The following is a 45097-nucleotide window of genomic DNA, read 5'->3' as shown; positions in this document are numbered from 1 at the left end:
ATCTCATTTAAAAATTTAAATCTCTATAAAGGAATTGTGCTCATGCAAAAGAAGTTTGCACTCACAAATGAAACGCGTGTAATTAATAATCATACCCTTTATCGCATTAAAGCATTAAAAGACTTTGCTGATGTTAAGGCTGGTGCCTTGGGTGGCTTTATTGAAAAGGAAGATAACCTCTCTCATGATGGCAATTGCTGGGTGTATGATGAGGCTCTTGTGTTTAAAAATGGTCACGTTTATGAAAATGCAAGAGTTTTTGGCAATGCTGTCACTTGTGGTCATATCTATGGTCATGCGCGGGTTTATGACAATGCTATCATTGCTGGCTATGTTTATGATAATGCCCATGTTTATGGCAATGCTGTTATTTCTGATAATTCCCATGTTTATGGTAATGCACATGTGTATGGCAAGGCTATTATTTATGATAATGCCTATGTTTATGACAATGCTAGGGTTTATGAAAATGCTCGTATAGCAAATAACGTACATGTTTATGAAAATGCCAATATTCATGGCATTACTGTTATTCGTGAAAATGTCGGCGGGTCTACTAAAATAAAAACCTATACTGAACGTCTCTCTCCTTATGGTGAATTAGAGATTGTCTGGGTCTAATTAATAAAGCAGCGGCGGGCGCGGCGGGGGCGCCTGCTTTCTAAGCAAATTTTCCATTTCAAATTTTAGCAAATGTTTATCACATTAAATTGTGAGGGTATCTCTATGTGCAAAAAATATGAATTAACCAGTGAAATCAAAAAAATCAAACATGCTCTTACTCGAAATATTATAAACCTTTATCGCATTAAAGCTTTAAAAGATTTTGATGATGTACAGGCAGGGTCTTTAGGCGGCTTTATTGAAAAGGAAGTTAACCTATCCCATGATGGTAATTGCTGGGTGTATGATGAGGCTTGTGTCTATGGTCATGCAAGAGTGTATGAAAATGCAAAAATACGCCATTTTTCTCAAGTCTGTGGTCAAGTTTATGGCAATGCTGAGGTCTATGGAAAAGCTTTTATCTCTCAATATGCTAAAGTTTATGACCATGCTTTTGTCTATGGCAATGCTCATGTTTATGGCAATATTTATGGTAATGCTCATGTGAATGGTAGTGCCCGCATTCTTGCTGATGCTCATATTTATGATCATGCGCATGTTTCTTATGATGCTACGGTTTTTAGTTATGCACGCGTTTATGGTCATGCCAAGGTTTCTGGCTTGGTTTGCATTTATAGCCATGCAAAAATTTATAATTATGCTGTTATTAATGGTCGTGCTAAAATTTATGGCAAGGTTTATGGAAATGCTTGTGTGAGTGGCTCTTGTGAGATTTATGGCTCTGTTTATGGCAATGCTAAAATCTCATATTGTGCAACGATCTGGGGGCGTGCTTATGGCAATGCAAAAATCAACAAAAAAAGCAAAGTAAGGTTGGTTCCAAAAAATTGTGAGGTTTATGAAAGGGATAATGTTGTCAATATAACTGATAAAACAGAATAAAAACAGGTATGGGGGGCGTGCATTCTTTATGGTTATAAACGCATATAAAATGCATTGCTATAAACATATCATAAAAGAGAGAGTAACATAAAAAAAGCCGTGTCAAATGATATGACGCGGCTTTCAAATAGCGTTTCTTATTGATTAAAATGAATCATCCACAATGGAGTAATGAATGCATATATACAAAACGTATCATATTGCAAGCGCTCTATTAGAGATATGAAAACTTATCAAAAGAAACGTAAATGGTGCGTATGATCTTTAATCACTCATTTGAATGAGAGAGCCTATAACGCTTGTTATGGCTATCAAACGTATCAAACAAATCAAAATGCTCGGTAGCTTTAACAATCCAATCAAAAGCAAATGCATATTCAATAAATATCTGCAAAAAACGTTCTTTTTACATTTGGAAGCGTTGGTTTTTACAAAGCAGCTTTTCATAAGATAAATAAACAATTATGGTTTTTTGTTACCATTTTTATCAAGTCAATTTTATTAATAATAGTTATTAAAAAATCACAAAATTAGAATAACCACTTGAAAATATACCCATATGGGTATATTAATAATCATGAGTAAAATAAAACGTATCATATGGCTTGGTTCTTCACTCAAAGATATAAAAAGTCTTCCTGATCTTATTCAACAAAGGATTGGTTATGCTCTTTATCTTGCTCAGATAGGAGATAGAGGAGAAAATGTTAAGGTTCTCAAGGGGTTTGGATCTGCCAATGTTCTAGAAATTATTGAACGCGATATTCAAGGAACTTATCGCGCTGTTTATACGATACAATATAAAAAATCTCTTTATGTGTTGCATTGTTTTCAGAAAAAATCGACCCGTGGCATTGCAACACCAAAACCAGACATTAATCTGATTAAAGAACGTCTCAAGTTAGTAGAACAATTAGAAGGGAATTAAAATGATCAATGTTTTTCACGGTAGTTCCAATGTTTATGCGGATCTTGGCTTTTCAGATTCCAGAGAGATGCTTATCAAAGCGCAACTTGCTCATAAGATTAGTCAAATTCTGAAAGAAAAGAACTTAACACAAAAACAGGCTAGTCAACTTTTGAAAATGACTCAACCAAAACTGTCTAAACTCTTAAGTGGAGAATTTCGAGGAATTAGTGAAATGAAAATGCTTGAGTGTTTGGCAAAATTGGGAAACGATATAAAGATTATTGTTAATCCGAAAGAAGTTAAAACGCTTGAAGGACATTTTGAAGTTGTTTTTTCTTCTTAAACTTCTTTATGATTAGCTTTTTTGGGTCTATTCATGCATGGCAATCTTATATAAAAAATAATCAAATGAATCACGTATAAAAGTGTGGATTCTTAAGTGGATTCATATAAAATAATTACAAACAAACTATTGACTTTATTGTGTTTTTATATATAATGCGTTATTATCATCGTACACATTCTGGTATCCTAGCACTCCATTTTTACCAGAAACGATAGTGTCATAGGCACTGCTTCTTACCATCTCACCTTTGATATCAGACTTTCCTGAAACAAACTGCTCACCACCGTAAATTTTACCCCCTTCAGCTTTTCCCCCATCTTCAACCTTTTGTTTTCCCCCTTTCTTAACTGTACTATCCTGTGAAAGACCCTGTGTTCTAATAAGCTCAGTGCCGCCTCTTTGAATTGTTGTATACAAGCTAAAACCACCGTGATAAACGGAGATCTTTCCACCGTCTTTAACTGTACTACTAATCGAAGTTTCTCCAGTGCTTTCAACTTTCTCACTGTTACTATCAAAGCTAGGATCAGCAATCGTAACAATCATTCCCTTTTCAATTGTGCGTTCTGTGAGATCATTCGATAATGAAGCTATAGCAGATGGTTGCAAGCTAAAATCAGAAAACAAAGAGGTATTTGTCTCATCAAGAGCATAATTCGCATCTAAATACCAAGTTTTACCATTGCTCTCATTTTTTTTATGTTTCAAACTGTACATGTAAGTTCCGGCATCAATAGCTTTGATTTTTTCACCAAAAGTGTTTGCCAGAGTAAAATAAGCGTTTCCACTATGATCAGAAATTAATTTAAACCTTTTGTGGGAAGGGGGTGTGACCTCCCCCCCAGAATCAATAATACTTACTGTATGATAACCTGAACCACTTTCTTTAATGACAAGATAATCACTAAGGTGCTTGGCAAAATTGACATTAAAATTGAAATGTAAAGAACCTGAAAGATCATCAATATTAAGCTGAGAATAATGCTTATTAGTCCCTAAAGACGTAAAAATAACTCTGCCACTTCCCGTTAAATTCTGGACATTAACCTGAGGTTTTTTGCTGTTATCTTCAGACGCAATAATGTATAGTTTGGTATCTTCTCCATTTAAATTAAGATTGTCTACTTCCGTAACAGCTTCACCATTTCCAGCATAAAGATAGAGGTTGCCAAAATCATTAACATTTGTATCCTTATCTAATATTGCACCAGCAAAAACCCATGATTGTGCTTGATGATTAATTGTTAGATTATCCACGTATCCAGAATCATATATCTTCTGAGTAGCTCTATCGTATAAAGTAACTTCGCTCGCATTCCCTCCTGCTAAGATATTCTGCGCACCATTTTTAAAAAGTTCTGTACTCAGTGCAAAAGCCCCTTCATTTATTGTAAAATCCTCACCCTCTATATCAGTATCTTCTGCAAAGCCGTTATTAGAATTCTCTTTACCATCAAGATTCTGGACACCTCCTTTCATAACCTTTGTGTCAACAGCCATCCCACCACTATAGACACTTTGTAGTCCTAGCATTCCATTTTCAGCATAAATTTCGGTGTTATAAGCACTACTTGCCTTATCTTTTCGCGACAAACCAGATCCAAGGCTTCCCTTACCAAAAATAATCTGCTCGCCACCATGGATTTGAGCCCCTTCTGCATTTGCACCACTCTCAACAATTTGTTTACCACCTTTTTTTACAGTGGCATATTCCGAACTGCTCAAGTTTTGTACAACCTCAATCCCACCATGCTCAATTGTTGTATCTCTACTAACACTTGCTGCATCAATGTAGAGTTTTCCCCCTTCTCTAACCGTATTATTAATGGAATAAGCTGCATCTTTATAGTTAAAGCTATTTATTACAGAACCTTCAGAGTCACGGTTAGTAATATAGATCGCAGCACCATCGCTTATTATTGAATTTGTGAGGACTTCAAAGAATAGCTTTTCTAATCTCTTCCTTTCCTCTTCTGAAAGATCACTTCCTTCTACTGTCTGTTTATTCTCTATCTTTTTTGATTCCCCCTTTTTTTCTTTTAGTCCCCTCACTTCCGATAACAACTTTCTTGTCTCTTCTAGGTGTTCACTGACACTTACTGGTGTTAATAACTTTTCTTTTGGTGTCGCTACTCCATCTGCACTCGCAATCTTGACAAAAAAACCACTGGTTATTAATACACAAAAACTTAATTTCAATTTGCGTTGCATTATTCACACTCCATAATTTTAAATTTAAATTCTCCCATTTAGAAAAAAGTGCATAGACCAAAACAACTCAATGCAATTGCTCAACCTCATGTTTTTTTAAGATAACAAAGCATTCGATGGATTAAACTCTGACAGATCAAATATACATCATGTGTTTTAAAATGCATGCACAACTAAAAGATTTAATTTGTTTTAGATACACTTTAAAAGTGTTATAATTGCATCCATGAAAAATATTTTTAATATTTTAAGACACTAAACACCGATCTACGAATAAGATTGATTCCTTAATAGATAAAAATAGCATTAAACTTTAAAGGAAACAGCAATGTGAATGAGAGCTGCGTTTATGTCCACCTATTGCCATCTTCTACAGCATTTAAAGCAGTGTCTTTATTTTATTCAATATGGATAATATATAGACCACTTATTCATACTCATCAGTCCATAATCATTGTTCTAATATATCACGAAGTGTCACAATATTGACTCGACACTGATTTGAAATTTCTATAGTTATAGTCAGTTAACTCGTCATTTGATTTGTCATATACTGAAAGGGACATTCTATTCATGTCTATAAACTCAGAAATGAAAGCTACAAGCAACAGAAATTCCCCTCGTCGCATTTTGTTTGCAAGCCTTATTGGCCCAACAATTGAATTCTTTGATTTCTATGTCTTTGCCACTGCCGCAGCTCTCATATTTCCTCATGTGTTTTTTCCAACACAAAATGATCAGATTGCCATTTTACAATCTTTCCTGATCTTTGGAGCGGCCTTTTTTGCTCGGCCCTTTGGATCAATTGTTTTTGGACATTTTGGAGATAAAATTGGAAGAAAAGCAACACTTATTGCTTCTCTTCTCACAATGGGGCTTTCAACAGTCATTATTGGTTTTCTTCCTACTTATGAAACCGCTGGATGGTTTGCCCCTTTCCTCTTGACCTTGTGCCGTATTGGACAGGGAATGGGATTAGGAGGAGAATGGGGAGGAGCTGTTTTGCTCGCAACAGAAAATGCCCCTCCAGAAAAGCGCGGCTGGTACGCGATGTTCCCCCAATTGGGTGTTCCAATCGGTTTATTTTTATCTATTGCCGTTTATTTAGGTCTGTTGCATTTCCTTGATCATGAAGAACTTTTAGCTTGGGGATGGCGCATTCCTTTTATTGCTTCAGTTGTTTTTATGATTATAGGATTATGGGTCCGTCTTTCAATCAATGAAACTGTTCAATTCAAAAAAACTCTTGAAAGTAAAGAACGTGTCAAAGTTCCTATCATCGATGTCTTTTTAAAATGTCCACGAATCCTATTTCTTGGAATATTTTCTGGTATGGCAACATTTGTTTTGTTTTACTTGGTCACTGCATATTTGTTAAGCTACTCAACAAACCATCTGCAATTGCCATTTTATCAAGCTCTTCAAGTCGAAATTGTTGGTGCTATTTTCTGTGGAATTTTTACTGTCATCACTGGAAAACTCGCTGATCGTATTAGACGTCGAACTTTGATGATTTGGGTTACAATCATCACCGGTATCTATTCTTTTGCAATTCCTTATTTCTTAAATTCTGGAGTTATAGGAGTCCTTGCAATGTCTGTTATCGGTTTGTCTATCATGGGGATGATATACAGTCCTCTTGGTGCTGTTTTGGCTTCACCATACCCAACAGCAATTCGATATACTGGTTCTTCTATTACTTTCAACTTATCGGGTATCGTAGGAGCCTCTCTTGCGCCTTATATTGCAGAATATCTGGTACAACATTTTGATACATCTTATATCGGCTATTATTTGCTTCTTGCTTCTTTTATTTCACTGATTTGCTTCGTCGGATTTACAGATGATGAAATATCCAACTAAAATATAATAAAGAAGAATAAAATAAGTACTGGCAGCAAAAATGCTGCCAGTTTCATTTTTAAAGACAGGGGTTGAGGTATTTTCCACCACAATATTCCCGCGAACAAGGTACTCAAAAAGAAAAATAAAAAATCTGCAATATTGCTTATATAAGAAACAGCAAACATTTCTGATAAGATATGCGTTGTCCCCAACCATGAAACGCAAAAGAAGGACAACATCACAGCCCATAAAACAAGCAAAATTCGATCAATAATCATCATTATGGCGTTTCATTTTTTTAATTATAGTCCATATATTTAACATGCCTAAAAGAAAAATCACAATAAAAACCCAACGCCCTCCCCCTGAGCCTTCCGTAATAAAAAGTGTAGGATTTACTATTCCCAGTAATCCTATAAAAATCAGAACAATAGATACGAGACGCATTAAACCTGTTTTTCCCAGCGACGATCTTCAGTCTGTTGCCAATACGTTAAATTATGATTTTCCATTTTATATTTTTTCCACTGTGCACGAACGAGATTCAACTGCTCTTCACTTCTACCATCAAATATCACGACAAGTCGTTGATAAGCATCAATATCCGAACAAACAGCTCCCTCTATGAGAAAACGAATCTTTGAATCATTCGGATTTTCTTGTCCTGTCGTAAGAAATACAGGCTGAAAGTTTGGATATTGATCACACTCCGTTCCATGTCCAATAAATGATTCATCAGTATAAACCCATAAATGTATATCTATAGAATCGCGTTGTTCTTTACTCACACACTGTATTGTTACTGTACCAAAACGAGCCAATGCACGCTCCACAAGCGTCGGCAAAATATCCTTCAGCGTTGACTGCGTCAAATGATAGAATAAAATATCCAATCTCTTAAGCCTTCATCATTCTTTATAAAAAAGCTAACATCTTTTAAAAAAAACTTCTATATCCCTAATACAAAGGAAACGGTTCAAGATATAAACCCTCTTTTTTGATTGAGATGCATCATCTTTTTGCACGTGTCTTTAAAAGACAATAATTTTTATTTTCAACGTTAATAAAAAGTTTTTTAAGTTATCTTCTAGATTCTTCTAGTTTCTTTGTAGACTATAGTTGAAAATAAAATATAATGTACGGAAAATTTAAAGAGGACCTCATAGGCAATTTTATATTATTTATTTGGTAAAAATATCCAATTCATGAAAGGATATTTTTTCAAACTTTATTACATTTTAACCGAAAGCAGTAAGAATATTTGCTATCGATTAAAAACTGAGGATTTTCCCCAATTTATGCGTATTATTGAGTTCTACATCCTGAAACGTGTCCTTGTTTTGTTTAGTTCTGTCATGATTGCAGCAGTGGGCGTTAGTTGGACTATACAAATTCTTGCACGGATAAACTTTCTCACAACAAGTAAACAAACACTCCTCACAGTCTTACAATTTTCACTCTCATTGGTTCCTTCTGTTATTTTTCTTGTCATTCCATTTGCATTAGTGATCGCAGTTACAACCATCCTCTCAGCAATGCATCAAGACTCAGAATTTGCTGTCATCAATGCCTCTGGTTTTCCTAAAAGTACTGTTTGGAAACCTATCCTTCTTCTTGCTATTGTTGCATCCTGTATCTCCTTTTCTATAGCTAATTTTGTTGTTCCTCAAGCGCGTCTTCATATGCGACAAATGCTAGCAAGCGCTCATTTTGATCTTATTAATCTATTCATTAGTGAAGGGAGCTTTCAAAAACTCGCCAATAACCTTTACATAGAAATTGGCGAACGAAATCCAAATGGAACACTTGAACGCCTTTTCATTGCCGACCAGCGTGATCCTAAAACTGATCTTTTTTATTATGCAACAGACGCATCCATTGTGAATAATAAAAACGGCAGTTTTTTGGTTCTCAATAACGGTGAAATAGAAAGAGTCAATCATCAAAATAACAGTGTTTCAATCGTGCAATTTAGCTCATATACTTTTAGCCTAGGAGAGTTTATCCCCAGTGATAAAACACCTACTCTTTATCCAAAAGATCGGTCTCTTTCTTATTTACAAAACCCTGACCCAAAAGATCCCTACTATCAACGAAAACCACTCCAATATAAAGCTGAATTTCACCGCAGATTAACACAATGGCTCTACCCTATTGTTTTTTCACTTATTGCATTAGCAGCGGCAGGGGATGTACGCTCCCATCGACAAGCTCGTCATTCCGCAAACCTCTCGGCAATTGCCCTTTCTTTTCTGGTGTATTGGATAGGATATTTTTTCGCAGAAAAATCAAAAAGCGATCTTGCATACGTTCCTCTCCTTTATATTATACCTATAGGAACAAGTGCTTTTGTCTTTTTTATGCTTTTAACGAATCATAAAATTGGGCTTCCCACAAAAGTTAATGAGATACTTCAAATCGCTTTTCAAAAAATAATGAACAAATTTGAACATCGAAAATCTCAAGATTCCTCGGATAAAATATCATGATTGGGTGGACACTTGGACGATATTTTTTTATACGTTATCTTAAAATAACTTGTTATTTCTTGGGAAGCATTTTTGTTCTTGCTCTTTTAATCGATTTCACAGAGAATTCCGGTAGGCTATCTTCCCTTCCGCATTATACAGCAAAAGATGCATTTTTCCTCTCTGTTTTACGCATCCCTTTTATCATGCAACAACTTATCCCTTTCATTGCACTCTTTTCTGCAATGGCAACGCTTATCTCGCTCAACAAAAAACTTGAACTTGTGGTGACTCGTTCAATCGGTGTTTCTGCATGGCAATTTCTTATGCCAGCTTGTTTTGGAGCTTTTCTTTTAGGATTATTTTCAATTCTTCTCATTAATCCACTTGCTGCATGGGGATTTTCTCAAGCAGAAAAAAAGATGACTGAATGGCGCAATCACAATGTACTAACACCTCTTCACAATACAAGTATCCACTGGTTAACACAACGTACAAATTTAGGCAGAACAACCATTGGTGCTAAATCTATCACCGATCAAGGACTTTCTCTTCTCGATGCAACCTTTGTACAATACAATGACAATGCAACCGTTAAAAATTGGATTAACGCCCCAAAAGCAACCTTGACTAATGGATTTTGGCAATTAACAAATGGAACAATCTATAAAATAGGGCATCCTCCTGAAAAATTTACCGTGTTGCAAATAAAAACCAATCTAAAACCTGAATTTTTAACGGAACGTTTAGTGAATCCCGCAACTATTCCATTTTACCAATTGCCAAAAAAAATTATGATTGCACGTTCATTTGGCTATTCTGCTAATAATTTTGATATGTATTTCCAATCTTTGATTGCATTACCGGCATTGCTTGTGGCAATGACCCTCATTGCAGCAACTGTATCTTTAAATTTTACACGTTTTGGGCAATCTAGAATGTTGATTCTTGGTGGCATAATAGCTGGGTTTATGCTTTATGTTATTTCCGTACTTGTTCAAGCTTTTGGTAATGCTGGATATATTCCACCAATTATTGCAGCTTGGACACCCGTTGTTATTGCGTTATTCTTAGGAATCTCTTTTTTACTTCATAAAGAGGATGGCTAAGTGAAAGCATTAACACTTAAAAAAACTATTTTAACAAAATTAAGTGCTCTCGCTTTTAAAAGTGTTGTGGGGGTTATTTTAGGAGGTGCTTTATCTTATTGTGCGCACGCTCAAAGCCTTCAATCTCCTTCTCAAAGTCGCATTCAAAATCCGGAACCTCCTCTTTTGCTCTCTGCGGATGAACTCATCTACAATCGTGATGAAAACACTGTTTCTGCAAACGGTAATGTCCAAATCGAATATGATGGCAATAAAGTTATCGCTCAAAAAATTATTTACAATCAAAAAACAGGACGGCTTATAGCACAAGGGAACGTTGAAATTACTCAAAAGGATGGTAATAAAATTTATTCCAACCAAATTGATATGACCAAAGATCTTGGCGAGGGTTTTGTAAACGCCTTACGTATTGATACAGCCAACAATGTTCACTTTTCAGCCCAAAATGCTACACGCAAACACAATCACATAACAGTCTTTGAAAATGCAACCTATACAGCCTGTGAACCTTGCTCTTATAAACCAGATCGAGACGTCCTATGGAAAATTAAAGCAAGAAAGATCATATGGAATAATAGCGTCAAAAAAATTCGGTTTGAAAATAGCAGTTTTGAAGTTTTTGGTGTACCGGTTATAAAATTTCCAAATTTTGAGATCTATGATCCAACTGTCAGGCGTGCTAGCGGTCTGCTTACTCCTCATTTTTTTTATACTGATTATCTCGGTATGGGGATAAAGAATTCTTATTTCTGGAATCTCGCCCCCCATTATGATTTTACCCTTTCTTCTACGGTTTATACCCAACAAGGGCTTTTAACCGAAGGGGAATGGCGTCAGCGTTTAAAAACGGGCCGTTATAACATTCGCTTTGCTCATATATATCAAATGAAACCGCATAGATTTGATAATGATACGATTGATGCCCAACATAAAAACCGTTATATGCTGGCGACAAAGGGGGATTTTCGTATTAACTCACACTGGACTTATGGATGGGATATTCTTGCACAATCAGATCGGCATTTTAGTCGTGCCTATAAACTTGAAAACTATAACAATCCTACACAACTTTCTCAGATCTATTTGAATGGTCTTGCAGGAAAAAATTATTTTGATATGCGTTTTTATCATTTTAAAGTTCAAGATTCAATACTGAATGATCCTCATTATGAACGTCACTCTCGACAAGCGTGGGTCTTACCACGCATCGATTATTTTTTCACACCAGATGAACCCATTTATAATGGAGAGCTTACCTTCCATAGTAATATACAATCAGTTTATCGTCGCCATGCTGACTTCAGTTCACCCGACCAGAACGGAAACCCTCTCAACACAGTAAGACTTTCTGGTATGGCTGGAAATAGTTTGCGTTTAACAAATGAGCTTCAGTGGAAAAAGCGCTTCAACACGCACAATGGACTCATCTTAACCCCTCTTCTCTCTCTACGAGCTGATATCATTACAACCAATGCAAGCAAAAATCATACAGATTCTATAGAAAACAATGCCTTATCCGCAATTCATGGTTCAGCAATTCGTGGCATGGCAACAGCAGGGTTGGAACTACGCTATCCCTTCCTCATTATAGCTGATCATTCTACACATATTATAGAACCAACTGCACAAATTTTTATACGCAATAATGAACAATATATTGGACAAATTCCTAATGAAAATGCTCAAAGCTTTGTCTTTGATGCAACCACTCTCTTTCAACGAGACAAATTTTCTGGTTATGATCGTGTAGAAGGTGGTACAAGAGCCAATATAGGTATAAGATATTCTGGAAGCCTTAATGATAATTGGTCTCTTTATGGTCTCATTGGACAATCCTTTCATCTAGCAGGAAAGAATTCTTTTGCAGAAAAGGACTTTATCAATGTCGGTACTCATTCTAGCTTAGAGGCAAAACGTTCAGACTATGTTGCAATGTTTGGTACAACCCATAAAAGTGGTTTTTCCTTAGAAACGCGTGGACGCTTTGACAAAAAAACAGGGAAAATCCGCCGTAGTGAAATCGAAGCATCACAAAAATGGCAAAATTTTTGGGCGGCTCTACAATATGCCTATATCGCAAAGCAACCAGATTATGAATATTCTCAAAAGCGCCAAGAAATTTCTTTTCAAACAGGACTTAAATTGGCAGATTATTGGTCCATTAATAGCAACGCCGGTTATGATTTAGTATCTGGTACATTTATAAAGCGAGGAATTAGCTTGAGTTATATGGATGAATGTTTCGGGTTAACATTCGGTTATCAACAGGTAACGAATCCAGGCAGGAAAGCACCCTTGCAAAACTTTAATTTCTCTCTTTCATTGCGTACGATTGCAGATATCGGAAAAAAGATAGATTAATTTATAAAGGGAATGTATCAGTCATTTAACTTATCATTGTTTTTATGAAAGAAAGCGTGTATTTTAAGTTGTTGATGAGAATTAATAAACAATGCGAAAGCCTATTTACATGAATAAATTGAAAAAGCGTTTTCTTGCTTTATTTTATATTGCATCTTTGAGCGTAAGTAGCCTGCTAATAAATGGATTTTTGATTCCGACAGTCTTTGCGCAGACTTCTATTGTTGTTACAGTTAATGGCAACCCCATCACAAATTATGATATACAAAGACGCCTTGCTTTTCTCAGGTTACAACAAAAGCAAAGCAATTTGGTGGCACAGGCTAAAAAAGAGCTTATTGACGAAAAGCTAAAAAATATTGAAATAAAACGTCGTAATATTGAAGTAAGCAATGATGAAGTTGATAGAGCTTTTGAGAATTTTGCGACACAAAATAATATGACGATTGATCAGCTCAACCAGATTCTGATCCAAACTGAGATCACTGTGCAACACTTTAAAGATTACATCCGTGGACAAATAGGATGGGGGCGTCTTGTTAGTGCACGCTATCAAGCTGAAACTGGTATGATTAGCGAACAAGAAGCTGTACGCAGAATATTAAAAAATGGTGGTGTAAAACCTTCAACCAACGAATATACATTACAGCGAATTGTTTTTGTCATTCCTGCACATCGTCGTTCAGAAATCTTTGAAAGACGTCAAAGAGAAGCAAGTAATTTTCGCGCACATTTCCGTGGATGTGCCAATGCTCACAATCAAGCAAGAGGTATTTTAGACGTTACTATCCGCCACTTAGGAAAGTTTCTGGAGCCACAACTTCCTAATGCATGGGAACAAGCTATTCTTGAAACGCCTGCTGGAAAAATGACAAAATTACAAGAAACATCTGATGGAATCGAAGCAATTGCTGTCTGCAAAATAAAAAGAGTTTCTGATGATTATGTCGCTCGACTGATATTTTCTCTTCAAGATAGTAAAAAAAGAAGCCCGCAAAAACTTGAAGAATTAAGCGAAAAATATTTAGGAGAACTGCGCCGAGTGGCACGCATTCAAAATTCATAATGGCTGCTCTTATTGTTAGCGGTGGTGATCCTGCCGGAATTGGTCCTGAAATAGTACTAAAAGCGTGGAATTTGCGTGTTACGCGCCAAATTCCACCTTTTGTACTTCTTGCTGATCCAGATGTTATTCGTTCGCGCGCTCGTTTTTTACAGATTGATGTTGAGGTGCAATCTGTTTTAATCAATAATCCTGCAAAAAATTTTCAAAACGCTCTTCCTATCATACCGTTAAAAAACAAACAAAGTGATCAATTAGGTATACCTTCATCGAAAAATACAGCTGGAATTATTGAAGCAATTAAACGCTGTGTTCAATTGATTCAAAATGGCCATGCATGTGCACTTATCACTTGTCCTATTGCAAAAAAGAGTCTTTATGATGCCGGTTTTCAATTTCCAGGTCATACAGAATTTTTAGCCGATTTAGCCCATAAAGCTTTTCATAAATGTTATCATCCAGTTATGATGTTAGCAGGACCCCGATTAAAAACAGTACCAATAACTGTTCATATTCCATTTAAAAATGTTCCTTCACAGCTTACCCGTGATTTAATTATTCAAACGGTACTTATTACTGAATATGACTTAAAAACACGGTTTAAAATAACATCACCCCGACTAGCTGTTGCTGGTCTTAATCCTCATGCTGGAGAAGGAGGTGCAATGGGAAAAGAAGATATTGAAGTTATCACTCCTGCTATTGAATATCTTAAAAAGAAAGGACTCAATATTACAGGCCCGCTGCCTGCCGACACAATGTTCCATGAATGCGCAAGAAAAGCATATGACGTTGCCATTTGTATGTATCATGATCAAGCCCTTATCCCTATTAAGACATTAGACTTTGATAGCACTGTTAATGTCACGTTAGGTCTACCTTTTATTCGCACGTCTCCAGATCACGGAACTGCTTTTGACATTGCTGATAAAGGGATAGCCTCTCCCGAAAGCTTTATTGCTGCTCTTAAACTTGCAAATCAACTTGCAAAAAATAGTTTAAACCCATGCCAATAGATAATCTCCCTCCTCTGCGTGAGGTCATTGATATATACGGATTACAAGCGCATAAATCTTTGGGGCAGAATTTTCTTTTTGATCTTAATTTAACATCTAAAATTGCTCATCAAGCAGGCAATATAGAAGGAAAACCTGTTCTTGAAATTGGTCCAGGTCCTGGAGGTCTCACACGTGCCTTGCTAGCAAAGGGTGCCATTGTAACAGCAATAGAACGCGATGAGCGCTGCATACCGGCTCTCTTAGAAATAGAAAAACACTATCCTAAAAAATTAAAAGTTATTTGTAATGATGCACTGAAGCAAGACTTCTCAAAACTCTTTGAAACAAGCCCAGTAAAACCTCGCATTATTGCAAATCTTCCCTATAATATTGGGACACAACTCTTATTAAATTGGCTTTTAACTGAACCATGGCCTCCTTTTTATGAATCAATGACATTGATGTTTCAACGTGAAGTTGCCAAACGGATTACAGCTAAACCTCAATCTACTCATTATGGACGTCTTAGTGTCTTAACTGGCTGGCGTACCATTGCTAAAATTGCTTTTGATGTCCCCCCTCAAGCCTTCATACCAATACCTAAAGTAACGTCTTCCGTTGTTCATATTATTCCGCGAACACAACCTCTTTCCTGCTCTGCACAAAAACTAAGCCTCGTCACAAAAACCGCCTTTGGGCAAAGACGAAAAATGCTTCGTCAAAATCTCAAAACACTTGGAGGTGAAGTGCTCTTAGAAAAAGCTGGAATTGATGGAACGCGCCGTGCTGAAACGCTCTCGGTTTCTGAATTTGTAATTTTAGCGCATCTAGTGCTCTAAAAAATGCACTTTGTGTTATAAAACCTTTTTTAATCACAACATTTATCGATTTTTTCAGCAATAAGCCCATCAACAAAAGAGCCAAGATAAGAACAACGCTCACGTTTTACGGTTTCAGCTAAATAAATTGATTTAATAAAAGATAAAGACTGATCTAAATCTTCGTTAATCACAACATAATCATAAGAACGCCAATGCTTTAACTCCGTTCGTGCATTTTCTAATCGCAAATTGATGATATCTTGACTATCTTCTGCTCGACGATGTAAACGCGAAACAAGCTCTTTCATTGATGGTGGAAGGATAAAAACAGATACAGTGTCTCCTAGCATCTTTTTTTGTAGCTGCTCGGTACCTTGATAATCAATATCAAATAACATATCATGGCCAGCATTCAATGCGTTTTCAACAGTTTCACGTAAAGTGCCGTAATAATTTCCGTGAACTTCTGCCCATTCAATAAATTCATTTCTATCACGCTTATATTCAAACTCTTCCTTTGAAATAAAGTAATAATGAAGCCCATCTACTTCACTAGGACGCCTTTTCCTTGTGGTCATACTTACGGAAAGCTCTAATTGTCCCTCTTTTAGAAATAATCGAGAAATTGTTGATTTTCCAGCACCTGAAGGCGAAGAGAGAATAAATAAAAAACCGCGGCGTTTATTCATTTTTATAGTACTCAATTTACTTTCAAAGACTGTCATTACATCACTCTACTTTGTTCATAAATGTTTCTCCAAAATTTGAATTATACATTATCTCAACCTATCCCCTAATCAATGTGTTTTCTTAGAAATTCTCAATGTTATTCTGCTCTTTTTTGAGATAAGGTATTAGCAGTATATTCACTTCTTTCTTAAATATTTTTATCCATACGCTAATCCCACTTCCCACTTGTGACAGACAAGAAAATAATTTTTTATCATTCTCATAAAAAGTTTAAATAGAAAAATTTTACTATATTTGAGATTTTCATTTACGATGCAAAAAGATGTGTTATCACTATAAATTCAATGTCTTGCCTTTAATTCTCGCCACTTGCGAACATTCATATTATGTTCTTCTAAAGTTCGAGAAAAAACATGCCCTCCTGAACCATCAGCAACAAAATAAAGTGCATCACTGCTTGGTGGATGTGCCACCGCTTTCAAAGAATCTCGACCTGGATTTGCAATAGCCGTTGGGGGCAAACCATTAATTTTATAAGTATTATATGGTGTTTCCTTCTCAAGATCTGAACGATAAATCGCACGACCGGATGGTTTTCCTTTTCCTCCGAAGAGACCATAAATTACTGTTGGATCCGATTGAAGACGCATATGCTTTGTAAGGCGGTTATAAAATACCGCAGCAACCATTGGTCTTTCTGCTGCAATTCCCGTTTCTTTCTCAACAATTGAGGCTAATATAACAAATTCATCAATTGATTTAATAGGTAAACCAGGTGAACGCGTAGCCCATATAGCATGAATTAATTTTGTCTGTCCTTCACGCAATCTATTTACAATCTCTTTACGCGTTGTCCCCCGAATAAAACGAACCGTATCCGTCATTAAACAGCCTTCTGGAGGCAAAATTTTTGGAAGGTCTCCAATCAAAATTTCATTCGCAGCTAATCGATCGAAAACTTGCTGAACCGTTAAACCTTCAGGTACTGTAAATGTATACTCTATAGATTTTCCTTTCACAAGAATATCCATAATATCCTGCATCGAAGCATGAGCTGGAATTAAATATTCACCAGCCTTCAGATGCGTTGTTTTTTGGTGATAACCAACCCCATAAACAAAAATATCTGATGATCGAATGAAACCACGTTTTTCTAGCAATGAAGCAATTTCACGAATTCCGGTACCAGGATGGATAAGAACAATTTGTTCTTCCTCAATTTTTCCCTTTTCTTCAAAAATACTTTTTCCAATATAAAGAGGAATACTTATGGCAAAAAGAATAATCACAATCAGCATAAGAAAAAAATGACCGAGAATGACCAACGGATTACGGACGATAGATGATTTCTTTCGTTTTTTATGTATTAACATGTCATAACTATCTGCTAAATGATTCGAAGAGGAATCACTTACGTCCTTTAATGATTTTTCATTTTTCACATCGGACATAACCCCTCAATAGCAATTAAGGATAATATTATAATCTCTCATTCACCTTATAATAAAGTAGGAAACTCAAAAGCAGAAATTAAATAAAAATACTTATTATCCCCTAAAACGTCGCATCACCAACGATGCATTTGTCCCACCAAATCCAAAAGAATTAGAAAGAATCGTATCAATCTTTCGTTCACGCGGTTTGTGTGGTACAAGATCGATTTTTGTTTCAATCGATGGATTGTCAAGATTAAGTGTCGCTGGGGCTATATTATCCCGTATAGCTAAAATAGAAAAAATAGCCTCAGCAGCACCGGCTGCACCAAGTAAATGCCCGATAGATGATTTCGTTGATGACATAGAAACTTGTGGTGCATAACTCCCTAAAACACGCTCAACAGCCCCTAGCTCTATGGAATCAGCCATCGTAGATGTACCATGAGCATTAATATAATCAAGTTCACTCACATTCACTTGTGCACGCTTAAGAGCAGCTATCATACTACGCTGAGCCCCTTCACCACTTTCTGAAGGTGCTGTAATGTGGTAAGCGTCACCAGATAAACCATAACCAATAACCTCAGCATAAATATGCGCCCCTCGTTTTTTGGCATGTTCCAGCTCTTCTAAAACAACAACAGCTGCTCCTTCCCCCATCACAAAACCATCACGATCAGTATCATAAGGACGTGACGCCCGTTCAGGATCATCATTGCGACAAGTAGAAAGAGCTCTACAAGCTGCAAAACCTGCAAGAGATATCCGATTTATCGGAGATTCAGTCCCCCCTGCCACCATGACATCTGCATCACCAAACATAATCAAACGTGCCGCATCACCAATCGCATGCGCCCCTGTTGAACAAGCTGTTACAACAGAATGATTAGGCCCCCGTAAACCATATTGAATAGACACATAACCAGAAGCAAGATTAATCAAACGACCTGGAATAAAAAAGGGAGAAACACGACGTGGGCCCTTATCACGAAGCGTATAACCAGCTTCAACAATACCCTCAACTCCCCCAATTCCCGAACCAATTAACACACCTGTACAAATCTGATCTTCATCACTCTTAGGAAACCATTCGGCATCTGCAAGCGCTTGGTTAGCAGCAGCCATTGCATAAACAATAAATGCATCAACTTTACGTTGCTCCTTAGGTTCCATATACAAATCAGCATTATAGGTCCCCTCTGTTCCATCCCCTAAGGGGATACGCGCAGCAATCTGGCATGGCAAATCTGACACATCAAACTCAGTGATACGTCGGACACCACTTCTTCCTTCAAGAAGTCGTTTCCAACTATATTCAATATTACCAGCTAATGGAGATACCAATCCTAAACCAGTAACAACAACACGTCTCATAACTTCTAACCTTGAACTAAACTTCACCTCTCAAAGCTCTCTTTTCAAAAGAGCTCCGAAGAATATAGGCAAAAGCAATTTATGCCTTTGCCCTTTAGTAATCACGCAGAAGCTTTATCAATGAACTTGACTGCATCGCCAACTGTAAAAATCGTTTCAGCAGCTTCATCTGGAATTTCTACCCCAAACTCTTCTTCAAAAGCCATAACGAGTTCAACCGTATCAAGGCTATCAGCCCCTAGATCATCGATAAAGCTTGCATTTTCTACAACTTTATCAGCATTAACCCCAAGATGTTCCACGATAATTTTTTTAACGCGCTCTACTGTATCACTCATGTTGAAATCCTCGAATTTATATTTCCTATAATTTGGTTAACTATATCGGTTCATCTAATCAAGCAATAGATGCATTACTTTAAAAGATTTTAGTAATGATTTAAAATATCCTGTGGATATCCCCTACAAAATGAACCAATCTGACATTCCGACATCAATTGATTAACGACCATATTAAAGAAATAGATGCATCTATCCATTTCAATCGTTACTATCTAAAATAATACAACTCATAAATCAATGTGGAATAAAATAAATACTCATATCATTGCCATTCCACCATTGATATGGAGTGTTTGACCTGTCGTATAGGCTGCTTCATCGCTTGCTAAATAAACAGCAGCAGTGGCTATTTCTTGCCCACTTCCCATACGCTTCATTGGAATCGCAGCCATAATGGCTTCTTTTTGCTTTTCATTAAGCTTGTCTGTCATTGCAGATTTAATAAATCCTGGAGCAATACAATTGACAGTGATATTTCGCGAAGCAATTTCTTGTGCCAATGCTTTAGAAAAACCTATCAAGCCTGCTTTTGCAGCACAATAATTCGTTTGTCCAGGATTTCCCACAACACCAACAACAGATGTAATGTTAATAATTCTTCCATAACGGCGACGCATCATAGAATGTATTAATTCACGCGTCAAAAGAGAAGCAGCTGTTAGATTAACTTCTAAAACATCATCCCAGTCTTTATCTTGCATACGCACAAAAAGACCATCCCTAGTGATTCCCGCATTGTTAACCAAAATATCGACGCCATCCATTTCTCTTTCTGCAACTTCAGCCAATTGTTTAATCGATTGGCGTTCAGAAAGATTAGCGGGAAATACAAAAACATTCTGCCCTAATTCTGCCGCCACTTCTCTGAGCTTTTCTTCGCGTGTTCCATGAAGTCCAACAATGGCTCCTTGTGCATGAAAGCAGCGTGCAATTGCCTCACCAATTCCTCCCGAAGCCCCCGTTACAAGAGCTTTACGTCCTGTTAATCTAAACATTTTTTAACTCCTTATAGATTAAACGCCAAGCATGCCTAGCGCTGATTCTATTTCATCAACTGTTCCAATTGTTACCCCCTTTATATCTTTGTTAATACGACGCGTTAAACCTGTTAATACTTTTCCAGAACCAACTTCAAAAAGCGTATCAACACCATTAGCAGCGATCCATTCTATTGTTTCACGCCATCGCACCCTCCCAGTCACTTGTTGGACAAGAAGAGTAGTAATACGCTCTGGATTGCTCTCAGGTGCAACAGAAACATTGGCAATCAAAGGAACAATAGGGGACATTTTGTTAACAGTCAAAAGTGCTTTCTTCATGGCATCAGCAGCAGGTTGCATTAAAGATGAATGAAAAGGTGCAGAAACAGGAAGAAGAAGTGCACGTTTTGCACCTTTTGTTGATGCAATCTCTACCGCTGCCTCAACTGCTTTTGCTTTACCGGAAATAACAATTTGCCCACCACCATTATCATTAGCAATCTGACATAGTCCTTCTCCAGAAACAGTTTCACAAATTTCTTCCACAATGTGCTCTTCTAAACCAATTAATGCAGCCATAGAACCTTCACCAACCGCGACAGCAGCCTGCATAGCATTGCCACGAATACGCAAAAGTCTTGCCGTATCTGTGAGAGTAAATGTACCAGCAGCACAAAGAGCCGAATATTCGCCTAAAGAATGACCAGCAACAAACCTTACCTTTTCTTCTATACGAAGCCCTAATTGTTTCATCACACGAATGACAGCCATAGATACAGCCATTAATGCCGGTTGTGCATTTGCTGTTAACGTTAAAACATCTGCTGGTCCTTCAAAAATGATCTTTGATAATTTCTCACCCAAAGCATCATCAACTTCCTCGAAAACCATCCTTGCGACAATAAATTGCTCTGCAAGCGCTTTCCCCATACCAACAAGTTGACTCCCCTGCCCTGGAAAAATAAAAGCTGCACCCATTTATCAACTCCTAAAACTGTACAATTAAATTATTTTCTTTTGACCTTATTCATCCGCACAAATCAATATAAAGCCCTTTATTTAAAACGAATATCACACTTAAAATTATATTTTAAGGGCGGAATTTGATATAAAAACTTAGGAAAATAGGGTGCTATAAACTGAATAACACCCAAACTTATGAGACTTCCTAAAAGTGCACCTGCTAAAATATCAAAGGGATAATGTACACCCACAAAGATGCGCGCCCAACAGATCAAACACAAAAATACGGTGGCAAATTTAAAAGTAACTTTGTATCGGTAAAAATAAAAGTTAGCTGCATAAGATGCAATGGTCAAGGCATGATTACTAGGAAAAGAAGCTGTTGCACGATGTTGAATAAGCGGTGTCGTCAGCCCTACCACGAATGGGCGAGGATGAAAATAAAAAAGAGAAATGAGATAACCTATGAAAAGAGATGCACAAATACTCATGCAAATGCTTAGCACAACACACCGTTCCCTCTCCCCACCATAAAACCACAACGCACAAAGATGGAGAGGAATGATATAAATTAAAAACTTTGCACAAAAAATACTAAACAAAACTACAATCGACCAAGCTTGATGATTGCCGACAAACATTTCAAAGAGTGTAACATCAATCTGGTTTAAAAAGTCCATTTTTCCCTCCTTTGCCTTTATATTACAGTATTATCTTTTTGTAGAAGAAGGAAATATATCAAGATTTAACAAATCAATTTTTTATGTGCATAAACTTGCTATTTTAAAAGATAACCTGTAGATATGAAATATTCGTTGCCGGCACTTTAGCTGGAGGTTGAACGGAGGGCTGTAAAATATCAGTAGGAAATACAATGTTTCCGGCCTCCCGTGTCTCCGCTCTGAGATGTCTCGAATTGTAAACGCGTCCTTTCTTCTTTGGATTTCCAAAAAAGACAAGTCGCAGAGGCTTTGCGCTAAAACCGGTGAAATTTAATTGAAGAAAGGCAAAACAATGGCTCTTTATGAACATATGTTCCTTGCCCGACAAGACATTGCTCCGCAGCAAGTTGATGAACTTTTGAGTCTCTACAAAGGTGTCATTGAAGCGCATGGTGGAAAAGTTGGGCGTATAGAAAATTGGGGACTTCGTCCTCTTGCTTACCGTATTCGTAAAAACCGTAAAGCTTATTATGTCTTAGTCAATATTGATGCACCAGCTTCAGCAATTGCTGAAGTGGAGCGTCAGATGCGCATCAATGAAGATATTTTGCGTTATATGACCATTCGCGTAGAAAAACACGAAAAAGAAAAATCTGCTATGCTCTCACACCTTGATCGCAATAGTCACATTGGACATGATGAAGAGCGTCCTCGTTTTCCACGTCGTCAACGTGAAAATACTATAGAAGGGGTAGAATGATGACTGATACTAATCAAAACTCTGCACGTCGCCCCTTTCATCGTCGTCGTAAAACATGTCCTTTTTCAGGGACCAATGCTCCCAAAATTGATTATAAAGACATCAAGTTGTTACAACGTTATATTTCCGAACGTGGGAAAATTGTTCCTTCACGGATTACTGCTGTTAGTCAGAAAAAACAGCGTGAATTAGCTAATGCTATCAAACGTGCTCGCTTTTTAGGCTTACTTCCGTACGTTATAAAGTAAGCAATCAATATGCTATGCAACTGGAGAGTTTCTCCAGTTGCTTTTCTTATATGGTTAAAAAATAGCTTGTTGTATCCTATGTTAAGCTATTAAATGTCAAAGTTGGGGTATTGACACGCCTCTAACTGCAGAAAGCAGGACAGCAATAAATGAAAAAAAATCGTACTTATGAGATATTAACCGGTATTTTAGCAGGATTATTTGCTGTTGTGATAGGGCTGGCAATCATCAGTGTTGCAAATATCGTGCCCTTTTTTTCTCTTCTTCTTGGCTGCTTTCTTTCATTACCAATTTTTATTGTTGCGTTCGGTCAAGGAACATTAGCCAGTCTCATCGCCCTCATAAGTGCTACTGTTGTTCTTATCATAACCACTAATACCTATATTGCTCTTGGCTTTATGGTCTTATTTTTCCTTCCTGCTGTCTATGCTTCTTGGCTTCTTGGGCTTGCACGACCAGCGCAAAAAGAAAATGAACTGATATGGTATCCATTATCATCGGTTATTTTTCATTTAACTAATTTTATCGCTCTTATAGCAACTTTCATTGGGCTCTATGTTCAAACACGTCCTTCCACACCCATCGTTGCAAAAAAAATCACCGAAAACATAGCACAAACTCTGCAACAAACACAGTCAATAAAAGAAGCCTATATACGCGCTTTTAGTGAGCTTTTAATGACGCATACAGCAACTTTTACTGCTTTTTCTTTGACTATTTATAGTTTGGTTTTTCTCATTGGTAACCTTTACTTTTCCATTATAGCAGCACAACATATGAAATGGCTGAAAAGACCCCGTGATGATTGGAGCCAAACTCTCCGCCTTCCAATTTCTGGAATTATTATTTTCATTATTGTTTGCATAACATCGATGGTTGAGCTGAGCGCTTCTCTTAACTTGAGTACCCTTGTCTTTAGTACTGCATACATTGTCATCATATTAATTAGCGGTCTAGCATATCTTCACAATATTACAAAAGGGGTAAACGGTCGAATTATTATACTTTCTCTTGTTTATATTGCTATTTTTACAGTCGTTTTTGCTCCACCTATTGTTTTCATGGTACTTTTGATGGGAATTTGGGCTGCTATTCAATACAATTTTCAATCACGCAAAAAACTCCACTAAATTTATTTGTTCGAAAGGAAAAACTATGGATATTATTTTACTTGAGCGCATTCCTCGTCTTGGTCAGATGGGTGATATTGTCTCAGTTAAAGATGGTTATGCGCGTAATTTTCTCTTGCCTCAAGGTAAAGCTTTACGCGCAAATGAAGCTAATAAAAAACATTTTGAGGTACAACGTGCACAACTTGAAGCACGTAATCTTGAACGCAAAAGCGAAGCGCAAAAAATTTCTGAAAAACTTGATGGACAATCATTCATTGTTGTTCGTTCTGCTGGTGAAACGGGACAACTTTATGGTTCTGTGTCAACACGTGATATTGCTGAAATCATAACAGATGAAGGCTTTTCTATTGGAAGAAATCAAATCGAACTTAATCATCCAATAAAAATGATCGGTCTTCACACTATCACTCTTAGTTTACATCCAGAGGTTCAAATTTCTGTGATTATTAACGTTGCGCGTTCTACCAGTGAAGCACAACGCCAAGCAGAAGGTGAAACTCTCACTTCGGCTAAAGAAATATATAATATTCAAGAAGAATTATTAGAAGAAAGTCAGGAAGAATTATTGGCAGAAGAAATTAATGACAACGATATAAACAGTTCTCATCAAGAAGCTTAATTGCTATTTTTCTTTCTGTTTTATATTTTTTATTCCATTATAAATATCGCTCATAAAATACTCACACTTTAAAAGTGAGTATTTTATGGCTATCGTACATAAAGAACCTTATTTTTATGAAAGAATTAGAAGTATACTATTTAAAGGCATTACATGCCGAGAATGATAATATCACTAAGAGGAAATTTCTTTTGTTTTCAAGCATATAAAGCAAAAATAATTTAAAGTTCTACCCTTAAGGCTAAAGTTTGTATGAGTGTTAAGTTGATTACATCCTCACATGATCTGAAATAGTTTCAGTTATAAAAAAATAATTCTACTTACACAGATATTGGAATTTTAAGGTTAAGTAACTTAAAAATACTTAAATTTAGAGTAGCAAAACTTCCACTTTAAAATCACATATTATAAAATAGAATAGATAGACGTTATATAAATAATACACAAATGATAAATGAGAAACGAAAAGAGAGTTTTAAAAAATTATATAATTTTAACTTAAAATGAAGGTTTGTCGCTCTATTCTTTTAATTATACGATTTTCAATTTATCGCCTAAAGTAGCTAGACTTAGAATTTTAGTGGAAAAATATTATGGAAGAAACTAACGTTGTTAATGTCAGCTCTTCAAAGAAAGAGGATTCTCCTTCTTTTCGGCAACTTCCGCATAATATTGAAGCTGAACAGGCATTGCTTGGTGCCATCTTTATCAACAATGATTCTCTTGACCGCGTTTCAGATTTTCTAAAACCAGAACATTTTTTTGAACCATTGCATCAAAAAATTTATCATGTTTTATCTCACCTTATTAAAACAGGAAAACGTGTAGATCCAGTTACAATCAAGCCCTATATCCAAATGGAAGAAAAAATTGGAGATATTACTGTATACCAATATGTTGTTCGCTTAGCCACAGAGGCAGTTACTATTATTAACGCTGAAGATTATGGACGCGTCATTTACGATCTTTTTATCCGACGGTCTTTGATTAACCTTGGAACTCAAGTTGTCAATACAGCCTTTGATGCTCCTGTAGAACTCACGCCTACCCAACAAATTGAAACTGTTGAAAATCAGTTATTTGAGCTAGCAGAAAAAGGGAAATATGGAGGTGGATTTGAAAATTTTAATGAGGCTATTAAAAAAGCTATCGATATGGCAAGTGCTGCGAAAAAGCGCTCTTCACAATTATCAGGGATAGCCACCCATATTAAAACACTTGATGAAAAAATGGGAGGATTACAAGCATCTGACTTAATTATCCTTGCGGGCCGCCCTGGTATGGGTAAAACCTCACTGGCTACCAATATTGCCTTTAATATTGCTAATGCTTATAATCGTAATGCCAATATCCAAGAAAATGAAGGCGGCATTGTGGGATTCTTCTCACTTGAGATGTCATCCGAACAGCTTGCAACCCGTATTATTTCTGAACAAACAGAAGTCTCTTCTTCTGATATTCGGCGTGGTAATATTTCAGATGAACAATTTTCAAAAATTATTCGTGCGGTGAACCAACTACAAAAGGCACCCCTTTATATTGATCAAACTGGGGGAATATCAATTACGCAATTAGCGGCTCGTGCGCGGCGTCTCAAGCGGCAACATGGTTTAGATATCTTGTTTATTGACTATATCCAACTCATGACAAGCAGTTCAAAGCGTTCATCAGAAAATCGTGTTCAAGAGATCACAGAAATTACCACAGGATTAAAAGCATTAGCGAAAGAATTAAATATTCCTATTATCGCTCTCTCTCAACTTTCACGTCAAGTAGAAAATAGAACAGATAAACGTCCACAGCTCTCAGATTTACGTGAATCTGGTTCAATTGAGCAAGATGCCGATATCGTTCTGTTTGTCTATCGCGAAGAATATTATCTCAAAAATGAAGAACCAAAACTAAACACTTTGGAACATCAAAAATGGCTAGAAATAATGGACAAAGCTTTTGGAAAAGCTGATGTTATTATTGCAAAACAGCGCCATGGTCCGACAGGAATCGTTCCCCTTGCCTTTCAATCTGACTTCACACGCTTTAGTGATCTGGCCGATAGTAATTATCTTCCAGAGCAAATTGGTTAAATCAACATGACGCGTAATCGTATTCAATTTATCTGTCAAAATTGTGAAACCATTCTTCTCATTAAAAAATGTAGTTCTTATCAAGAATGAAATTTCTTACAAAGAATCATTTTTCAATGATTCTAGCCGCCGTTATTTGCTATTTAATAACATTCTTCTTGCATGAAATGATAACACATCTCTTAATGTTGTAAGTGGGGTACATATATTAAAATCCATAGCTAATCTAAATCTTTCTATATTGTTCCTTCTTTTAGAAAACTCCTTCTCACAAGACACTCATTTTCTTGTTTTTAAATTCAAAAATAATTGCTGCTGTTGTGCAAGGCTGACTATTATGTAGAATATCAGAAACTTTCCTCTTTATAGGACAACCTCTAACCTTTTAACAAAAATATTTTCTAATCTATCTGAAAAATTACCCTAATTACCGCAATATAAAAAACAAGCAGTGTTTTAAATACTACAGCACAGAGAAAATTCTACAACATGCAAAATATTCTTGATATAAAATTGCATAAAAACTGATATCTAACAAAAGGAAAGTGTATAATTATGCTAGAAAAAAAAGAAGACTGCGATAGTAGATTTGACAGTCTTGATGAAGCTATAAAAAGAGTTGTTGATATAGCAAGTGCTGCAAAAAAGCGCTCTTCGCAAATATCAGGGATAGCGACTCATATTCAAACACTTGATGAAAAAATGGGAGGATTACAACCATCCGACTTAATTATCCTTGCGGGACGCCCTGGTATGGGGAAAACTTCACTTGCTACCAATATTGCCTTTAATATTGCCAATGCTTATAATCATAATGGTAATATCCAAGAAAATGAAGGCGGCGTTGTAGGGTTCTTCTCACTTGAAATGTCCTCAGAGCAGCTTGCAACACGTATTATTTCTGAACAAACGGAAGTCTCTTCTTCTGATATTCGACGTGGTCATATTTCAGATGAACAATTTTCAAAAATTATTCGTACGGTAAATCAGCTCCAAAAGGCACCCCTTTATATTGATCAAACTGGAGGAATATCAGTTTCACAACTGGCTGCCCGTGCTCGGCGTCTCAAGCAAAAACATGGTTTGGATGTCTTAATTATTGATTATATCCAACTCATGACAAGTGATTTAAAATACACATCTGAATATCGTATTCAAGAAATCACTGCAGAATTAAAAGCTTTAGCGAAAGAATTAAATATCCCTATTATTGCTCTTTCACAACTTTCACATCAAGTTGAAAACAGAACAGATAAACGCCCAAAACTTTCAGATTTAGGTGGATTTGGTTCTATTGAGCAAGATGCCGACATCGTTTTATTTGTCTATCGTGAAGAATATTACCTCAAAAATGAAGAACCAAAGTTCGGTAGCCTTGAACATATGAAATGGATAGAGACAATGGACAAAGTTTTTGGAAAAGCTGATGTTATTGTTGCAAAACAACGTCATGGACCGACAGGAATCGTGCCACTTGCCTTTCAGTCTTCTTTCACACGATTCAGTGACCTGGAAGATAATGATTATCTTCCAGAGCAAATTGGTTAAATCGACATGGCGCGTAATCGTATTCAATTTATCTGTCAAAATTGCGGAACCATCCATTCTCGTTGGGCAGGAAAATGTAGCGCTTGTGGGGAATGGAATTCCCTTATCGAAGAAACTATAAATAGCGGTATAGGAAGTGGTCCTAAGCAGAATGCTCGTAAAGGACGCATTGTCACACTCACATCTCTTTCTGGAAATATCGAAGATGCTCCACGTATTCATTCTGGCATTGCTGAACTTGATCGTGTTACCGGTGGGGGCTTTGTCCGTGGATCAGCACTCCTTGTTGGAGGTGATCCGGGTATTGGTAAATCAACATTGCTGACACAAACAGCCGCTGCTTTATCACGTAAAGGATATAATGTCATCTATGTTTCAGGTGAAGAGGCTATTGCGCAAATTTGTCTGCGCGCACAAAGGCTTGAAGCTAACAATACAGAAGTGAAACTTGCTGCTGAAACCAATGTTGAAGATATTCTGGCAACCTTAAGCGAACATAAAAACCTTGATATGGTGATTATCGATTCGATTCAAACCCTATGGTCAGATACAGCAGATTCAGCACCTGGCACTGTCACACAAGTACGTATCGGTGCTCAGGCAATGATCCGCTTTGCCAAGAAAACAGGAGCCGCCGTTGTTCTTGTTGGGCATGTTACAAAAGATGGACAAATTGCTGGTCCTCGAGTCGTTGAACATATGGTTGATGGCGTTCTCTATTTTGAGGGTGAAGGAGGACATCATTATCGCATTCTTAGAACTGTAAAAAATCGCTTCGGACCAACAGATGAAATTGGTGTCTTTGAAATGTCTGATAAAGGATTACGCGAAGTGATAAATCCATCTGAATTATTTTTAGGGGAACGTAATGAAAAAGCACCAGGCGCTGCTGTTTTTGCAGGAATGGAAGGGACTCGCCCGATACTCGTAGAAATTCAAGCGCTTGTTGCTCCTTCTTCCCTTGGGACACCAAGACGTGCGGTTGTAGGATGGGATGGAAATCGCCTTTCTATGATTCTTGCCGTTTTAGAAGCCCATTGTGGCATTCGTTTTGGACAGCATGATGTCTATCTGAACGTAGCAGGTGGATATCGCATATCAGAACCCGCTGCTGATTTAGCTGTAGCCGCTGCTTTGGTATCTTCTCTTGCCAATATCGCATTGCCAACGGATTATGTATATTTTGGTGAAGTTAGTCTTTCAGGAGCTACCCGCGCTGTTGCACATTCAGCACAGCGCATCAATGAAGCAAAAAAACTCGGCTTTCAAGGAGCCTTTCACCCCACAACAACAACCGAAATGATGAAGTCGCTCAACTTTCAACAAAAAACTTTCTCCGATCTTCCCGAACTCGTTGCTACTCTTACCGTAAGTAAAAAATGATCTGCACCACAGATATGATAATATAGAAAAAACTCTATAAAATACAAAAGATCCTTGCTATAAGAACAAAAAATATATTTGCACACAGACTTAAAAGAACATAACTTTATGTATAAGGAACAAACAAATGATCATAACAATCCTTGATGGAATTGTCGTAGTAATCATCCTGTTGTCCGCTTTTCTTGCTATGCTTCGAGGATTTTCACGTGAAGTGTTATCGTTGATTTCTTGGGCAGTTGCAGCTGTTACGACACTGTTTTTATTCAAACCTGTCTTACCTTTCTTTGAACAATATCTCTCTAATAAAATGATTGCATTGATCACAACATTGGTCACAATTTTTATTATTGTTCTCATTATTACTTCAATTATTACAATGAAGATCTCTGATTTTATTATTGATAGTCGAATTGGTATCCTTGACCGTACTATTGGTTTTATTTTTGGAGCACTTCGTGGTTTACTTATCATGGTCATCGGTATGTTACTGCTTAATGCACTGATTAAACCCGAGCTTCAAGCGAATTGGTTAAAAAATGCAAAAACAAGGCCTATTTTAGATTCATTGGGACAAAAAGTTTGGGAAATACTCCCAAAAGATATTGGATCTGTTCTCGAAAAGACGGAAAATTTGTTTAAAGACAGCAATAAACATACGTATGAGCAACACTCTCATGAAAAGATAATTTTCAAAAAATAGAGAATAGTTTTTCATGAGGAAAGAGAACTAAATGATGTAAAATGTGATATTAATGATTCCTCCATATCACAACTGAAAGAATATGATGATAAAAAGCGATGTTTTCTGTCAAGAATTTTCATTAGATGATGATACCCTTCATGAAGAATGTGGAGTTTTTGGTATTCTTGGGCATGAAGATGCCGCAACATTAACAGCTCTTGGACTCCACGCACTTCAGCATCGTGGGCAAGAAGCAGCTGGGATTGTTTCTTACCATAATAAAATATTTCATCAAGAAAAGCATTTAGGTCTTGTTGGAGATCACTATACAAACCCTGCAACACTTGCACGCTTACCAGGAAATCGTGCTATTGGACATACCCGTTATTCAACAACTGGAGAAGTGGCATTACGCAATGTTCAACCCCTTTTTGCTGAATTGAAAGTTGGAGGTATTGCTATTGCGCATAATGGTAATCTTACCAATGGTCTCACATTACGCCGTGAACTCATCGCTTCTGGTGCTATCTGTCAATCAACGTCGGATTCAGAAGTTTTTCTCCATCTTATTGCCCGCTCACGTTATGAATCGTCCTCTGATCGTTTTGTTGATGCGATTCGGCAAGTAGAAGGTGGGTATGCTATGTTAGCGCTCACACGTACAAAACTTATTGCGGCACGCGATCCAACAGGAATTAGACCTCTCGTGATGGGGGAACTTGATGGTAAGCCTATCTTTTGTTCTGAAACTTGTGCTCTTGATATTATTGGAGCAAAATATGTCCGTGATGTTAAAAATGGAGAAATCATCATATGTGAAATACAAAAAAATGGGGAAATTACGAAAAAAATTATAAAACCAGAAAATACAAAACCAGAAAAACTTTGCTTGTTTGAATATGTTTATTTTGCCCGCCCAGACTCAATCGTTGGAGGGCGTAGTGTTTATACAATACGCAAAAATATGGGAAGCCGTTTAGCACAGGAAGCCCCTTGTGAGGGTGATGTTGTGGTTCCTGTTCCTGATGGAGGAACGCCTGCTGCAATTGGCTATGCACAAAAAATTGGAATTCCCTTCGAGCTTGGTATTATTCGTAATCACTATGTTGGCCGCACTTTTATCGAACCAACACAACAAATTCGCGCTTTTGGCGTCAAGTTAAAACATTCGGCAAACCGTCCTGTGATTGAAGGAAAACGTGTTATTCTGGTTGATGACTCTATTGTACGTGGAACAACATCCCTTAAAATTGTACGAATGCTTCGCGATGCAGGAGCAAAAGAAGTTCATATGCGCATTTCTAGCCCTATGATTTTTTATCCTGACTTTTATGGTATTGATACACCTAAAGCTGAAAACCTTTTAGCAAATCAATATCCAGATTTAAAATCTATGTGTGATTTTATTGGAGCGGATTCATTAGAATTTCTTTCAACGGATGGATTATATCTTGCTGTAGCAGGGGAAAAACGGAATAACGCCGACCCACAATTTACTGACCATTATTTTACTGGATATTATCCTACGCATCTGGTTGATCAAGAAAATCTCTCCAAAATTCATCAATCATTTGTTCTTAAAACAAGAGATTAATGATGACAAAACGTGACTTTAGTCTCCATGGGCGTGTTGCACTTGTTACTGGCGCATCAAGAGGGATTGGCTATTATTTAGCACTCGAGCTTGCTGCACGCGGCGCTCATATTATTGCTCTTGCACGAACAGTCAGTGGACTTACTGAATTAGATAATCAAATCCGAGAAAAAGGGGCTCATGCAACCCTTGTTCCCCTTGACTTGCATCATATGGAAAACATCGATACCCTTGCTATCTCAATTGCCAAACGCTGGAAAAAACTTGATATTATCGTTGCAAACGCAGGAATTCTTGGAACACTCTCACCAATAGCGCATATAGAAAACACGGTATTTGAAGATGTTTTTCAAATAAATCTTTTCAGCCAATGGCGCTTAATGAAAGCCGTTGAGCCTTTATTACGTGAATCTGATGCTGGACGAGCCATCCTGTTATCCTCAAGCGTTGCGCATGCTGCGCGCCCTTTCTGGGGAGCTTATGCAGCCTCTAAAGCGGCTTTAGAGGTGATTGCCCGCTGTTGGGCAGAAGAACTCAAACAAACCCCTATTAAGATTAATTGTGTCAACCCTGGTGCCACACGCACTGCCATGCGCGCTGAAGCTATGCCCGGTGAAGATCCACAAACTCTCCCTTCACCACAAGAGGTAGCAAAAAAGATAGTCCATTTGTTATCACCTGATTTAAATGAAACTGGAAAACTCTTTAATGTCCATAAAAATCGGTTTGTAGATTATCACGTACCTGATTGATCATCATATGAGAAGTAAATCGTTCGACTCTCTCTTTTTCCTGTGCTTCTCGACAGAAGAATGAAGCACTTTATAATTCTTGGATAGCTTTAGCATCAGCCTTTTTCTCTTCTAAAGTAGCACGTTTATTATAAGCGATAAAACTACAAGGGAGAAAAATCATATAGCTAACAGCTGTAATCAATAAAGTTTCCCATGTGTAAGTCGCAAGAAAACCGACATAAATAACAATGACCAACATGCACGGTATAACGATATCGCGCCTTAAATTTTGATCAATTGTTTTTGCATTCCATACCGGTAAACGACTAATCAAAAGAAAAGCAATAATTACAGTATAAAGACTAAAAAATAATGCCCACCCCCAATTGGGGACCAAACCAAGAGTGCCTAAATAGGTAGGCAATAAAAGTAATAATGCTCCTGCTGGTGCTGGAACACCAACAAAATAACTTCTCTGCCACTTAGGTATATTGGGGTTATCCAACATCACATTAAAACGTGCTAATCGCAAACAACAAGCAACACAATAAACAAGGGCAGCAACCCAACCAATGTGATTTGCTTGATTCAAGATAAAAGAATAAACAATGAGTGCAGGGGTAACACCAAAATTTATAACATCAGCAAGAGAATCCATCTGTGCCCCAAAAGATGAACTACCATCTATTAAACGGGCAATGCGACCATCAGCACCATCTAAAACTGCGGCCAAAAGCACCATTAAAATAGCAGCTTCATAGCGATGTTCAAAAGCCAAACGAATGCTGCTCATCCCTGCACAAATTGCTAAAATAGTAATGATATTGGGAATGACATACCGCATCGATGTAGGTGAACGCCGCCGATTTGCACCTTCATCATGCTGCCCCTCAGGATTGAATGAAGAAAATGGCGAAAAATTTTTCATTGTGAATCCTAATCGTATCTGAAGTCCGTTGTGGCACTCTTATCATCAAAAGAACCCAAAACTGTTTCTCCAGCAATTGCTGTCTGTCCAACTGCAACACGCACTTTCATTTCAGTTGGTATATAAATATCAAGGCGAGAACCAAAACGAATCAATCCAAATCGCTCACCAGTCATAACGGCATCGTTTTCTTTTGACCAGCAAACAATCCGGCGTGCAACCATCCCCGCTATTTGTACGACACCAATTTTACCATGTTTGCTATCAATTACCACCCCATTACGCTCATTAAACTGACTAGCTTTATCAAAGTCAGCATTGGTAAATCGACCTGGATGATAAACGATAGACTCTACTGTACCACTGATAGGAATACGATTAATATGGCATGAAAAAACATCCATAAAAATGGAAATACGGATCATTTCATCTTTCCCTAATCCTAATTCTTCAGGTGGAACACATGATTCCACAAATGAAATACGCCCATCTGCAGGCGACATAACCCAATTTGAATTCAAAGGGATCACACGATCTGGATCACGGAAAAAGTATACACACCACACCGTGAGAACGAGACCAAACCAAAACAACGGACTCCATATCCAACCAAGAATGAGCGAAATAACAAAAAACGCTACAATAAAAGGATAACCTTCTTTATGAACCGGTACAAAGCTATTATGGAAAGATTGCAGAATACTCATATAATTTCCTATTCATCGTAAACTTAAACAAGCAACAAAGCTTTTTGTTCCTCTTGTGTCTTTTTATGTATTTAATCAATCACTCCATATAAAGATATAGATTACATTTTGCTCTATTTATTTTTTACGATTAACAACACTCGTCTCATCTTCTTCACGCATTTTACGTAATTTTTCTTCCGCTTGCGATGCTTCAAGCTGCTTATTCCACATTGAAGCATAAAGACCTTTCTTGCGTAAAAGCTCTGTATGCGTCCCATTTTCAATAATACGACCACTTTTAAGAACTAAAATTTCATCCGCATTGATAACAGTAGAAAGACGGTGAGCAATAATCAATGTTGTACGTCCACGGCTTACAATATCCAATGCTTGTTGAATTTCCTGTTCCGTCGCCGTATCAAGAGCCGCCGTTGCTTCATCTAGAATAAGAAGTGGAGGAGCTTTTAAAAGTGTCCGCGCAATAGCCACGCGTTGTTTTTCACCACCTGATAATTTGAGACCTCGCTCTCCTACCATAGACTGAAAACCTTCCGGTAAAATTTCAATAAATTTTGATATTTGTGCCATTTCAGCAGCTTTGCGCATCTCTTCATCTGTAGCACTTGGACGCCCATAGCAAATATTATAGGCAATTGTATCATTAAATAACACCGTATCTTGTGGGACCATGCCAATCGCTTCACGCAAACTCTTTTGTGTTACGTCACGAATATCCTGCCCATCAATTGTGATAGAGCCTGCATCAACATCATAAAACCGAAAAAGCAACCGAGAAATAGTAGATTTACCGGCACCCGATGGACCGACAATAGCGACTGTTTTTCCTCCAGGAACTTCAAAATCAATATCTCTGAGAATCTGACGTCTCGAATCATAGGAAAACTTTACCTGATGAAAACAAATGGTCCCATCGCTTATCTCTAACGGTTTAGCATCCGATTTATCAACGATCTCTTTCTGAACATCTAAAAGATCAAACATTGCTTCAATATCCGTTAAACCTTGTCGAATATCACGATACATTGAACCAATAAAATTTAGTGGAATGGAAAGTTGCATTAAAAGCGCATTAATAAAAACAAAATCTCCTAAAGTTTGTGTCTTATAAAAAACTTCATAAGCTGACATCAGCATCATGATCGTCATTCCAATACCAAAGATAAGAGTCTGACCAAAATTAAGCCAGCTTAACGATGTCCAAATCTTTGTTGCGGCTTTTTCATAACCTACCATAGAAGCATCAAATCGATCGGCTTCTAGAGTTTCATTACCAAAATATTTGACCGTTTCAAAATTCAAAAGAGAATCAACAGCGCGAGTATTCGCCTCAGTATCCGCTGTATTCATTTTTTGCCGAATGCGAATACGCCAATCACTCGCCTTAATGGTAAACACGATATATAATCCAACTGTTGCAACAACGATGAGAAGATAATGCCACCCATAACTTATGTAAAATACCAGTGCCGTTAATATAAATTCTAAAACTGTTGGTACTGTACTAAGAATTGAAAATCTTACGATCGCTTCAATTCCTTTTGTTCCACGCTCAATCACACGAGAAAGCCCACCTGTTCGGCGTTCCAAATGAAATCGCAAAGATAACTCATGCATATGTACAAAGGTTTTATAAGCTAATTGACGAACAGCGTATTGACCAACAGTGGCAAACAGAGAATCGCGTAATTGATTTAATCCAGCCTGCATAATACGCGCGACATTGTATGCCAAAACGAGCATGATGGGAATAATCCAACTGGATGGGAACCATTTAGGTGGCTGAAAGCTTGAATCAAGCACATTCGTAGAATATTTAAAGAAATACGGTACAGATATGAGAACGAGCTTAGCCAAAACAAGATAAAATATTGCCCACAACACACGCATTTTTAGATCACGCCGACCTACTGGCCACATATAGGGCCATAAATTGTAAAGTGTGTGCAGAGTTCTCCCTGTATCTGATGATACAGTTTTTGTCATTTTATTGCGTTTCATAAAGTCCTTACTTCTCTATCATCCGCACAAACAGGCAAAATACCCTCTGTGGTTGTTTATAGATTCATCTCTTCATTACGGAGCTTCCAATAAGCTATACCTACCCGTTTTTTGAAGTTAGACTGTTTTTGAAAAAGGAACAAGAAATAATCCACTATATAATTTATTATTTTGATCTATATTTTCATACCACTCTGCTGCGAATAAACTTTCAACTTTTACATGTTTTTTTTCAATTCTGCCTGAAGCCACTTTTTTGTTTTACCAATCTCTTTAAGTCCCTCATCAATAACTTCACCATTTTCTATTAAAATCGTCGATTTCTTTCCCTCTTCCTTTTTAATGACAGTGAAATCACCATTGGTTTCCAAACGAACAAAAGCAGCTTCATGTAAGTGACACCCTTTAAGACGTAACATCGTAATGAGATCATTAATATTGATCCCTAAGCTCTTAATCTTATCCATTTGGAAAACTCCATCTAAAACTAATGTGACATTCCGCCCTGCAATAAGACGACGAAAAAAAACTGAATAGCGTGCAATAAAATTAAAAGATGTAATCAAGGTTTGCCAGATGAATAAAACAAGCAATAATTGAATGCTACTAATATTCTGATTATAAATAACTCCTCCAATAATACCTCCCATGACAAAATTACTGACCAAATCAACTGGTGTCATCTGACTAAGACTCCCCCGCCCCGTCGTTCTTAAAATAAATAAGAAGGCAACAAGACCTACAGCCAGTTTAAGCGCGATATATCCATAATGATATAAAAATTCCATCATATTCTCCTTTTTTATGAAGCTGCTGGAATAGAGAAATTAAAATCGTTTTATTTCCCACACAGTTATGCGCTCACCACTCTGCGGATCCTTACTGTCTTTTAAAAGAACCCCCTCAGCTGCAAGCTCATCACGAATTGTATCCGCAGCTTCCCACTCTTTATTATGGATAAGTCTTAGTCTTTCGGCAATGCGCTGATCAATAAATTTTGTATCAAGGAAAGTTTTTCTCATAAATAATGGGCAATCTATTTCTTTAATCCATTCTTGTCTTAACAGTCCTAATAAATTCATCCCATTCAGAAGAGCCAAAGCATTTCCTTCTTTATAAAATTTTCGCAAAAGAGTCAGTGCTTTTGGAGTATTAAGATCATCACTAAGTGCATCTATCAAAGTATCATCAATTGCTTCATTGTTTTTCATCTCACTCTTTTTGCTGCGAAGCCATTCATACCAACGATACAGTTCGCTGCTCGATTGTATTAAACGCTGTGCTGTCCAATTTAATGGTTCACGATAATGCGTTTGCAACATCGAAAAACGCGCAGACAAACCAGCCCAATTTTGCTTCATTTCATCGGTTAAAATACCATTAAACTCCCCCAAATTATTCTCTAAAATAGAACGAATAGTTATGAAATTGCCAAAGCTTTTCGACATCTTTTTGCCTTCAACTTGTAAAAAACCATTATGCATCCAAAAATTAGCCATTCGCTCCGTCCCAAAAGCTGAACAACTTTGTGCAATCTCATTTTCATGATGAGGAAAAATTAAATCAATTCCACCACCATGGATATCAAAAACATTGGCGGTCGGATCATCACAGGTTAAACCACCGCCATAGGGCGCTAATAACTTTGCCATTGACATTGCAGAACATTCAATATGCCAACCTGGACGACCTAAAACAGGAATTCCGCCCGGTGATTCCCAACCTGGTTCTCCTTCCACAGAAGGCTTCCACAAAACAAAATCCATCTCTTCCCTTTTATAAGCAGCAACATCGATACGCGCCCCCGCCCTCATTTCATCTAAAGAACGATTTGCAAATGCCCCATAATGGGGAGGATTTTTTATGCTACTTACAGAAAATAATATATGATTTTCCGCTTCATAAGCGTGCCCCTTTTCAAGCAACCTTTCAATTAAAGAGCGCATCTCCTCTAAATGCTCAGTGGCGCGTGGCTGACTGGTTGGCAACAGACAACCAAGTGCTATGGTATCTTGTTGAAACTGAGAATATGTACGTTCTGTTAAGTGACGAATAGCCTCATTCAATGATACGTTTGGATATTCGCTAGCTGCTCGTGCATTAATTTTATCATCGACATCTGTAATATTACGCGCATATAGAACATGCTCATTGCCATAAACATGACGCAATAAGCGAAATAAAATATCAAAAACAATAACAGGACGTGCATTTCCTATATGCGCATAATCATAAATTGTCGGTCCACAAACATAAAGACGTACTCTTGTCGCATCTATTGGTGTAAATTTTTCTTTTTTACGTGTTAGCGTATTATAAAATCGCAACTCTTTCATTTATTGACTCCATGGACGATATTATGCACCGATCCTTTTAGATGTATCTTATCTCAAATCATTGTATTACGCGGTTTAAGCTAAAAACTTGTATCTTATAGTAAATTCTTCTTACCATTTTCCCATTGTATTTACGGCTGTATTCATCGTTTATCATAAAAACAATCTATTTTATTTGATTGGACAAAAGCGTTCTATCATTAGAGATGCTTTCCCTCCTTAAAGAAAATGAGCTTAGAAAAAAATCTATAGGCAATACAATATAAATCTATGTGAAAAATAGATAGCTTGGAGGCAGAAAATCTTAAATTTTTAACCACACAAAGCTTCGTCAGTATTTTCAATATTCCACAATGGGTTCCTTACTGCCTCTTACGCCCTATATTTTATAATCAATAATTGAGAATAATGTAGCAATTAACTTTATTTTTTACACCGTTCTCATGACAAAATTATTTTATCTTTACAGAGTTTTATTCAAAGAAAGCAATAAAAATAATGCATAATAGATTGATAAACATCATTATTTTAATATTTCTTGTCATTTCAATGCCAGCCTTTGCACAACAATCTCCACCTTATGAAAAAAAATTACTCCGACTAGCAGAAATTTTGGGATCATTGCATTCTCTCCAAAATCTTTGCGAGCCTCCAACAAACCAATGGTATGACTATATGAATGCACTGATTGAAGCAGAACACCCCATTCCACAAAGACGTGCTTATTTTTATGAAGCGTTTAATGAAGCATATCGTGCTTTCTCAGAAAATTATCATCATTGTACACAAGCAGCCATTGAAGCCAATCAAAAATACATTGAGGAAGGAAGAATTTTATCTGAAAACCTCCTCATGCATTATAAATAATTAATCTATACAAAAAGTAGCTCTCTCAATTTTAGCGATATCAATGATACTCCTTTCACAAATGCGGGGAGCAATAAACCAGCTCTGAAAATAGAGAGACGTTTAAAGAATAATGTCTTGATACGCTTTTATTCATATGCGCCTTTTTCCCCATATAAAACCGTTCTTTGGCTTCCTCCCCACACCTCAAAGGACAAAGATTTTTAACTAAATTTGCTCTGTAAATAATCTAGGTTCTTGTTGAATAAGGTTCCTCTTGGCTTCCCACTTTTGCTTCATAGTTTCTAAAAACAAGCCTAAAAATATTCACCACGCATAAAAAAAACACTTATGTGCCAAAGAGGCTGACATACCCTATATCACCACTCTAAAAGATGGTATTTTACGGCATACTTATAATTTTAATTTTTTTACACCAAAGTTTCCATAAATTTAACAGGCTCTCCTTGTGAAGGTGTGACAATTTCACCTTCCCACATAACGCGCATACCACGGATAATAGTCCCAACAGGCCAACCTTTAACTTTTTGACCATCATAAGGTGTCCAACCGGTACGCGAACCAATTAAGCTATTCGTAATAATTTCTTCTCGCTTAAGATCAACAATGGTTAAATCAGCATCGTACCCAACAGCAATGCGCCCTTTACAACTTATACCAAAAATACGACTAGGGCCATGTGAAGTGAGATCAACAAAACGTTCAAGAGATATTTTTCCTGCATTCACATGTGTCAACATAATTGCTGCTGTTGTTTGCACGCCTGTCATACCTGAAGGTGAAGAGGGATAAGGTTGAAGTTTTTCTTCAAGAGTATGAGGCGCATGATCTGAACCTAAGACATCAATAATTCCTTGTTGAACACCGTACCAAAGAGCTTCACGGTGGCGCGGCTCACGAATAGGCGGATTCATCTGAATTAATGTACCAAACTTCTTATAATCATCAGCCGTGAGAGTCAAATGATGTTGTGTCACTTCAATTGTTGCAACATCCTTATGTTTTTTTAGAAAATCAATTTCTTCTTCTGTCGAAAGATGTAACACATGAATCCGAGCCTTCGTCTCATGAGCAATTTTTACCAAACGCTGCGTACATTTTAATGCCGCAACTTCATCACGCCAAATCGGATGTGACGATGCATCCCCTTCAATACGCAATATTTTACGCTCTTTGAGCCTCGCCTCATCTTCAGAATGAAAAGCCGCACGACGGCGTGTATTCTTCAAAATAAGGCGTACACTTTCATCATCATCAACCAAAAGATCACCGGTAGAGGACCCCATAAAGACTTTAATTCCAGCCGCACCAGGAAGTCTTTCTAATTCAGATAGTTCATGAGCATTTTCACGCGTTCCTCCAACCCAAAATGCAAAATCACAATGCATTCGATGAAATGCACGTTGAACCTTATCGCTTAATGTTTCTTCTGATGTTGTCAATGGATTGGTATTAGGCATTTCAAAAACTGCCGTAACACCCCCTAAAACAGCAGAATACGAGCCACTTTCCAAATCCTCCTTATATTCATTTCCTGGCTCACGAAAATGCACTTGGCTATCAATAATTCCTGGTAAAATATGAAGCCCCGTACAATCAATGACCTCACTAGCCGATGCACATGTAAGGTTACCTATTTCAGCAATACGACCATTTGTAACACCAATATCACGCTTGCTTCTTCCATCATGATTTACAAGTGTTGCACCTTTAAAAATTGTATCAAATGTTTTAAACATAACCACGCTCCTTACATATTGCTCACTTATCGATTATGTAACTTTGAGCAGAAAGGCAAGAACCATGATTGAAAAACAAAATGCCATTTGCTTAAAAAACCGCGGGCTTATTCAAATTACAGGTGAAGAAGCAACAGATTTTCTACAATCCCTGATCACGACAGATGTAAAAAAAATCAGTCCACAGGAACTTTTCCCTGGAGCCCTTTTATCCCCACAAGGAAAGGTTCTTGCTGATTTTCTTATCGGAAAAAAAGAAGATGGTTACTTGATTGATATCAGAATGCCTTTAGCTGATACGCTCCATAAGCGTCTGTTGCTCTATAAGCTGCGCAAAAAAGTAGAAATTACACAACCATTCCAAGAGCTTGTTACAGTTTCTTTGAATAATGAATCAGATGCTTTAAATTTTGATTCAAGTTTTGTTGATAAACGCTTCCCACAACAAGAAAAAATAATACGAATCTATGGCAAAAAACCTTTTTTGACTTCAGAATATCATGACACATGGAATCAATTGCGTATCCGTTATGCAATTGCGGAAAGTGATCAAGACTATGAAATTGGCAAAGTCTTTCCTCATGATATTAATTACGATCAAATCAATGGACTTGCATTCAATAAAGGATGTTATATTGGACAAGAAATTGTTTCACGAATGCACCACCGCCGTGCAGCACGTCGCCGTATTTTTATTGTAAAAGGCCAGTGTAAATTAACCCCTCAATCTAGCATTGAAGCAAGAACAAAAGTGCTTGGCTACTTGGGAACATGTGTAGAAAATGAGGCTCTTGCTTTAATGCGTATTGACCACGTCAAAGATGCTATGGATCATAACATCCCCTTTACTGTAAAAAACATTCCTGTCACTATAAGCATTGCTGAAAATATGAATTTTACCTTTCCTGAAAATACTATAGAAAACACGCATGGCTAAAGCTGAATTATTAAAAAATGGAGAAGCCCGCGCTTGGCAAAGAATGCTCTCTGGAAGGCGACTTGATCTTCTCAACCCTTCTCCTTTTGATGTTGAAATTGAAGATATTGCCCATGGACTTGCTCGCGTAGCACGTTGGAACGGTCAAACACGAGGAGAGCATGCCTATTCTGTTGCACAACATTCACTTTTGGTTGAACAAATATTTCAAAAACTTTTTCCACAATCGGGAAGCAACGAATGTCTTTATACCCTTCTTCATGATGCTCCAGAATATGTCATCGGCGATATGATTTCCCCTTTTAAAGCTGTCATAGGAAAACAATATGAACGCGTTGAAAAGCGCATCCAAGATGCTATCCACATGCGCTTTTCTCTTCCCGTTGATCTTTCTCAAAAACTTTTAAAAAAAATTAAACAAGCCGACCGTATTGCTGCCTATTATGAAGCGATTACGCTTGCTGGATTTAATACAGAAGAAGCCCTTCGCTATTTTGGCTCTCCCAATAATATTCTACCCGATGATCTTAATTTATCCCCCTATTCTACACAACACATTGAAAACGCATTTTTAACGCGCTTTAATGACTTAGATGCCCAAAGATTATAGACTCTTCGCATTGTTGATTCCTTGTCATTACAGACTCATCACACTGACTTATAATAATAATTCATTGTTTTTTCATTTTGAATGAGAGCTCCTAATATCGTAAGCTTCACTCATTTCAAATCTGTTTATATTGAATCAATCAAAATCATTCTCTTGCACACCACAAGCGCGGCTGGCGTGTGGGTAAAATTTTTTAAAGAAAGAGTTAAAATGCTTCTTATGAACCATCTCAAGTGCTAAGCGCTGTCGCAGCATTGAAAATTGGCAAAGTGTGTGATAATGCCGGCTTGCTCTCTTATGAAGCGTAAAGACGGGAGTGCTCTATAAATTTTATACACTTCATAAGGGACTTACCACTATACTATTCACGAACGCCGTCGCGAAATAGGATTGGGTGCCTTAAGAAAGCTCTCTTTAAAAAAGCACGTGAATTAGCGACCCAATGGCGTTCTGTTTTGCATGAGAGGCGTGACTCCATTCAAGAAATGGAAAAATCACAGCTCAAATTGTATACAAAATATATTAAATAATGCACATTTATTATCAAAACAACAAATGTCCTCTTGTCAAACCTTTCATCTTAAACTGAAGTTTATTTTAGTTTATAAACTTCATTATCCGCTGGGAAAGCACGAGATGTGACATCCTCTGCATAATTCTTTATTGCAGTTTCCATGGCTTGTTCAAGGTCTCCATAACGGCGTACAAATTTTGGCACATGAGAACCATAGCCCAACATATCTTCCATAACCAATACTTGTCCATCACATTGATTAGACGCCCCTATACCGATCGTAGGGATAGAAAGCTTATTTGTCAGTTTCACCGCTAAAGGTTCGACAATCCCTTCTAAAACAATAGCAAAAGCACCTGCCTCTTCAATCGCTGCTCCATCTGCTTCAATTCTTTGCCAATCATTCTCCTTGCGTCCTTGTGTTTTGAAGCCACCAAAACGATTCACCGCCTGGGGTGTAAGACCAATGTGCCCCATCACTGGAATGCCACGTTTACACAAAAAATCTATTGTTTCTGCTATATAACTCCCCCCTTCAAGCTTAACTGCACCACACCCCGTTTGAGCAAGAATACGCGATGCATTAAAAAAAGCTTGTTCTGGACTTTCTTCATAAGAACCAAAAGGCATATCAATAACCACAAGAGCTTTTTGAGATCCACGCACCACGGCTTTCCCGTGTAAAATCATCATATCTAAATTAACAGGAAGCGTTGTCTCAAACCCATACACAACCATCCCAACGCTATCACCAACCAAAAGGATATCGCAATATGGATCAGCAATCCGCGCAGTATAAGCTTGATAAGCTGTTAAAGAAACAATTGGCTGTTGTCTCTTTCTTGCACGTATTTCGGAAGATGTTATACGCTTTACGGTTTTATGTACACTCATTTTCCACCCTTCTCTTGCAATATATATTGATCAATCAGCCTTACCTCACCAAAGCGGACAGTAAGAAGTAAAACTGCTGGTTTATTCAATGTTCCTCTAATCACGCATAAAGTTTCCATATCCCGTAAATCTATCGCTTCAATGATTGCACGCGTTTCTTGTTGTAAAATATCATGAACAGTTTTGCATAATTTATCAACCGACCGTTCACCTTCATGGTAAAGCTTTTCAGCAGCTTTTCCACTTTCAGGAAGAATTTTGGCAGCTTTACGATCTTCTAATGTTAAAAGCTGATTGCGTGAAGAACAAGCTACACCATCTGACTCCCGTAGAATAGGAACTCCAACGATTTCAATAGGAAAAGCCAAATCTTCAACCATACGCCGAATAATTAAAATTTGTTGAAAATCTTTTTCCCCAAAAAAAGCCTTATCTGGTTGGACAATGTTAAAAAGTTTAGCAACAACGCTTGTTACACCACAAAAGTGCCCTGGACGTAATTTTCCCATCAAAATACGTGATAATTTTTTCACTTGTACAATTGTGTCATTTCCTGGTGGCCACATTTCATCTACAGAAGGAGCAAAAACACATTCAACACCTGCTTCTTTTAACAAAGCACAATCGCCCTTCAAATCTCTTGGATATTGAGAAAAATCTTCATGAGGTCCAAATTGCTTTGGATTGATAAA

41 protein-coding genes and 3 pseudogenes (1 of these 44 only partly in view) are annotated in these 45097 nt (G+C 37.3%); 25 read left to right on the top strand and 19 right to left on the bottom strand.

The features are described 5' to 3' along the window. Nucleotides 1–42 precede the first annotated feature (42 nt). The 4 genes from ACFIK1_RS00710 to ACFIK1_RS00695 all read left to right on the top strand — a co-directional run bounded on the left by ACFIK1_RS00710 (nucleotide 43) and on the right by ACFIK1_RS00695 (nucleotide 2759). Nucleotides 43–621, top strand: coding sequence for a hypothetical protein (locus ACFIK1_RS00710; RefSeq protein WP_375661842.1), 579 nt, complete (start codon nucleotides 43–45; stop codon nucleotides 619–621). A 105-nt stretch (nucleotides 622–726) separates the two neighbouring features. Further along, entirely contained in the window at nucleotides 727–1506 is a 780-nt protein-coding gene (locus ACFIK1_RS00705) for a hypothetical protein (protein ID WP_375661838.1), read from the top strand. Nucleotides 1507–2083: 577 nt separating this feature from the next. Continuing rightward, nucleotides 2084–2434: a type II toxin-antitoxin system RelE/ParE family toxin gene (locus ACFIK1_RS00700; RefSeq protein WP_273783835.1), complete on the top strand. Its 351-nt coding sequence runs from the start codon at nucleotides 2084–2086 to the stop codon at nucleotides 2432–2434. Between the two features lies 1 nt (nucleotide 2435). Then, the gene (locus ACFIK1_RS00695; protein ID WP_015856199.1) at nucleotides 2436–2759 is read left to right on the top strand and encodes a helix-turn-helix domain-containing protein; all 324 of its coding nucleotides are present in this window, start codon (nucleotides 2436–2438) and stop codon (nucleotides 2757–2759) included. A gap of 135 nt (nucleotides 2760–2894) precedes the next feature. Here the strand turns inward: ACFIK1_RS00695 and ACFIK1_RS00690 are convergent, their stop codons facing one another. After that, nucleotides 2895–4973 (bottom strand): pertactin-like passenger domain-containing protein, encoded by a 2079-nt coding sequence (locus ACFIK1_RS00690; protein ID WP_375661837.1) that lies wholly within the window; start codon nucleotides 4971–4973, stop codon nucleotides 2895–2897. 573 nt (nucleotides 4974–5546) lie between these two features. Between ACFIK1_RS00690 and ACFIK1_RS00685 the strand changes: the two genes are divergently transcribed. Beyond that, nucleotides 5547–6836: an MFS transporter gene (locus ACFIK1_RS00685; RefSeq protein ID WP_375634107.1), complete on the top strand. Its 1290-nt coding sequence runs from the start codon at nucleotides 5547–5549 to the stop codon at nucleotides 6834–6836. On the opposite strand, the gene ACFIK1_RS00680 is transcribed toward ACFIK1_RS00685, so the two are convergent. From ACFIK1_RS00680 to ACFIK1_RS00670, 3 genes are read right to left on the bottom strand one after another with little or no spacing between them, the layout of a single operon-like run. Continuing rightward, the gene (locus ACFIK1_RS00680) at nucleotides 6833–7096 is read right to left on the bottom strand and encodes a hypothetical protein (protein WP_375661841.1); all 264 of its coding nucleotides are present in this window, start codon (nucleotides 7094–7096) and stop codon (nucleotides 6833–6835) included. The genes ACFIK1_RS00685 and ACFIK1_RS00680 overlap by 4 nt on opposite strands. Further along, nucleotides 7086–7265, bottom strand: a complete 180-nt coding sequence (locus ACFIK1_RS00675; protein WP_375661836.1) for a hypothetical protein — start codon at nucleotides 7263–7265, stop codon at nucleotides 7086–7088. Before ACFIK1_RS00675 ends, ACFIK1_RS00680 begins: the two co-directional genes overlap by 11 nt. Then, nucleotides 7265–7711 (bottom strand): DNA polymerase III subunit chi, encoded by a 447-nt coding sequence (locus ACFIK1_RS00670; RefSeq protein ID WP_375634109.1) that lies wholly within the window; start codon nucleotides 7709–7711, stop codon nucleotides 7265–7267. Before ACFIK1_RS00670 ends, ACFIK1_RS00675 begins: the two co-directional genes overlap by 1 nt. Nucleotides 7712–8116: 405 nt before the next feature. Here ACFIK1_RS00670 and lptF point away from each other — a divergent pair, with 405 nt between their 5' ends. The 6 genes from lptF to rsmA all read left to right on the top strand — a co-directional run bounded on the left by lptF (nucleotide 8117) and on the right by rsmA (nucleotide 15656). Then, on the top strand, nucleotides 8117–9307 hold the full coding sequence (gene lptF, locus ACFIK1_RS00665) for an LPS export ABC transporter permease LptF (protein ID WP_375634111.1): 1191 nt from the start codon (nucleotides 8117–8119) through the stop codon (nucleotides 9305–9307). Continuing rightward, nucleotides 9304–10395 carry an LPS export ABC transporter permease LptG gene (gene lptG, locus ACFIK1_RS00660; protein ID WP_375661835.1) on the top strand — a complete coding sequence of 364 codons (1092 nt, stop codon included), beginning with the start codon at nucleotides 9304–9306 and terminating at the stop codon, nucleotides 10393–10395. Before lptF ends, lptG begins: the two co-directional genes overlap by 4 nt. Then, nucleotides 10396–12756, top strand: coding sequence for an LPS-assembly protein LptD (locus ACFIK1_RS00655; protein WP_375661834.1), 2361 nt, complete (start codon nucleotides 10396–10398; stop codon nucleotides 12754–12756). It begins immediately after the preceding gene. A 109-nt stretch (nucleotides 12757–12865) separates the two neighbouring features. Next, on the top strand, nucleotides 12866–13822 hold the full coding sequence (locus ACFIK1_RS00650; RefSeq protein WP_375634117.1) for a SurA N-terminal domain-containing protein: 957 nt from the start codon (nucleotides 12866–12868) through the stop codon (nucleotides 13820–13822). Further along, entirely contained in the window at nucleotides 13822–14835 is a 1014-nt protein-coding gene (gene pdxA / locus ACFIK1_RS00645; protein WP_375661833.1) for a 4-hydroxythreonine-4-phosphate dehydrogenase PdxA, read from the top strand. The genes ACFIK1_RS00650 and pdxA overlap by 1 nt, the downstream gene beginning before the upstream one ends. Further along, entirely contained in the window at nucleotides 14826–15656 is an 831-nt protein-coding gene (gene rsmA, locus ACFIK1_RS00640; protein ID WP_375634121.1) for a 16S rRNA (adenine(1518)-N(6)/adenine(1519)-N(6))-dimethyltransferase RsmA, read from the top strand. Before pdxA ends, rsmA begins: the two co-directional genes overlap by 10 nt. A 29-nt stretch (nucleotides 15657–15685) precedes the next feature. On the opposite strand, the gene gmk is transcribed toward rsmA, so the two are convergent. From gmk to ACFIK1_RS00605, 7 genes are all read right to left on the bottom strand, one after another. Beyond that, nucleotides 15686–16363 (bottom strand): guanylate kinase, encoded by a 678-nt coding sequence (gene gmk, locus ACFIK1_RS00635; protein ID WP_375661832.1) that lies wholly within the window; start codon nucleotides 16361–16363, stop codon nucleotides 15686–15688. 306 nt (nucleotides 16364–16669) lie between these two features. Next, the gene (mltG, locus tag ACFIK1_RS00630; RefSeq protein WP_375661831.1) at nucleotides 16670–17779 is read right to left on the bottom strand and encodes an endolytic transglycosylase MltG; all 1110 of its coding nucleotides are present in this window, start codon (nucleotides 17777–17779) and stop codon (nucleotides 16670–16672) included. Between the two features lie 96 nt (nucleotides 17780–17875). Further along, nucleotides 17876–19138 (bottom strand): beta-ketoacyl-ACP synthase II, encoded by a 1263-nt coding sequence (gene fabF / locus ACFIK1_RS00625; RefSeq protein WP_375661830.1) that lies wholly within the window; start codon nucleotides 19136–19138, stop codon nucleotides 17876–17878. Nucleotides 19139–19239: 101 nt separating this feature from the next. Beyond that, the gene (locus ACFIK1_RS00620) at nucleotides 19240–19476 is read right to left on the bottom strand and encodes an acyl carrier protein (RefSeq protein ID WP_004860281.1); all 237 of its coding nucleotides are present in this window, start codon (nucleotides 19474–19476) and stop codon (nucleotides 19240–19242) included. A gap of 260 nt (nucleotides 19477–19736) precedes the next feature. Next, nucleotides 19737–20474, bottom strand: coding sequence for a 3-oxoacyl-[acyl-carrier-protein] reductase (fabG, locus tag ACFIK1_RS00615; RefSeq protein WP_375634329.1), 738 nt, complete (start codon nucleotides 20472–20474; stop codon nucleotides 19737–19739). Nucleotides 20475–20492: 18 nt separating this feature from the next. Next, nucleotides 20493–21437, bottom strand: coding sequence for an ACP S-malonyltransferase (gene fabD / locus ACFIK1_RS00610; protein WP_375612933.1), 945 nt, complete (start codon nucleotides 21435–21437; stop codon nucleotides 20493–20495). Nucleotides 21438–21514: 77 nt separating this feature from the next. Further along, entirely contained in the window at nucleotides 21515–22102 is a 588-nt protein-coding gene (locus ACFIK1_RS00605) for an undecaprenyl-diphosphatase (protein ID WP_375661829.1), read from the bottom strand. A gap of 334 nt (nucleotides 22103–22436) precedes the next feature. On the opposite strand from ACFIK1_RS00605, the gene rpsF reads away from it, so the two are divergent. The 10 genes and pseudogenes from rpsF (at nucleotide 22437) to ACFIK1_RS00555 (ending at nucleotide 32890) form a co-directional block, all read left to right on the top strand. Further along, on the top strand, nucleotides 22437–22844 hold the full coding sequence (gene rpsF, locus ACFIK1_RS00600) for a 30S ribosomal protein S6 (protein ID WP_375612935.1): 408 nt from the start codon (nucleotides 22437–22439) through the stop codon (nucleotides 22842–22844). Further along, nucleotides 22844–23092: a 30S ribosomal protein S18 gene (rpsR, locus tag ACFIK1_RS00595; RefSeq protein WP_012754957.1), complete on the top strand. Its 249-nt coding sequence runs from the start codon at nucleotides 22844–22846 to the stop codon at nucleotides 23090–23092. Before rpsF ends, rpsR begins: the two co-directional genes overlap by 1 nt. A 149-nt stretch (nucleotides 23093–23241) precedes the next feature. Further along, nucleotides 23242–24222 carry a hypothetical protein gene (locus ACFIK1_RS00590; RefSeq protein WP_375634326.1) on the top strand — a complete coding sequence of 327 codons (981 nt, stop codon included), beginning with the start codon at nucleotides 23242–23244 and terminating at the stop codon, nucleotides 24220–24222. 25 nt (nucleotides 24223–24247) lie between these two features. After that, on the top strand, nucleotides 24248–24844 hold the full coding sequence (gene rplI / locus ACFIK1_RS00585) for a 50S ribosomal protein L9 (protein WP_375617653.1): 597 nt from the start codon (nucleotides 24248–24250) through the stop codon (nucleotides 24842–24844). A gap of 593 nt (nucleotides 24845–25437) precedes the next feature. Continuing rightward, entirely contained in the window at nucleotides 25438–26928 is a 1491-nt protein-coding gene (locus ACFIK1_RS00580) for a replicative DNA helicase (protein ID WP_375617652.1), read from the top strand. A 603-nt stretch (nucleotides 26929–27531) separates the two neighbouring features. After that, a pseudogene (locus tag ACFIK1_RS00575) lies at nucleotides 27532–28476 on the top strand (DnaB-like helicase C-terminal domain-containing protein); the annotation flags it as partial. 6 nt (nucleotides 28477–28482) lie between these two features. After that, nucleotides 28483–29859: a DNA repair protein RadA gene (gene radA, locus ACFIK1_RS00570; RefSeq protein ID WP_375612937.1), complete on the top strand. Its 1377-nt coding sequence runs from the start codon at nucleotides 28483–28485 to the stop codon at nucleotides 29857–29859. A 127-nt stretch (nucleotides 29860–29986) separates the two neighbouring features. Further along, on the top strand, nucleotides 29987–30562 hold the full coding sequence (locus ACFIK1_RS00565; RefSeq protein WP_375634135.1) for a CvpA family protein: 576 nt from the start codon (nucleotides 29987–29989) through the stop codon (nucleotides 30560–30562). An 82-nt stretch (nucleotides 30563–30644) separates the two neighbouring features. Continuing rightward, a complete protein-coding gene (gene purF / locus ACFIK1_RS00560) occupies nucleotides 30645–32138 on the top strand; it encodes an amidophosphoribosyltransferase (RefSeq protein WP_375661828.1) in 1494 nt (497 codons plus the stop codon). Between the two features lie 2 nt (nucleotides 32139–32140). Beyond that, a complete protein-coding gene (locus ACFIK1_RS00555) occupies nucleotides 32141–32890 on the top strand; it encodes an SDR family NAD(P)-dependent oxidoreductase (protein ID WP_375641507.1) in 750 nt (249 codons plus the stop codon). Between the two features lie 70 nt (nucleotides 32891–32960). Here ACFIK1_RS00555 and pssA read toward each other — a convergent pair whose 3' ends face one another. The 5 genes and pseudogenes from pssA to cysS form a co-directional block, all read right to left on the bottom strand. After that, nucleotides 32961–33800, bottom strand: coding sequence for a CDP-diacylglycerol--serine O-phosphatidyltransferase (gene pssA, locus ACFIK1_RS00550; protein ID WP_375661827.1), 840 nt, complete (start codon nucleotides 33798–33800; stop codon nucleotides 32961–32963). Between the two features lie 8 nt (nucleotides 33801–33808). Beyond that, the gene (locus tag ACFIK1_RS00545) at nucleotides 33809–34507 is read right to left on the bottom strand and encodes a phosphatidylserine decarboxylase (protein WP_375661826.1); all 699 of its coding nucleotides are present in this window, start codon (nucleotides 34505–34507) and stop codon (nucleotides 33809–33811) included. Nucleotides 34508–34624: 117 nt separating this feature from the next. After that, nucleotides 34625–36508 (bottom strand): ABCB family ABC transporter ATP-binding protein/permease, encoded by a 1884-nt coding sequence (locus ACFIK1_RS00540; RefSeq protein ID WP_375661825.1) that lies wholly within the window; start codon nucleotides 36506–36508, stop codon nucleotides 34625–34627. 117 nt (nucleotides 36509–36625) lie between these two features. Further along, a pseudogene (locus ACFIK1_RS00535) lies at nucleotides 36626–37296 on the bottom strand (DUF421 domain-containing protein). Between the two features lie 39 nt (nucleotides 37297–37335). Then, the gene (gene cysS / locus ACFIK1_RS00530; RefSeq protein ID WP_375661824.1) at nucleotides 37336–38844 is read right to left on the bottom strand and encodes a cysteine--tRNA ligase; all 1509 of its coding nucleotides are present in this window, start codon (nucleotides 38842–38844) and stop codon (nucleotides 37336–37338) included. 498 nt (nucleotides 38845–39342) lie between these two features. Between cysS and ACFIK1_RS00525 the strand changes: the two genes are divergently transcribed. Next, the gene (locus tag ACFIK1_RS00525) at nucleotides 39343–39711 is read left to right on the top strand and encodes a TIGR02301 family protein (RefSeq protein WP_375617646.1); all 369 of its coding nucleotides are present in this window, start codon (nucleotides 39343–39345) and stop codon (nucleotides 39709–39711) included. 410 nt (nucleotides 39712–40121) lie between these two features. Here the strand turns inward: ACFIK1_RS00525 and ACFIK1_RS00520 are convergent, their stop codons facing one another. Then, nucleotides 40122–41450 carry a dihydroorotase gene (locus tag ACFIK1_RS00520; protein WP_375661823.1) on the bottom strand — a complete coding sequence of 443 codons (1329 nt, stop codon included), beginning with the start codon at nucleotides 41448–41450 and terminating at the stop codon, nucleotides 40122–40124. 64 nt (nucleotides 41451–41514) lie between these two features. Here ACFIK1_RS00520 and ACFIK1_RS00515 point away from each other — a divergent pair, with 64 nt between their 5' ends. The 3 genes and pseudogenes from ACFIK1_RS00515 to ACFIK1_RS00505 form a co-directional block, all read left to right on the top strand. Next, entirely contained in the window at nucleotides 41515–42387 is an 873-nt protein-coding gene (locus tag ACFIK1_RS00515) for a YgfZ/GcvT domain-containing protein (RefSeq protein WP_375661822.1), read from the top strand. Further along, nucleotides 42380–42997, top strand: coding sequence for a YfbR-like 5'-deoxynucleotidase (locus tag ACFIK1_RS00510; RefSeq protein ID WP_375661821.1), 618 nt, complete (start codon nucleotides 42380–42382; stop codon nucleotides 42995–42997). The genes ACFIK1_RS00515 and ACFIK1_RS00510 overlap by 8 nt, the downstream gene beginning before the upstream one ends. 351 nt (nucleotides 42998–43348) lie before the next feature. Further along, a pseudogene (locus tag ACFIK1_RS00505) lies at nucleotides 43349–43497 on the top strand (integrase); the annotation flags it as partial. A gap of 92 nt (nucleotides 43498–43589) precedes the next feature. Here the strand turns inward: ACFIK1_RS00505 and panB are convergent. Together panB and panC are read right to left on the bottom strand one after the other, a co-directional pair. Then, nucleotides 43590–44405, bottom strand: coding sequence for a 3-methyl-2-oxobutanoate hydroxymethyltransferase (gene panB / locus ACFIK1_RS00500; RefSeq protein WP_375661820.1), 816 nt, complete (start codon nucleotides 44403–44405; stop codon nucleotides 43590–43592). Then, on the bottom strand, nucleotides 44402–45097 hold the 3' portion of the coding sequence (gene panC / locus ACFIK1_RS00495; protein WP_375661819.1) for a pantoate--beta-alanine ligase. It continues 165 nt past the right edge of the window; the window shows 696 of its 861 coding nt (coding positions 166–861); the start codon falls outside the window, past its right edge — the gene reads right to left on this strand; it ends in the stop codon at nucleotides 44402–44404. The genes panB and panC overlap by 4 nt, the downstream gene beginning before the upstream one ends.

It is taken from the genome of Bartonella sp. OC16QHHD, from assembly GCF_042194035.1.
Taxonomy (GTDB): Bacteria; Pseudomonadota; Alphaproteobacteria; order Rhizobiales; family Rhizobiaceae; genus Bartonella.
Note: the sequence above shows the minus strand (reverse complement) of the source record. Positions and strands in the feature narration are given on the sequence as shown.

Bases quoted from the DNA above. Each gene is read 5' to 3' on its own strand.
- ACFIK1_RS00690 (WP_375661837.1), bottom strand. From the start codon at position 4,973: ATGCAACGCAAATTGAAATTAAGTTTTTGTGTATTAATAACCAGTGGT.
- mltG (WP_375661831.1), bottom strand. From the start codon at position 17,779: ATGTCCGATGTGAAAAATGAAAAATCATTAAAGGACGTAAGTGATTCC.
- ACFIK1_RS00605 (WP_375661829.1), bottom strand. From the start codon at position 22,102: ATGGACTTTTTAAACCAGATTGATGTTACACTCTTTGAAATGTTTGTC.
- ACFIK1_RS00685 (WP_375634107.1), top strand. From the start codon at position 5,547: ATGTCTATAAACTCAGAAATGAAAGCTACAAGCAACAGAAATTCCCCT.
- fabF (WP_375661830.1), bottom strand. From the start codon at position 19,138: ATGAGACGTGTTGTTGTTACTGGTTTAGGATTGGTATCTCCATTAGCT.
- rpsF (WP_375612935.1), top strand. From the start codon at position 22,437: ATGGCTCTTTATGAACATATGTTCCTTGCCCGACAAGACATTGCTCCG.
- purF (WP_375661828.1), top strand. From the start codon at position 30,645: ATGATGATAAAAAGCGATGTTTTCTGTCAAGAATTTTCATTAGATGAT.
- rsmA (WP_375634121.1), top strand. From the start codon at position 14,826: ATGCCAATAGATAATCTCCCTCCTCTGCGTGAGGTCATTGATATATAC.
- ACFIK1_RS00555 (WP_375641507.1), top strand. From the start codon at position 32,141: ATGACAAAACGTGACTTTAGTCTCCATGGGCGTGTTGCACTTGTTACT.
- panB (WP_375661820.1), bottom strand. From the start codon at position 44,405: ATGAGTGTACATAAAACCGTAAAGCGTATAACATCTTCCGAAATACGT.
- ACFIK1_RS00515 (WP_375661822.1), top strand. From the start codon at position 41,515: ATGATTGAAAAACAAAATGCCATTTGCTTAAAAAACCGCGGGCTTATT.
- ACFIK1_RS00620 (WP_004860281.1), bottom strand. From the start codon at position 19,476: ATGAGTGATACAGTAGAGCGCGTTAAAAAAATTATCGTGGAACATCTT.
- ACFIK1_RS00650 (WP_375634117.1), top strand. From the start codon at position 12,866: ATGAATAAATTGAAAAAGCGTTTTCTTGCTTTATTTTATATTGCATCT.
- ACFIK1_RS00525 (WP_375617646.1), top strand. From the start codon at position 39,343: ATGCATAATAGATTGATAAACATCATTATTTTAATATTTCTTGTCATT.
- fabD (WP_375612933.1), bottom strand. From the start codon at position 21,437: ATGGGTGCAGCTTTTATTTTTCCAGGGCAGGGGAGTCAACTTGTTGGT.
- ACFIK1_RS00590 (WP_375634326.1), top strand. From the start codon at position 23,242: ATGAAAAAAAATCGTACTTATGAGATATTAACCGGTATTTTAGCAGGA.
- rpsR (WP_012754957.1), top strand. From the start codon at position 22,844: ATGACTGATACTAATCAAAACTCTGCACGTCGCCCCTTTCATCGTCGT.
- ACFIK1_RS00520 (WP_375661823.1), bottom strand. From the start codon at position 41,450: ATGTTTAAAACATTTGATACAATTTTTAAAGGTGCAACACTTGTAAAT.
- lptF (WP_375634111.1), top strand. From the start codon at position 8,117: ATGCGTATTATTGAGTTCTACATCCTGAAACGTGTCCTTGTTTTGTTT.
- cysS (WP_375661824.1), bottom strand. From the start codon at position 38,844: ATGAAAGAGTTGCGATTTTATAATACGCTAACACGTAAAAAAGAAAAA.
- ACFIK1_RS00540 (WP_375661825.1), bottom strand. From the start codon at position 36,508: ATGAAACGCAATAAAATGACAAAAACTGTATCATCAGATACAGGGAGA.
- radA (WP_375612937.1), top strand. From the start codon at position 28,483: ATGGCGCGTAATCGTATTCAATTTATCTGTCAAAATTGCGGAACCATC.
- ACFIK1_RS00675 (WP_375661836.1), bottom strand. From the start codon at position 7,265: ATGCGTCTCGTATCTATTGTTCTGATTTTTATAGGATTACTGGGAATA.
- ACFIK1_RS00700 (WP_273783835.1), top strand. From the start codon at position 2,084: ATGAGTAAAATAAAACGTATCATATGGCTTGGTTCTTCACTCAAAGAT.
- ACFIK1_RS00580 (WP_375617652.1), top strand. From the start codon at position 25,438: ATGGAAGAAACTAACGTTGTTAATGTCAGCTCTTCAAAGAAAGAGGAT.
- rplI (WP_375617653.1), top strand. From the start codon at position 24,248: ATGGATATTATTTTACTTGAGCGCATTCCTCGTCTTGGTCAGATGGGT.
- lptG (WP_375661835.1), top strand. From the start codon at position 9,304: ATGATTGGGTGGACACTTGGACGATATTTTTTTATACGTTATCTTAAA.
- ACFIK1_RS00545 (WP_375661826.1), bottom strand. From the start codon at position 34,507: ATGAGTATTCTGCAATCTTTCCATAATAGCTTTGTACCGGTTCATAAA.
- pssA (WP_375661827.1), bottom strand. From the start codon at position 33,800: ATGAAAAATTTTTCGCCATTTTCTTCATTCAATCCTGAGGGGCAGCAT.
- ACFIK1_RS00710 (WP_375661842.1), top strand. From the start codon at position 43: ATGCAAAAGAAGTTTGCACTCACAAATGAAACGCGTGTAATTAATAAT.
- ACFIK1_RS00565 (WP_375634135.1), top strand. From the start codon at position 29,987: ATGATCATAACAATCCTTGATGGAATTGTCGTAGTAATCATCCTGTTG.
- ACFIK1_RS00705 (WP_375661838.1), top strand. From the start codon at position 727: ATGTGCAAAAAATATGAATTAACCAGTGAAATCAAAAAAATCAAACAT.
- pdxA (WP_375661833.1), top strand. From the start codon at position 13,822: ATGGCTGCTCTTATTGTTAGCGGTGGTGATCCTGCCGGAATTGGTCCT.
- ACFIK1_RS00680 (WP_375661841.1), bottom strand. From the start codon at position 7,096: ATGATTATTGATCGAATTTTGCTTGTTTTATGGGCTGTGATGTTGTCC.
- ACFIK1_RS00510 (WP_375661821.1), top strand. From the start codon at position 42,380: ATGGCTAAAGCTGAATTATTAAAAAATGGAGAAGCCCGCGCTTGGCAA.
- ACFIK1_RS00695 (WP_015856199.1), top strand. From the start codon at position 2,436: ATGATCAATGTTTTTCACGGTAGTTCCAATGTTTATGCGGATCTTGGC.
- gmk (WP_375661832.1), bottom strand. From the start codon at position 16,363: ATGACAGTCTTTGAAAGTAAATTGAGTACTATAAAAATGAATAAACGC.
- fabG (WP_375634329.1), bottom strand. From the start codon at position 20,474: ATGTTTAGATTAACAGGACGTAAAGCTCTTGTAACGGGGGCTTCGGGA.